The following is a 54,964-nucleotide window of genomic DNA, read 5'->3' on the forward strand; positions in this document are numbered from 1 at the left end:
CCGAGAACTTCCGCCCCGACGAGTTCCGCCCCACCCCCGACAGCCCGTTCGCGCACCTGCTGGCCGAGCACGTGGCGGCCGAGCACCGCGACATCGTGCTGGACGCCGCCGCGCTCGCCGACCCGCGGCACCGCGAGGCGGTGCTGCGCGCGGCCGACCTGCCGACCGGCCTCGGCGACATGGACACCTCGCTCTACCTGCTGTTCCGGGAGATCCGCCGGCACTCCACGGTGGCGCTCTCCGGCGAGTCGGCGGACGAGCTGTTCGGCGGCTACGCCTGGTTCCACCAGCGCGAGTCGGTGTACGGCGGCACCTTCCCCTGGCTCGCCGCCGCCGCGGTGCAGCGGCTCGGCGGGCCCGGCACCGCCCCGCGCGACAGCCTGCTCGATCCGGATCTGATCGCCCGGCTCGACCTGCCGGTCTACATCGCCGACAGCTACGCCGCCGCGCTCGCCGAGGTGCCGCAGCTGCCGGTGGCGGATCCGCACGAGCGGCGGATGCGGGAGGTCGGCCACCTGCACCTGACCCGGTTCGTCCGGGCCCTGCTGGACCGCAAGGACCGGATGAGCATGGCCAACGGCCTGGAGGTACGGGTGCCGTTCTGCGACCACCGGCTGGTGGAGTACGTGTTCAACACCCCGTGGTCGATGAAGAACTTCGACGGGCGGGAGAAGAGCCTGCTGCGGGCGGCGACCGCCGAGGTGCTGCCCAGGGAGATCACCGAGCGGGTGAAGAGCCCCTACCCGAGCACCCAGGATCCCGGCTACCCGCTGGCGCTGCGCGCGGAGCTGGCCGCGCTGGCCGCCGATCCGAAGGCACCGGGGCAGGCGCTGGCCGACCCGGCGGCGGTGGCCGCCGCGCTGGAGGCGGGTCGCGATCCGCAGTCGGCCCGGCCGGCGGCCGAGCTGCTGCTGGGGCTCGACCGGTGGCTGCGGCTCTACCCGGTCTCGCTGCGGGTCTGAGGCCGGCCGCGGCGCTCAGCTGCGGCGACGCGGCGACGCGCTGACCGGCGGCAACCCCCGTGTGCCGCCGATCAGCGCGGGTACTCGTCGTCGTCGACCGGGACCTGGCGGGTCTGCTCGAAAGCGTCGCCCACATCGGCGGCGGCGGCCAGCGGCAGATCGCGCCGCGGGGAGAGCTGCTCGTCCGCGCCGGACTCCAGGTCCTCCGGGTCCTGCAGATCCTCCGGGTCCAGCGCGTCGACGACGAATTCTGCGGCGTTGTCGGTCATGACCTCACCCCTCACGGCTCCGGGGCCCCGACGGCCCCTGCTGTCCCCAACACTTACCCGACGGGCGGCGCCTCACTCGGCACCCGCGCCCGCCCGCGCGTCGGCGTGCTGCACCGGGAGTTGTACCAGGCATTGTGCTGGGGCCTGGGCGGACAAGGCCTGGGGCCGTGCCGGGTCAGGTCCAGGCGGTGTCGCGGCCGCGCCGCACCAGGGCACGGCGGTCGGTGGACGGCGTGGCGGAGGACGGCTGGAGAGCCATCGGCGGTTCCTTCCCTGGTACGGCGGGGCGAGCCCGCGCAGACCGGCCGGGCTGGTGCCCTCCCCTGTTGGGCACCAACCCGGCCGGGCTCGGTTGCCCTGAGCCTGCCGGAGGCCGCTCACGGGCGGGTAACATCCGGATAATGGACCATCAACAAGGGCCCGCAGACGCCGTTTCCCCCACCCCTGGCTCGACCGACCTGGCTTCGGCCGAGCCCGTGCGCACCGGCCCCCGCCTGCGGTTCGGCCTGCTCGGGCCGCTCACGGTCCAGGAGCAGGGCGGCGCCACGTTGCCGGTCAGCTCGCCCAAGTGCCGAGCCCTGCTGGCGATGCTGCTGCTGGAGCCGAACCGGGTGGTCTCCAGGGACCGGCTGACCGCGGCACTGTGGGGCGAGCACCCGCCGGCCACCGCACCGACCTCGCTCAACAACCACGTGGTCCAGCTGCGCCGGCTGCTCGACCGCGGCAGCCGGGGCCGCCTGCGCACCGTGCCGCCCGGCTACCTGCTGCAGGTCGACGACGAGGAGCTGGACAGCCGGCTCTTCACCACCCAGCTGGACGCCGCCCGCACCGCTCGCCGGCAGGAGGACTGGCAGGGCGTCAGCCGCCAGGCCGGCGCGGCGCTGGCGCTGTGGCGCGGCACCCCGCTGTCGGATCTGCCGACCCTCGCCGAGGAGGCGCTGCCGCACGTGCAGCGGCTGCAGGAGCTGCGACTGCAGGGCCTGGAGTGGTTCATCGACGCCGAGCTGGAGCTGGGCCGACCGCACGCGGTGGTCCCGGAGCTGAACCGGCTGACCGCCCAGCACCCGCTGCGCGAGTCCTTCCACCGCCAGCTGATGCTGGCCCTGCACCGCACCGACCAGCGGGCCGAGGCGCTGGCCGTGCACCGACGGCTGCGCCGCACCCTGGTCGAGGAGCTCGGCATCGAACCGGGGCCGAGCGTGCGGGCCGCCCATCAGGAGATCCTGCGGGCCGAGGCCACGACCGCCCCGCCGATGGTGCCGCCGCAGCGCACCGCCGAGCCCGTCCGCCCGGCGCCGGCCGAGGCGCCTGCGGTGGTGGCCGCCGGCGCCGGGCTGCCCAGGGACGTGGCCGGCTTCACCGGGCGCTCCGAGGAGCTGGAGCGGCTGCTCGCCGCCTGCCGGGCCGACGGCGCGGACGGCCAGGTAGTCGGGATCCACGCGGTGGACGGGATGCCCGGGGTCGGCAAGAGCGCGCTCGCGATCCACGCCGCGCACCGGCTGGCCGCCGACTTCCCGGACGGGCAGATCTTCCTGCCGCTGCACGCCCACACGCCCGGCACCCCGGCCGTGGAGCCCGCGGACGCGCTCACCGCGCTGCTGCTCACCATCGGCGTCTCCCCGCAGCAGATCCCGCCGGACCTGGACGCCCGGGCCAACCTGTGGCGCAGCCGGCTGGCCGGGCGGCGGATGCTGCTGCTGCTGGACGACGCCCGCAGCAGCGAGCAGGTCCGCCCGCTGATGCCCGGCACCCCCGGCAGCCTGGTGCTGGTCACCAGCCGGCGCCGGCTGCCCGCGCTCGGCGACGCGCTGCCGGTCACCCTCGGGGTGCTGCCGCCGCACGAGGCGGCCGCGCTCTTCACCGCCACCGCCGGCCGCCCCGACCTGGCGCCGGACCAGGAGGCGGTGATCGAGGTGGTGCGGCTCTGCGGCTACCTGCCGCTGGCGATCCACCTGACCGCCGCGCGGCTGCGGCACCGGCGTGCCTGGTCGGTGGCCGACCTGGTGCCAGACCTGGCCGCTGCGGCGGGCCGGCTGGGCGCGCTGCGCGCCGAGGACGTCTCGGTGGCCGCCGCCTTCGACCTCTCCTACCGGGATCTGACGCCCGCTCAACGCCGGCTCTTCCGCCGGCTCGGCCTCTTCCCGGGCGACGACTTCGACGCCCGGGCGGCGGCCGCGCTGGACGACAGCGAACTGCCCACCGCCCGGCGCCTGCTGGAGGAGCTGGAGGACCACCACCTGGTCGACGAGCCGGTGCGCGGCCGCTACCGGATGCACGACCTGATCCGCGAGCACGCCCGGGCGCTGAGCACCGAGGACGAGCCGGCGGCCCGGCACGCCGCGGTGGCCCGGCTGCTGGACTCCTACCTGGCGCTCGCCATCGAGGCCGGCGGACACCTGGCGATCCGCTGCCCGGGCCGGCCGAGCAGCGGCGAGCTGCCCACCGAGGAGGCGGCCCGGGCCTGGCTGCGCGCCGAGCGCGGCAACCTGCGGGCCGCCGTCGAGTACGCGGCCAGCCACGGGCACCCCCGGCACGCGGTGCAACTGCCCTCCGCGCTGCACGACTTCCTGCGCACCCAGGGCCACTGGAACCAGGCGCAGGCGCTGCACCGGATCGCGCTGGAGACCGCGCGGCTCACCTGCGACTGGCGCGGCCTGGCCGAGGCCCTCACCCACCTGGGCACCTTCCAGCGGCTGACCGGCGAGCACGAAGCGGGTGCCGACCACCTGCGCCAGGCGCTGGACCTGTTCCGGTCGCTCGACGAGCCGGGCGGGCAGGTCGCCGTGCTGATCCAACTCGGCGCGATGGAGCGCACCTTCGGGGACAACGGCAGGTCCCGGGAGCACTTCGCGCAGGCGCTGACCCTGGCCAGGAGCGCGCAGGACCGCCCCGGCGAGGCCGAGACGCTCAGCCAGCTGGCCATCCTGGGCCGGATCACCGGCGAGCACACCGAGGCGACCGAGCACGCGGTACGGGCGCTGGCGCTCTTCCAGGAACTCGGCAACCGCACCGGCCAGACCGCGGCGCTCAGCGAGCTGAGCCTGATCCAGCAACTGACCGGCGACCTGGCCGGTTCCGAGGCCAGCCTCTGCCAGGCGCTGGAACTCTGCCGGGCCCGCGACGACCGGCCCAGCGAGGCGTACGCGCTGGCCAGCCTGGGCTCGCTGCAGCAGCTGACCGGGCGCTTCCAGGAGGCCGAGCGGACCCACCAGCAGGCGCTGACCCTCTATCAGGGCCTGGGCAACCGGATCGGGCACGCCAACGCGCTGATGGCGCTGGGCGCGGTGCGGCTGGTCACCGGGCAGTACGCGGCGGCCGAGCGGGACCTGGGGCGGGCCGGCCTGATGTACCACGAGCTGGACGAGGCCCGCGGGCGGATGAACACCCTGGCGTACCTGGGCGTGCTGCGGCAGGCGACCGGGCGGCACCAGGAGGCGGTGCTGAACCTGCGTCAGGCGCTCGCGCTCTACCGCGAGCAGGGCGACCTGCTCGCCGAGTCCCGGGTGCTCGCCTACCTGGGCGACGCGCTGGTCTCCACCGGTGAGCACGCGGCCGCCGCCGACCACCTCGGGCAGGCGCTGACGATCTGCCAGGAGCGCGGGGACCAAGCCGGCGAGGCGGAGGTGCGCAACCTGCTGGGCCACCTGCTGACCGTGACGGGCGAGCAGGCCCGGGCGCACACCGAGTTCGCCGGCGCGCTGAACAGCGCGCTGGCCGCCGGCTCTCCGCTGGAGGAGGTCCGCGCGCTGGCCGGGCTGGGCGCCGGCGACCTGCGGGCCGGGCGCCGCTGCGAGGGCACCGGCCGGCTGCGCCAGGCGCTGACCCTGGCCCGCCGGCTGGGCGTCCCGGAGGCGGCCCGGATCGAGGCGTTGCTGGCGGAGCTGCCGGCGGGCCTGGCCGCCGCCGGCTGACGGCGGGTCAGCCCGGCCGGCGCAGCCGGGCTTGCGGCGCACAGGTCGACTGGCAGGCTGGAGGCGTGGCGGACCTGGAGGAGAGCACGGTGAGCAGCGCGCTGGCCTATACCCACTGGTCGGTGCGTGTGGTGTCCTTCGTGATCGACATGCTGGCCTGCTGGTCGCCGAACATCATCGCGGGGGCGATCGACTCGCACAACGGCGCGCTGCAGGTGGGCATGCTGGCGGTCTCCGTGGCGCTGCTCGGGTACAACCGCTGCCACCTGGCCGGGCGCACCGGGCAGAGCTGGGGCAAGCGCCTGATGGGGACCGACCTGGTGGGTCTGGACACCCAGGAGCCGATCGGTGCACGGCGGGCGTTCCTGCGTGATCTGGCGCATCTGCTGGACACGCTGTCCTGCTTCCTGGGCTGGCTCTGGCCGCTCTGGGACGACCGGAAGCAGACCTTCGCGGACAAGCTGGCCGCCACCGCGGTGCTGGGCGGCGACTGAGCGCGCCGCGCACCGCCGCCGGGCCCCGGTCACCGCCCCGATCCGGGCACCCGGTTCCGGTCCTGCCGGCGTGGCGGTTAGGGTGCGGTTCACGTCCGGTTGGCTGTGCAACTCCGAGCTGTGCAACTCCGACCGGATGACGTCTGCACCTGAACGATCGGAGTCACCCGTGTCCAGCCTCTGGCCCGCCGGCCCGCGCCGCGTCCTGGTCGTCGGCATCGACGGCGTCCGCCTCGACCTGCTGCCCGAGCTGGACACCCCGCATCTGGACGCGGTGGCGGCCGACGGCTTCCTGGCCCCCGTCGAGGTGGACGAGGCCACGCCCACCATGTCGGGACCGTGCTGGGCGACCATCGTCACCGGGGTGACGGTGGCCAAGCACGGCGTCTTCGGCAACCACTTCGGCGGCAACCGGCTGGACGTCTTCCCGGACTTCACCACCCGGCTGGCCGAGGTGCACCGGCGCCGGACCTTCGCGGTGGGCGGCTGGGAGCCGCTCTTCCTGGCCCGCCAGGGCGGCCCGCTCTTCGCCGCGCCCGGCCGGCTCTCCTACATCGCCCCGCTCGAGGACACCCCGCAGGCCTGGGAGGTCTGCGACGAGCGGGCCACCACCGAGGCGGTCGCCGTGCTGACCGGTGACGAGGAGCCGCAGGCCGGCTTCGTCTACCTGGGCGCGGTGGACGAGACCGCGCACTTCCTGGGCTGCGGCGAGGAGTACCGCCGCTCGATCGAGGCCGCCGACGTGCGGCTCGGCCGGCTGCTGGCCGCGCTGCGGGCCCGCCCGGGGTACGCCGAGGAGGAGTGGACGGTGATCGTGGTGACCGACCACGGCCACGTCGACCAGGGCGGCCACGGCGGGCGCAGCACCCTGGAGCGCACCGCCTGGGTGGCCGCCAGCGGCCCGGGGCTGCCGCCCGGCGGCGAGGTGCTGCCGGTGCGCCACGTGGACGTGGCCGCGCACGTCTACGCGGCGCTGCAGATCGTCCCCGACCCGCACTGGACCCTGGACGGCCGGCCGTTCACCCCGGTGAGCGCCATGGAGCCGGCCCGCTGAGGCCGGTACGGGCCCAGACTTCGACGGGCTCAGACTTCGACGGGCCCGGACTTCGATAGGCCCGGACTTCGACAGGCTCAGACCAGCGCCTTGACCAGCCGCTCGAAGGCCAGGTCAGGGCGCTTCGGCACACCGAAACGCTCGTCGCCGTACGGGAACGGCGAGAGTTCACCGGTGCGGGTGAAGCCACGGCGCTCGTACCAGGCGATCAGGTCCTCGCGCTGCACGATCACCGTCATCTCCAGCTCGCCGGCGCCCCACTCGGCGCGGGCGAACCGCTCGGCCTCGGCGAGCACCGCCCGGCCCACCCCGCCACCCTGCTGGGCGGGCCGGACCGAGAACATCCCGAAGTACGCGCCGCCCGGGCGCCGCTCCACCGTGCAGCAGGCCAGCAGCTCGCCGGTGTCGGCCCGCTCGGCGAGCAGCACCCGGGTGTCGGGGCGGGCCAGCGTCTCGGCGACGGAGTGCTGGTCGGTGCGCTGCCCGTCCAGCAGGTCGGCCTCGGTGGTCCAGCCGACCCGGCTGGCGTCGCCGCGGTAGGCGGACTCCACCAGGTCGACCAGTGCGGGGATGTCCTGCTCGGTCGCGGGACGGAAGGCCAGCGGGGCGGCGGTTGCCATGGGCGTGCTCCAGACGGCAGACAAGGCGTCCTGGCATGGTGCCACGGCGACCCCCCGGATGGACCAGTAGGGCGCGGGGCTGGGCCGGTCGCGGGTGAGGATGAGACGGTCCGTAACCGTCCGATCACCCGGGAGTGCTGAGCCGCATGCAGCCGCGCGTCTTCGCCATCATCACCGCGGTCCTGCTCGGGGCGCTCGGCCTCGGGGCGGTGGCCGTCACCGACTGGACCCCGAGCGCCGCCTCGACCGCGGGCCGGGCCGCGCCGGCCGCGAAGGCGGTCGCCGCCTCCGCCTCCCCCACCGGCGATCCGGCGGTCTGGACCCGCAGCACGCTGCGCAACAAGCTGATGGCCGAGATGGCCGCCACCGACCCGGGTGTCGCGCTGGCCGACCTGGACAAGATCACCAAAGCGAAGCCGTACACCGTCCGGTTCTGCCACCCGATCGCGCACGAGCTGGGGCACACGGCGGTCAAGCGGTACGACTACGACTTCGCCAAGGTGCTCTCCTTCCCGCACGACACCTGCGCGTCCGGGTACCTGCACGGCGCGGTCGAGGAGATGCTGGCCGCCTCCACCGACCCGGGCACCGACCTGCTGAAGCTCTGCCAGCCCCAGATGACCGGCCCCTGCGTGCACGGCACCGGCCACGGCACGATGTTCGTCACCAAGCAGAACGTGCCGGCCGCGCGCGACCTGTGCAGCAAGTACGGCTCGCAGAACCGGATCATCACCTGCTCCGAGGGCCTCTTCATGCAGCTCTTCGGCCCCGACGAGGAGGACGAGAACGCCAAGGCGCAGCTGCCCGCCGACAAGCTGGCCGCCGAGCCGCTCTATCCCTGCCCCGAGCAGCCGTCGCTCTTCCAGTCGGCCTGCTACTTCTACGCGCCGACCTTCTTCCTCTCCTCGCACGACTACCCGAACCACCCCGAGGTCTACGCCCAGGCGCTCAAGTGGTGCCTGAACGCCCAGGCCACCGGCGGCGCGGGCGACTGCAGCCGCGGGGTCGGCTCGCGCACCATGAAGTACAACCTGGACCGCGAGGACTGGGTGGGCCAGCAGTGCGCGAGCGCGGCGGACAGCTGGCAGCGCAAGTCCTGCGTGGACGGGATGGTGAGCTACTACACGGTCAACTACACCGACCCGGGCGCCGCCGGGCGGCTCTGCGCCAAGCTCACCGACCAGGAGATCGCGCGGGACTGCCGCTCCTCGGCGCACCTGTCCGGATCACTCGACTGACCGGCACGTAGCATCGGCGGCATGTCCGAGCCGTCCTTCCGCGAAGCCGCCCACGCCACCGCCGACCTGGTCGCCGACTACCTGGCGGCGGTGCCCGAGCGGCCGGTCTGGCAGCCGATGGACCCCCGGGCGCGGGCTCGGCTGCTGGACGCGCCGCTGCCCGGCGGCGGGCGCGACCTGGCGCAGCTGCTGCGGGTGATCGAGGCCGAGGTGCTGCCCGCGCCGATGGGCAACGGGCATCCGCGGTTCTTCGGGTGGGTGAACTCGGCGCCCGCGCCGGCCGGCGTGCTGGCCGCGCTGGCCGCCGCCGCGATGAACCCGAGCTCGGCGGGCGGCGACCACGCGGACGTGCACCTGGAGCGGGCGGTGGTGCGCTGGCTGGCGGAGCTGGTCGGCTTCCCGCACCAGCCCGGCGCCGGGCTGCTCACCTCGGGCACCTCGATGGCGACGATCGTCTGCCTGGCCGCCGCGCGCGGCCGGGCGGCGGCCAGGGCCGGGCACGACGTGCGGGCCGACGGGTTGGCCGGGCTGCCCCCGCTGGTCGGCTACCTCAGCGCGGAGACCCACTCCTGCGTGCGCAAGGCCGCCGAACTACTGGGCCTGGGCAGCCGGCAGCTGCGGGTGGTCGCGGGTGACGCCGAGGGGCGGCTGGACGCCGCGGCGCTGCGCGCGGCCATCGCCGAGGACCGGGCGGCCGGGCGGCTGCCGTTCCTGGTGGTGGCCTCGGCCGGGACGGTCAACACCGGCGCGGTGGACCGCTTCGAGCCGATCGCCGACCTCTGCGCCGAGCAGGGCCTGTGGCTGCACATCGACGGCGCCTACGGGGCGTTCGGGGTGCTGGACCCCGCGATCGCGCACCGCTACGCGGGTCTGGCCCGGGCCGACTCGCTGGCCCTGGACCCGCACAAGTGGCTGGGCGTGCCGGTGGACTGCGGCTGCGCGCTGGTGCGGGACGCCGAGCAGCTGCGCGGGACCTTCAGCCTGGTCCCGGCCTATCTGCGCGACGAGGAGGCCGGCGGTCTGGGCTGGTCCTCCGGGTTGGGCTGGTTCTCCGAGTACGGCATCGAGCAGACCCGCCCGTTCCGCGCGCTCAAGGTCTGGGCCACCATCGCGCACCGGGGCCGCGACGGCCTCGCGGCCGACATCGCGCACTGCACCCGGCTGGCCCGCCGGCTCGGCGAGCTGGTCGAGGCCGATCCCGAGCTCGAGCTGCTGGCGCCGGTGGAGACCTCGATCGTGGCCTTCCGGGCCCGCCCGGCCGGCCTGGCGCCGAGCGAGCTGAACGCGCTCAACCAGGCGCTGCCGCTCGCGGTGCAGCGCCGCGGGCAGGCCTTTGTCACCGGCACCGTGCTGGCCGGTCGGGAGGCGCTGCGCGCCTGCCTGCTGAACGCCGCCACCACGGAGCCGGACCTGGCCGTGCTGCTGGCCGAAGTCCACGCCGCGGCAAGCGATCTGACTACCCGACAGTAGGGACGACCAGCACCGTTGGTTTCTTCGCAGACATTTACCGTCCGGTCATAACAGATTCGTGATCGTGAAACACCAGCGCGTCATGGTGGGGGCATGACTCGATCGCCGTTCCCTGCCCAGCACCCCGACCAGCCCGCCGACCAGCCCGCCGGCCGGCCGGCCCAGCGGCCCTCCCGGGCCCAGCGCCGGCGGGCCAGGGCCGACCGCTGGCGCCGCGAGACCGTGGAACTCGCGGCCGTCTTCATCGCGGTGGCCACCGCCGACCTGATCGCCAACGTGGTGGTGCACGGCCACGACGGCCCGGTGCTGCTGGCCGCCTCCGCCGTCGCACTGCTCGGCACAGCGGTGTTCCACAGCTGGTGGGCACACCGCCATCCCGAAGGACCGCCGGGCCCCGATCCACTGGCCGGGCCGGAGCCGGCCGCCGTCGGCCCGGCCGGCCCGCTGCCCGAGCAGACCCGGCTCTGGCGGCTGCGGGCCACCGTCTCGGACGCGCCCGGCTCGCTGGCGGCCGTCAGCACGGCCCTGGCCGAGCTGCGGATCAGCATCATCTCGCTGCAGACCCACCCGCTGCCGGACGCCACGGTGGACGAGTTCCTGCTGCGCGCCCCGCGCTCGCTGCCCCGCCCCGCCCTGACCGAGGCGGTGGCCCTGGCCGGCGGCCGGGAGATCTGGACCGAGCCGGCCGACGCGCACGACCTGGTGGACGTGCCGACCCACGTGCTGGCGCTGGCCACCCGCACCGCGCTGGACGCCGCCGAGCTGCCGGTCGCGCTGCGCCAGCTGTTCGGGCAGGTCACCATCCGGCAGTTCCCGGCCCGCAGCGAGGACCAGCGGCCCGCGCCGAACCTGGCGGGCCCGGTGATGCTGCTGCCCGCGCCCGGCGGCGAGCTGATCGAGCTGTCCCGTCCGCACCTGCCGTTCACGCCGACCGAGTTCGCCCGGGCCAAGGCCCTGGTCGAGCTGGACACGGTGCTCGGCCCCCGGGTGCCCAAGGTCGAGGACCACCTGCGGCTGCCGGGCGGCGGGCCGCACGGCGAGGAGCTGACGGTCCGTCGGGCCCGCTCCGACGACCGGGCGGCGGCGCTGGCCATGCACCGACGCTGCTCGCCGGCCACCCTGCGCCGCCGCTACCACGGCCCGGTCGCGGACGCCGACCGCTACCTGGGCCACCTGCTCGACCCCCGGCACGGCCAGACCCTGACCGTGGAGACGGCCGACGGGCGGCTGGTGGCGCTCGCCCACCTGATGTGGGACGGCGACAGCGCGGAGCTCGCCGTCCTGGTGGAGGACGCCTGGCAGCGCCGGGGTCTGGGTCTGGACCTGCTACGCCGGATGGCCGCGCTGGCCGCCGAGGCCGGCGTGGCCACCGTCTACGCGGTCACCCAGGCCGGGAACACCGCGCTGATCAGCGCGATGCGGCGGCTCGAACTGCCGCTGGACTACCAGGTGACCGACGGCACCCTGGTGATCACCGCACACCTGGCGGGCGCGGCTGAGCAGCTGCCGAGCCCGTGGCCGTCGGTGCCCGGGGGACGCTGAACGGACGCGTCGGTGCGGGCGGGCCCGGTGGACCGGGCCCGCCCGCACGGCGTTCGCACCGGGCGGCGGCCGCGCGTTCGCGCCGGTCGAAGGGGTGTCAGGCGCCCGACCAGGCACGGCAGCAAGGGGGCCGTGGCTCGGTCTGCTTCCGATGAGCCGTTAGGCTGGCCCCGTCCATGCCACCCGACGGCCCCGTGCGAGGTCAGAGGGGGGTCGTCGCCTAGAGGAGGAACCCCTGAGCATGCCAGGCACCGGATCGGAGGCCGCAGCCACCGGCGCGCGCGACTCCTCACTGCCCGCCCGCTCCAAGCTCGCCGTCACGGCGGGCAAGGTGGCTGCCGCCGCCTCCCGCTCGGTCGGCCGCGGCAGCGGCTCGGTGATCGGGGGCAAGGTCGCGCTCAGGCTCGACCCCGACCTGCTCGCCCGCCTCGCCGACCACCTGGACGTGGTCCTGGTCAGTGCCACCAACGGCAAGACCACCACCACCCGGCTGATCGCCGAGGCGCTGCGCGCCGCCGGTCCGGTGGTCTCCAACGCGCTGGGCGCCAACATGCCGGCCGGCATCACCTCCGCGCTGGCCGGCGGCTCGGACGCGCGCTACGGCGTGATCGAGGTGGACGAGAAGTACCTGGCGAACGTCGCCCGGGACACCCACCCCAAGGCCATAGCGCTGCTCAACCTCTCGCGCGACCAGCTGGACCGGGCCGCCGAGACCCGGATGCTGGCCGAGAAGTGGCGCGAGGGCCTGCAGGGCACCGACGCCGTGATCATCGCCAACGCGGACGACCCGCTGGTGACCTGGGCCGCCTCCTCCTGCCAGCGGGTGGTCTGGGTGGCCGCCGGGCAGGCCTGGAAGGAAGACGCCTGGTCCTGCCCGTCCTGCGGCGGCGTGATGCAGCGCCCCGGCGACGACTGGTACTGCCAGGAGTGCGGCTTCCGCCGACCGCAGCCGCACTGGGCGCTGCAGGGCGGCCACGTGATCGACCCGAACGGCGCCGCCTGGCCGATCCACCTGCAGCTGCCGGGCCGGGCCAACCTGGCCAACGCCACCAGCTCGGCCGCGGTGGCCGCGGTCTTCGGCGTGCCGCCGCAGACCGCCCTGGAGCGGATGCAGTCGGTCACCGCGGTGGCCGGCCGCTACGACGTGGTCAACTACCAGGGCCGCGACGTGCGCCTGCTGCTGGCCAAGAACCCGGCCGGCTGGCTGGAGACCTTCTCGCTGATCGACGGCCCGCCCGCGCCGGTGATCCTGTCGGTGAACGCGCTGGACGCCGACGGCACCGACACCTCCTGGCTGTGGGACGTGGACTACGAGCGGCTGCACGGCCACCCGGTCTTCGTGATGGGCCAGCGCCGGCTGGACCTGGCGGTGCGCCTGGAGGTGGCGGGGCTGCAGTTCCACGTGGTGGAGACACTGGAGGAGGCGGTCCGGATGGCGCCGCCCGGGCGGATCGAGGCGATCGCCAACTACACCGCGTTCCAGCAGCTGCGCAAGGCGGTGGCCGGGTCATGAGCACTCCCCCGCAACAGCCCGGCTACGGTCAGCAGCCCGGCTATCCGCAGCAGCCGGGCTACCCGCAGCACCCCGGCCACCCCCAGCAGGGCGGCCAGCAGCAGGGCCACCCCCAGCAGGGCGGCCAGCAGCACCCCGGATACCCGCAACAGCAGCCCGGTCAGCCGTACCCGGGGCAGCCGTACCCGGGCCAGCAGCCGCCCGCCGGCTACCCCCAGCAGGGCGGGCCCCAGCACGGCGGCCCCCAGCAGGGCGGTCAGCACCCCGGATACCCGCAGCACGGCGGCCAGCAGCCGGCCTATCAGCAGCCGGGCCAGCAGCCCGGCTACCCGGCCCAGCCCGCCCAGCCCCAGGCCGTCCAGCAGCAGCCCGCGCAGCCGGGCCGGCCACAGCCCGACCCGCAGCACTATGGAAGGCCTTCCAGGATGAGCGACAGCAGCCTGCGGCTGGTCTGGATCTACCCTGACCTGCTCAGCACCTACGGCGACCGCGGCAACGCGCTGGTCGTGGAGCGCCGGGCCCGCCAGCGCGGGCTGAACGTGCAGCGGGTCGACGTGCGCTCCGACCAGCCCGTCCCGACCAGCGGCGACATCTACCTGATCGGCGGCGGCGAGGACCGCCCGCAGCGCCTGGCCGCCGAGCGGCTGCGCCAGGACTCCGGGCTGCCGCGCGCGGTGGACAACGGCGCGATCGTCTTCTCGGTCTGCGCGGGCTACCAGATCCTGGGCCACGAGTTCATCAACGACCTGGGCCAGCGCGAGCCGGGCCTGGGCCTGCTGGACGTCTGGTCCACCCGCGGCGAGGGCGCCCGCAACGTCGGCGACGTGCTGGCCGAGCCGGACCAGCGCCTGGCCCTGCCCACCCTGACGGGCTTCGAGAACCACCAGGGCGTCACGCACCTGGGCCAGGGGGTCGCGCCGCTGGCACACGTCACCGCGGGCGGCGGCAACGGCGACGGGACCGGCACCGAGGGCGCCTGGCGGGACACCGTCTTCGGCACCTACCTGCACGGCCCGGTGATGGCCCGCAACCCCGCGGTCGCCGACCTGCTGATCAAGCTGGCGCTGGACGTCAACGCGCTCCCGCCGGCCGACACCACCTGGTACGACGCGCTGCGCACCGAGCGGATCGCGTCCACCAGCCGCCAGCCCGCCTGACCCGCCCGTCTGACCGGCCCGCCTGACCAGCGGGTCGCACCGGCCCACCGGGCGGACCCGCCGGCCCGCGACGTTCAAGGGATCGTCGATCGGGCCGGTCCACCCTCGGGGGCGTCCTGACAGCCCGTCAGTCGGTCCGAGTGAACGTTCTCCGCCCGCCGGGTGTCCAGCATCCGGCGGCGGAAGATTCCGCGTCGCGAAATTGCGACAATAAGCTCGTCGGATGCAACCCTCCTCGGCAGCCGGCACTTCAGCACGGACGCGCCGACGACGCCGCCCTCCGTGCCTGCTCCCGCCCGGCCGGAGGTGGGGGCCGCTAGGATCAGTTTCGGGCCGATATGCCCGATTCTGACCCCGCCCTTCCAGGTGGTAGTCCGGCCATCCGGTCCTTCCCCCAGCCTGCCGGCTGGGAGGTGCCCCCAGGGGAGTTGCAGAGAACGATGCGTATTGGTGTGCTGACCAGCGGCGGCGACTGCCCCGGCCTGAACGCCGTGATCCGCTCCGTGGTCCACCGGGGAGTGGTCGACCACGGCGACGAGATCATCGGTTTCCAGGACGGCTGGCGAGGCCTCCTCGAAGGTGTCCACCGCCCGCTGACCCTCGACTCGGTCGGCGGCATCCTGGCCCAGGGCGGCACCATCCTGGGCTCCTCCCGCGTCCAGCCCAGCCACCTGCGCGACGGCGTGGAGCGGGCCAAGCGCTACTGCGCCGACCTCGGCATCGAGGCGGTGATCCCGATCGGCGGCGAGGGCACCCTCAAGGCCGCGAAGCTGATGAGCGACGCCGGACTGCCGGTGGTCGGGGTGCCCAAGACCATCGACAACGACATCGCCTGCACCGATGTCACCTTCGGCTTCGACACCGCCGTCTCGGTGGCCACCGAGGCGCTGGACCGGCTGAAGACCACCGCCGAGTCGCACCAGCGGGTGATGGTGGTCGAGGTGATGGGACGCCACACCGGCTGGATCGCGCTCAACGCGGGCATGGCGGCCGGCGCGCACGCGATCGTGGTGCCCGAGCGCCCGTTCCACATCGACAAGCTCACCGAGGTGGTGCGCGCGCGCTTCGAGCGGGGCAAGAAGTTCGCCATCGTGGTCTGCGCGGAGGGCGCCAAGCCCGAGGCCGGCACCATGCACTGGGAAGAGGGCACCCGGGACATCTACGGCCACGAGCGCTTCACCGGCATCGCCACCCAGCTCTCCGGCGAGCTGGAGCACCGCCTGGGCAAGGAGGCCCGCCCGGTGATCCTCGGCCACACCCAGCGCGGCGGCACGCCCACCGCGTACGACCGGGTGCTCGCCACCCGGTTCGGCTGGCACGCCGTGGAGGCCGCGCACAAGGGCGCCTTCGGGCACATCACCGCGCTGCAGGGCACCCAGATCAACCTGGTGCCGCTGGCCGAAGCGGTGGCGGACCTGAAGACGGTCCCCGCCGAGCGCTACGTCGAGGCCGAGATGGTCATCTGAACCACCCTTCGTCCCGGCGCCTCCTGATGCCCCGCCACCGCGGCGGGGCATCAGCCGTCGACGCCCCGGGGGCGCCCGCAGCCGCCAGGTAGGACGGCCGTAGTCTGGGTGCCGACGAAAAACGGACGAACCGGACCTGAGGCGGGGCCGGGCCGGCCGCGGGCACGACGGAAAGCGGGACCGCCGATGGACGGCATGGCAGGGATGCACCACGGGAACGAGCTCCGCCCGTTCTCGCTCCACTCGGTGCTCACCTGGTCGCCCGACTGGCCGTTCCTGCTGGGCTGCCTGCTGGCGCTCGGCCTGTACGGCGCGGGTGTCGTGCGGATGGCCAGGCGCGGCGACCGCTGGCCGATCGGGCGCACGGTCGCCTGGACGCTCGGCGTGCTGACCGTTGTCGCGGTGACCTGCTCCGGGCTGAACGACTACGGCATGGTGCTGTTCAGCGCGCACATGATGCAGCACATGGTGCTCAGCATGCTGGTGCCGATCCTGCTGCTGCTCGGCGCGCCGATCACGCTGGCGCTGCGGGCGCTGCGCCCGGCCGGCAAGGGGCGCCCGCGCGGGCCGCGCGAGCTGCTGGTGGCGTTGCTGCACAGCCGGTACGTGAAGATCATCTCGCACCCGGCCTTCACCATCCCGCTCTTCATCGCGAGCCTCTACGGCCTCTACTTCACCCCGCTCTTCGACACGCTGATGCAGACCCGGATCGGACACATCGCGATGATGGTCCACTTCCTGGCGGCCGGCCTGCTCTTCTTCTGGCCGATCATGGGCGTGGACCCGGGCCCGAACCGGCCCGGGCACGTGATGCGGATCATCGAGCTCTTCATGGGGATGCCGTTCCACGCCTTCTTCGGCGTGGCGGTGATGATGGCCACCAGCCCGCTGGTGACCACCTTCAGCTCGGCCATGGCCCCGCCCGGCACCGATCTGATGGCTGATCAGAAGATGGCCGGCGGGATCACCTGGGCGTTCGGCGAGATCCCGACCGCGGTGGTGCTGATCGCGCTGGTCTTCCAGTGGGCCAAGTCCGAGCAGCGGCACGCCGTCCGCACCGACCGGGCCGCCGAGCGGGACGGCGACGCGGAGCTGGTCGCGTACAACGCCTACCTGGCCTCGCTCGACCAGCGCGGCAAGCGGTCGCCCCAGGCGGGCTGAGCGCCGCGCGACAGCTGACCGAGGACCCCGTTCGCCGACCAGGCGGGCGGGGTCCTGCGGTGTGGTGGTGCTTCGCCGCAGCGCGGAGCGAGCGGGCTGATCAGGACGCGAACGGTGACCGTGACGGTGACCGTGTCGGGGTCGGCGCCCGGAGAAACCCCCCAAGGCCAATCTGACAGGCCGTCAGGTGTCTCCCGGACCGACCGCCCGGGCGCCGCGCTCGTCCTCGGCCGCCGGATGGTGGCAGGCTGGAGGGGCTGGCAGGCGGTGATCGCGATGACGGTGTTCTACGGCAACACGCACCACGGACGGACCTTCCGGGACCGCGCCGAGGCGGGGCGGCAGCTCGGCCGACGGGTGCTGGAGTGGGGCTCCGACGCCCCGATCGTGGTGGGCCTGCCCCGGGGCGGCGTCCCGGTGGCCTACCAGGTGGCGCTGGCGCTCGGCGCGCCGCTGGACATCCTGGTGGTCCGCAAGATCGGCGCACCCGGCCAGCCGGAGCTGGCGCTGGGCGCGGTCGGCGAGGGCGGCATCCGGCTGTACAACCACGACATCATCGCCGCGCTCGGGATCACCCCCCACCGGCTGGAACGGCTCACCGACGCGACCGCCACCGAGGTCGCCGAGCGGACCGAGCGGCTGCGCGGACCGCTGCCCCCGCTGGAGGTGACCGGGCGGGCGGTGCTGCTGGTGGACGACGGGATCGCCACCGGCGCGACCGTGCGGGCCGCGATGGCGGTGCTGCGCCGCCGGGAGGTGAGCGAGCTGCTGCTGGCCGTCCCGGTGACCGCGCCCGAGGCGCTGCGGCTGCTGGGCCCGCTCGCCGACGACCTGGTCTGCCTGACCGCGCCGCCCTCGTTCCAGGCCGTCGGCCAGTTCTACAACGACTTCGAGCAGACCACCGACCACGAGGTGCGCCGGCTGCTCGACCTGGCGGCAGCCCGGGACGACACGGGCGCCCCGGGGTGACGCGCCGGGGAGATCTCAGCCGACCCGTGCGGGGACGGGGGTCACCCCGATCTGGTTCTGACGCTCCGTCAGGCCATTCCGCGGCGGTCGAGCCATCGGGCGCCGTGTGCCGCCCTCAGCGCGGTGCCCGATGGGTGGCCGGGCTGCCCGGCGGGCGGCGCGCGCCCCGGGTGGTGATCAGCTGGCGGACCAGCTGGTGCAGCGAGATGACGGCGGTGAGCGGGGGCAGTCCGGCGACGACCAGGTCGGGCACCGTCCGCGAGACGTCGGCGATGCACAGTCCGGTCGCGAGGCCGGAGAACAGCACGACCACCACCCAGGAGTGCACCGGCTGGCGCCCGTGCAGCGCGGCCCGCAGGACGGACAGGCAGCCCACGAGCCACGGCCCGTAGACGATCACCGGCCACAGCTGCGACAGTCCGCGCGGCACCCGGGAGAGGGCCAACTCCCGCAAGGGGTCGTAGGAGAGGGCCCAACCGAGCACGCACACCGCGGTCACCGTCACCGCCGTCAGCGCGCCGAACACCGAGCCGACCACGTCCGGCCAGGACGGCGCGGGCGGCCGGGTCCGGCGCCGGTGCCGGGAGACCGAAGGCTCGGCCGACATCGGCGCGGGCCGGTCGGCCGACAGCCGATCGGGCTCGCCGTAGACCGGGGCGGTTGCGTAGGCGAGGTCCCACAACTCGTCCGCCGGATCGGCGTAACCGGTCATCGCGCGCGCCGCGAGAAGGTCACTCAGCTGGTCGTACATGGCACATCCCCCACTCGATCGTCATGCCGCGGCTCGCTCCGCTCCGGCATCCCGGCGCCCGCCGGGAACCCCGGCCCCGGCGAGGGCGTCATGCCTCGACCGGGAACGCGAGGGAGCCGATCCGCGCGGCGAAATCGCTCTCCAGCTGACGGAGCTTCCTCAGGTAGGCGGCCAACAGGCCCGAGGAGTGCGGCAGGACGACCCGCTCGCCGTTGCGCGACAGGTAGCCGGTGCGCACGTCACCCGCGGGGTTCTGCCGGTCGGGGACGAAGAGCCACGTCCCGACGCTGGTGACCGGGTCCCGGTCGGGGTGCGGGGCGGTGTAGGGCAGGCATGGTGAGTTCACGCTTGATCAAACGAGAGGGCGGCAAACGGGTTTGTACCCCTCCCGGGCGTCGTTTCATATTCGCCACCGGAGATACTCTCCGAAATTAACCCGGGGTGGCGCGTGGGGTGGTACTTTCCGGTCCACCGTTCACCATGTCCGAGATGCCCGAAAGCCAAAGGTCATCCCATAATCCCGAGTGATGCCGCTCGCCGAAACTCCGCAGCAAGATAATTCAGCCGAAACGTTTCTCCAGGTTGACCGTCCGCCCCGCCGTGCTATATTTCCGGATTGCCTCCGGCATATTCAGCGTATTGACGGCACACCGATGTGAACGATCAGGGGATCTCTTGCTCAGCTGGGAGGAATACATGGAAGCGCTCCGACTCAGCGGTCACGGCTGGTCCGTCGCCCGGATTTCCCGACAGCTCGGGCGCGACCGGAAAACGGTCGGATCGTACCTCAGCGGAAAGCGGATCCCGGGCCTCCGAAGTCATTCCCAGGACGGTTTTCTCCGTTTCCTGCCGTACTGCCGCCAGCGGCTCGTGGACGATCCGCACCTGCTGGCCACCACGCTCTTCGAGGAGATCGTCGAACTGGGCTACACCGGCGGCTACTCGACCTTCACCCGCGCGCTGCGCAAGCAGCAGGCGCGGCCGGTCTGCGGGGAATGCCAGGAGACCGGCCCGACCGGCAGCGGGCCGGCCGCCGCACGATCGAGCGAGCAGGCCATCCGCTTCGACTGGCTCGAGCTCCCCACCCCGCCCGCCGGGTGGGGCTGCGGAAATCAGGTGCACCTGCTGCTGGGCCTGCTCACCCCCTCCGGCCGCTGGCGTGGGGCGCTGGCGGCCGACGAGGAGTTGCCGCAGCTCGTCGAGGCCATGGAGCACGTGCTCAGACGGCTGGGCGGCACCCCCGAGTGCTGGCGGTTCGACCGGACACCGGCCGTGCACAGCCCCAGCACCGGACAGCTGACGCCCGACTTCCGGCAGGTGGCCAGGTACTACGGCGTGCGCGTCGAGTACCGCCCGCGGGACGACCGGCCGAGCCCGGCGTACGACACGGTGGAGGAGATCGCCCGGAACTGGTGGCACGCGATCGGGCGCGACTCCACCGTCCAGGCGGCACAGGACAGCCTGGACCGGCTCGCGAGCCGGCTGGAGGCGCCCGGCTCGACCGCCGACGGCGCACCTGCCGCGGACGACCCGCGCGCGGCCACCCAAGGCCTTCGTGCCCTGCCTCCCGCACCGTTCCCGATCTGGATCCACGCCCGCCGCACCGTCGACGCCCAGGGCCTGGTTCCGTTCGAAGGCAACTTCTACGCCGTGCCGGAGCACCTGGTCGGCGCCGTGGTGGAGGTTCGGCGGCGCCTCGACGAGCCCTACCTGTCCATCGCCGCCACCGCCGGCGCCGTCATCGCCCGCTACGCGCTCGCTCCCGCCGGGGCCGGATCGGTGGTCGTCGAGCGCAGCGGCGTCGTCGTCGTGCTGGAGCGGCACCCGACGCCCGTGCAGCCCGACGTCCCGGCCTGCCGACAGCTGACGCCGCGTCCGCTCTCCGAGCAGGCGCTGGCCGAGGCCGACGCGCTGCGCGGGTCGGCCGAGCACCCGTCGTCCGACGGCAGGCCGGCTGACAGTGCTTCGCCCGACCCGCCGTCCGACCACCCACCGCCCGACCACCCGACCGTCTGCCGGCAGCGGGCGGCGCCGGGCAGCACGACCGGGCGGGTGCCGCCCCAGCGGGAGCGCTGAGGCAGGGCCGCGATGGCGGAGCCGGGCAGCACGGCCCGGCTACCCGGCTCCGCTGCCGCGGGCCGTCGGAACCTGCGGGGCGGCGAGGGTGGCAAGGCTCGCCGGGATGTCGAACTCGGTGCTCTGCCCGTGCGTCACGCGCCGGACCTCACCCTTGAGCAGCACGCGGCCGACCTGGTCGAGCACCCGGCGCGCCAGCACGTGGTGCTCCTCCGCCTGGTGCACGTGCTGCTCGACGTGGGCGAACTCCGCCACCGCCTTCTCCCAGTGGCTGTGCGGCACCTGCATCCAGTCCGCGATCTGCGGGCCGACCATCTGGCGCAGCACGGCCGGGATCGCCCCTCGCGTCCCCGGCGGCGCGAGGTGGCGGTAGAAGTCCAGCAGGCCCTGGGTGAGTTGGATGCCCTCCGGGGACGGTCCGAGGTGGCGCGCGGCCAGCTCGGCCCGCACCCGGCGCCCCTCCGCCAGGGTCGGCGGCATGACCTCGGGCCGCAGCCCGAGCAGCACGGCGACCACCCGCCAGACGTAGTAGTAGTCCTCGGCCGCCTGCTCGGTGCAGTGGACGCCGATCCGGTCCATCCCGTCCAGGGTGTCGACCGAGAAGCTCAAGGTGGCGCCGAGCAGGTCCTCCTGGCAGATCGGGACGCCGTGCCCGGCGACGTCCCAGTGGCGGCCACGGATCAACAACTGCCGTACCGCCGCGTGGATCAGGCGCACCTTCTGGATGGTGGGGATCAGCTCGCCGTGCGGCCCCAGCGGATCGTCGGCCATCAGGTGCAGCATGAACTGCGTGGTCTCGGACAGCCGCCGGTGCGGGTGGTCGAGGCGGTGGGTCGCGGACAGCTGCTTGGCGCCCAACGGCGCCGCGTAGCTGCAGACCAGGGCGCCGAGCGAGAGGGCGGAGACGACGTGCACCCCGTCGTGCCGGAAGAAAGCGTGCACCCGCGCGATGCGCTCCGCGTCCACCCAGTCGGGCACCGTCCGGGTCCCCGCGAGGTGCTCGCGCAGCACGGCCGGCAGGTCCTGCGGCACCAGCTGGTCGTTCTGCCGCAGTCCGTGCAGCACCTGGTTGGCATGGGCGATCTCGCCCGAGTCCAGCAGCTCGGCGACCACCCGGTCGGCCGGCGGATCCCCCTCGATTCGCAGCTCGTCCAGCGACGATGTGGCGAACTCCACAGCAGACACTCCCGCCCTCGGCACCAGGGCGGCCCCTGACGTGCCGACCCTGCCTCCAGCTTGGCGACGCGCGGGCCGGGCGCGACCACGAATCCGGCACACCCCATCCGATCGGGTGGATCGCCGACCGCCGGGGTTTGCGGCGGACGTCCGACGTGCCGTTCGGGTCAGCCGGCGGCGCCCGCCGCCGCCTGCGCGAGGCGGGCCAACGTGGTGCGCATCCCGGCGCGGTTGACCTCGATCCGGCGCTCGGCACCGGTGCCGGCGAAGAGCACGCCCAGCAGTCGGGCCAGGCCCCCGGCTCGCCCGGTACGCAGGTCCTCCCAGGACTCGGTGACCCGGGTTCCGGTGCCCGCCGGCTCGAACCGGTAGCGCCAGCGCGCTATCGGCAGGCCGAACACACCCACGTCGAAGGCGAATTCGGCGGCCTCCCGCGCCGCGATCACCCGGCCCGTGGTGCACCAGACGAACGGTCCGCGCCGGTTGAAGCCGACGAACCGCGAGCCCGCACGGACCGCCGGCCCCGCCGACCAGACGCGGCGGCACTCCGGACTCCAGCGGCCCATCTGCCGCAGGTCGGCCACCAGCCCGTACACCGTCGCCGGGGCGGCGTCCACCAGGATGCTCTCCGACAGATCCGGCTGACGCTCCATCAGCTCTGCCGCCCGTCCGGGATCGCGGCGTGCGCCTCGGCGAGCAGCAGGTAGCCCGCCGCGTTCGCCTTGATGCCGGCCGTCTCCTCCGCGGTGAGCGGGCGCCGGACCTTGGCGGGCACGCCGGCCACCAGCGAGCCGGGCGGCACCTCGGTGCCCTGGGTCACCACGGCACCGGCCGCGACCAGCGAACCCGCGCCGATCCGGGCGCCGTTGAGCACCCGCGCCCCCATGCCGACCAGCACGTCGTCCTCGACCGTACAGCCGTGCAGGACGGCGTTGTGCCCCACCGTGACCCGCTCGCCGACCGTGAGCGGGAACCCCGGGTCGGCGTGCAGCGTGCAGTTGTCCTGGATGTTGGAGTCCGCGCCGACGGCGATCGACTCGGCGTCACCGCGCAGTACGGCCTGGTACCAGACGCTCGACCGCGGCCCCAGCCGCACCGAGCCGACCACCACGGCCGTCGGCGCGACGAAGGCCGCCGGGTCCACCTCCGGCTCGCGTCCTGCCACGCCGATGATCAGCGCCTCAGCCATGGGCTCACTGCTCCCTCTTCGCTCTCGTGGACCGGCGACTCGGGGCCGGCGGGCCTCACCCTACCGACCGGTAGGCCGCGCGGCTTCGGGCCCCGGGTCACTTCGCCGACCCACGCGGTGACCGGCCCGTTCACCGCGTTCCTCCGGGTGTCGAGCGGCAACCGCGCGCAGTCGCCGGTGCGATGATGCTCTGACGCACTCACGGGCGGCGCGGCCCCGGTCAGGACCGTGCGGCGGAGATCGCGAAGCAGAGATGGAGCGCGCTGATGCACTCGATCACCGACTGGCTCGGCCGCCTGTCCGGACCGGTCATCTACGCGGTCGTCGCCGGCCTGGTCTTCGCCGAGGACGCGCTGTTCGTCGGCTTCGTGCTGCCTGGCGAGAGCGCGGCGGTGATCGGCGGCGTGCTCGCCCACCAGGGCAAGGTCTCGATCGGCTGGCTGACCCTCGCCGTGGTGGCCGCGGCCATCCTCGGCGACACCGTCGGCTACGCGATCGGCCACCGGTTCGGCCCGACGATCCTCCTGGTGCGACCGCTGCACCGCCATGCCGACCGGATCGGCAAGGCGCAGGACCTGATCCGGCGGCGTGGACCGGCCGCCGTCTTCTTCGGCCGCTTCATCGCGTTCTTCCGCGCGATGATGCCCGCGCTGGCCGGCATCTCGCGGATGCCGTACCGCCGCTTCCTGCTCTACAACGCGCTCGGCGGCCTGGTCTGGGGCGTCGGCTTCACCCTCCTCGGGTACTTCGCCGGCGCCGCCTACTCCCGGGTCGAAGCGCAGGTCGGCCGGGCGCTGGCCCTGGTGCTGGCCGCGGTGGTCGTCATCGCCCTGATCGGATGGCGGCTGCGCCGCCGGCGCGCGGAGAACCGCGAGTCGGGGCCCGGGCCGGGGCCCGACGACGGCGACGGCATCGACGGCATCGACGGCAGCGACGACGGCAGCGACCGCGACGACGACGGTGCCGGCGGGCCCTGAGCCGCCGGTCGGCGGTGGCTCCGCCGACCTCAGCGGGCCCGTAGCTCCCGGTAGACCGCCCACGCCACCGACACCAGCGGCACCGCGACGACGGCGCCGATCACGCCCTCGACCAGCGTGCCGACGGCCACCGCGAGCGCGACCACCACGGGATGGATCCGCACCGCCCAGCTCAGCACCAGCGGGTGCAGCACATGCCCCTCGATCTGACCGATCACCACGATCAGGATCAGCAGGATCAGCGCGGTCAGCGGCCCCTGGGTGGCCAGCGCGACCACCGAGGCGACGGCCAGCGCGATCGGCGACCCGATCAGCGGGATGAAGGTGGCGAGGAACTCCAGCAGCATCAGCGGCACCACCAGCGGAACTCCCAGCAGCAGCAGCGCGATGCCCACCAGCACGGCGTTGGTGGCCGACACGATCACGATGCCCCGGGTGTAGCCGGCGAAGGTGCGCCAGGCCACCCGCCCGCCCAGCTCGAAGCGCGGGCGCGCCCGGGCCGGCAGCAGCGCGGCGGCCCAGCGCCACATCCGGTCGCCGGAGTAGATGAAGAACACCGCGCAGAACAGCGCCAGCGCACCACCCGTGATGGCCTCCACCAGGCGGCCCGCGCTGCTCACCGCCGTGCTGATCAAGGACGAGCGGTGCGCGGAGAGGTAGCTGCCGACCTTGCTCCGCAGGCCCGACACGGCGCCGGCCCGCAGGTGCAGCGGCGGTCCCTGCAACCACCGCTCGATCCGGTTGAGGCCGCCGCGCACCTCGCCGCGCAGCTGGTTCCAGTCGGACGCCACCAGTTCACCGGCCAGCGTGAGCAGGCCGGCCACCAGCACGACCGCCGCCACCATGACGATCGCCACCGCCACGCCGCGTGGCACCAGCTTGGCCAGGGCGTCGGCCGCCGGCCGCAGCACCGAGGTGACGACCAGCCCGAGGAAGACGGCCACGGCGACCAGTTGCAGGCGCTGCAACACCACGAACGCCGCATAGCCGGCCACGCCGACCAGCAGCAGCCGCCAGGTGTAACCGGCCGTCAGCACCAGCCCGGGCGCGACCTTGCCGACCCGGCGTGGACGGTCAGGTCGGCGCCGGAGCGTCATGGGCGGACGACCAGGGCGCCACCAGGACGCCGGCCACCGGCTTCGCCGCCGGTGTCGCCACCGGGTGCGCTGCCGGTTTCGCCGCCCGCTTCGTCGGCCTGCTGGACCTGTCGCTCCGTCACCTGCCGCCAGCTCCCGGTTCTCTGACAGCCCGCCCGCTGCCCGCCTGTGATTCCCTCATCAACCGTCATCGCCATGGCCTTGTCCAGGGTCCGCGCCGTACGCCCGGGCAGTTCGCCTCGGACGGCTGCCGGCCCCGGCCCGACCACGGCCCGGGGCCGGGGCAACGCCCGCTGGCCCGTGCGGGTATGCCCGCTGCGCCGACCGGGCGACTCGCACACCGTGCCGCCGCGTACTGCCGGGTCGAACGTGCATCGCTGGACAACGGGCGCCCCGGTGCCCGGCCTTGTCGTCGAGCCTGTGGAGCACGCGTGCCGCTGTCCCGATCGTCCTGCCGCAAAGCCCTCGACCATGCTCTGGTCACCGTGTCCGTGGTCGGCCTGCTGGCGATCCCCGTGATCCAGGCACAAGCGGAACCGGTGCGGGGAGCGCCGGCCGACGACGTGGGGGCGATGGCGGACTGGGACGCGGTGGCCCGCTGCGAGAGCGACGGCGACTGGGCCGTCAACACCGGCAACGGGTACTTCGGCGGCCTGCAGTTCGACCGGGCGACCTGGCGGGAGAACGGCGGCCTCGGCTACGCACCGCGCCCCGACCTGGCCACCCGCGACCAGCAGATCGCGGTGGCCGACCACCTCGCCCGCAGTCGCGGCCTCGCCCCGTGGCCGATCTGCGGGGCCTGGGGGAACCTCGACCCCGCAGCCCGGCCGAGCGCCGCCGGGTCCGCGGGCAGCGGGGACGGCCGCCGCCCGCTCGCGCCGCCCGCCGGCGGATCCGACGACGCGGGCGCCGTCCCGTCGTCCACGGATCCGGACGGCTACCGCACGGTCCGCGACGGCGACACCCTCAGCGGTATCGCCGACGCCTACCGGCTCAGCGGCGGCTGGCCCGCCCTGTTCCACCTCAACCAGCAGACCGTGGGCGAGAACCCCGACGCGCTGACGCCCGGCGAGGTGCTGCGCCTGCGGCCGTGACGCGGCGCGGTGCACCACGCGCTTCGCGGCCGACGTGCCGGCCGGCCCGCTCACCAGGCGGCCGGCCGCGCCGTCCAACGGCCACTCACCGGCCATCCCGCAGCATCGGGCGGCCATTGCGTCCGTCACCCGGTCCCGCTACCGTCCAGCCCATGATCGCCAAGACCCCCGTGCCCATCACTCTGACCGGACGTCACATCCGGTTGGAACCCCTCTCCTCCGGGCACCTGTCGGATCTCTTCGAGGCCGGCGGCCACGATGACGAGGTCTGGCGCTGGCTGCCCGCCCCGACGCCGCGCAGCGAGGCCGAACTCGCCGTCGCGCTCGACGGACGGATCGCCGCGAGCGAACGCGGCGAGTCCGTCGCCTTCGCCGTCGTCACGCTGCACGACGGCCGGGCCGTCGGCTGGACCACCTACAACCAGATCCACGCCCTCGACGAGTGGCTGGAGATCGGCTGGACCTGGTACGGCAGGGCCAGTTGGCGCACTGCGGTCAACACCGAGGCCAAGGTAGTCCTTTGTTAGTCACACACGTTACAGAGCGCGCATGACGGGTCGCAAGGGTCACAAGGGTGAGCAGGAGGACGGGCCCCTCCCTCTTCGTGGCGGTGGCTCGGGTGGGCTGGTCACCCACCGTGATCACGAACAGCAACTCAGCCCAAAGGGGAAGCCACTGTGTGGAAGTGCGAGATAGTCGACGGCGCGGAACTAGACATCGAAGAGGTGGCCGCGCTCTACCGAGCGTCCACCCTCGCTGAACGACGCCCCGTCGAGGACAGAGCCCGTTTCGCCGACATGCTTCGAGGCGCGAACCTGGTGATCACCGCGCGCGCGGAGGGGCAACTCATCGGAATCGCACGCTCCCTGACGGATGGCGTCTACGCGACATACTTGTCTGACCTCGCGGTCGACCAGGCGTTTCAACACCAGGGGGTGGGCCGCGCACTCATCCAGGCGACCCGGGAGGCAGCACCCCAGGCTTCCATCACCCTGCTGGCTGCGCCGGCAGCGGTTGGGTACTACCCCCGCGTTGGGTTCACGCAGCACGATTCAGCATGGGTGATGGCGCGCCCCACCAGCTGACGCGCGACGATCACGATGCCCCCGGGGTATCGGCCCCCGACTACCTATCCGCTCGGGGGCCGTTGCGATCTTCGGACAAGCGGTCAGGCGCCAGTCGTGATCCCTACTGTCTCGGCGAGTTCCAGTGTCTCGGCCCGCATCGACCGCGGCGCTTTGCGCCACAGCTCAGCTGCCACTGAGCGGGCCTGCGGCGTGAACTTCACCGTCTCCGGGCTGATCTTGAGCGCTATCCCCATCACGTGGAGCGCAGCCGTCCGGTCACCCCGGTTCATGTGTGACCGGGCTGCGTCAACCCATAGCCGGGTACGTCGCTCGGTCGAGGGGATCGAGTCCGGGTCGATCTCATCCGCCAGCGTCAACGCCTTCCCCGAGCTGCGCAACTCGGTCGCGATGCTCACTGCGTGGAGGTCGACGTTCGCCCTGCCGAACACCGTGGCGAGTTCGGCGTATCCGGCTGGCAGCGACTTCGAAACCTGGTCGGCCGTGTCCCAGTGGTTCCACGCCGAACCGTCCCTGCCGTCTCGCGCCTCGGTGATCGAGGCGTGCAGATGAAGCGCGCCATACAGGCCGCGCCAGTGCTCCGGCGCTTCGGCGAGATGCGGCCGAAGTCGCTCGGCAGCCGTAGTGACCAGCATCATTGCGCCTTCGTGCTCACCGACCGCACGCATTGTGTTCGCGAGGTTCCATGCCGCCGCGCCCATTGCTGCCGGGTCGTCTGCGTCGGCCGCCGCCGCCATCGCGCGGTCCCCGAGCATCCACACGGCCTCGGCAGGCCCGATGTACGCGATGACCTGTTGCGCGAGCCGGTATGCGGCGGCGAGAGCCACCAGGGCGGCGCGCCGGTCGGGGCCCGTGGTTGTGCGGCTCAGCGTCTCGCCATGCCTGATCAGGTCCGGCGCGATCAGCCCCACATCGGTTCGGTTGTTCGCTGCCTTGTGCCACAGCCGCCATCCTGCGTCCACGTCAGCCGCGTAGCCAGCAACGGTGGTTCCGGACGGCAGCGGCGTCAGGGGTCGAGTGCCGCGTTCGAGCAGCGCCGCCCAGACAGCCGCTGATGCGGGGTGGAACAGGCGGCCGGTGTTGACCGGCTGTGCAGCGTCGGCCGGCCCGGTGAGTGCCGACAGGTCGGTGACGCGGAGAGCGGACGCGAGCTTGAGCAGCATCGCGTGGCTGGTGATCGGTCGCTCGCCGCTCTCGATCTTCTTGAGCCAATCCGTGCTGCGGCCAACCAGGCCGGCCAGCACGGGGCGCGTCATCCCGCGCCGCTCACGTAGGACCCGGATTCGCTCGCCGGGCGTTAGTTCCTCGGACAGTTCGGACATGTGCCTCTCCTCGGCTGAGCGCCGCCCCGGACGATGCCTCAGCCGGACGCACGGTCGGGGCGGCGGCTGCTTCCCACCGTAGAGCGGCCCGAAGGCGCCGTGAAGGCCGTTCTGCGGGTTGCAACGGGTACACACAGGGTGAGGGGGACAGCCTGTCCCCCTTCCTGACACGCCGTCACTCTACGGTTCCGGCATGTCACACACCGCCGTGCACGCCTCCCCACGCCGGGGAGCGGAACCCGTGCACGACCCCACCAGCGGCGAGACCCGCATCCCCTTGCGTCTGTACGCCATTGACGAACCGCAGGGTGACACCGATCTTGTCCTGTCCCGGGCCGAGACCGAACAACTGCACGCCAGGCTCGCAACGTTCCTCACCCGCAATAGTGCCCCGGCACAGTCGTGCCGCCGTCCCGTGCTCTGAACAACCCCCGAAGGGCAATCCGATGACGACGCAGCAGCGCGCTTTAACGACCGCCGGTACGGCGTACGTCACGGCCTCCGACGCGGGCGCGGTCACGGCGGTCTACCTTCCCAACGAGGACCGGATTCGCCGGCGGGCACAGGTGCTTCGTCAGCTCGCCGAGGGCCGGCGCCGGCGCCAAGCTCGGGGGTTGCGGTGATCAAACGCCGACAGGTATGGGACATTCCAGACGACACATGGACGGTCACCCCCGGCGACACCGGAGCTGTCGCCGAATCTCGCCGCCGAGCGGTCGCAGACGCGCGCGCCTGGTGCCCCGAGTCGCTGCCCGATGACATCGTGGATTCAATTCGCCGTGTCGTCTCCGAATTGGTCACCAATGCGCTCCGGCACGCTGGCAGCGCGGGCCCGATCACGGTGAGCGTCTGGCCTACCCCGGGCGGGAACCTCGCTGTTGCGGTCACGGACGGATCGCCCGTGGTGCCGACGCCGCGCGACCCGTACGACGGCGGTACCGCGGGCCGTGGGCTTGCGATCGTCGCGGCCGAGTCAATCAGCTGGACATGGAAGTACGTTGATGCCGGCAAGGTCGTCAGTGCGACGATCGCGCTCCCTGGCTCGGCCGCTACCGCACGCCGGACTGGTGCTGGTGCTCCCGTGGGCGACGCGTCCCCACAGCCTCCACCGGAGCTTGCGGGGACGCTCGGCAGTCGGCACTCACTGGTTAACCCTCGTTATCTGCCTGGTGGTTCGGGACCCCCCGGCCTCCGATCCGAGCCTCCCCGGTGCTAGTTCGTCATCTGATCAGTACCAACAAGCTCCCGTGCCGGTTGTCCGGGGAATCGAGTTGACGACGACCAGCACGGGCCAGGTCCCGTCCGCCTACGCCCCCCGTCGTGGGCGGGCGGGACTCCCCAAGATTGAGGAGACATGCGCAAGTTCAGCGAGAAGGAGCAGGAAGAACTGGCCCGGCGGTACCGCGCCGGTGCATCGCTGGCCATGCTGGCCGGCGGTCTCGGCATCTCGGCGTCCAGCATGAGCAATCTGTTCGACACGTGGGGCGTGCTCAAACGGCGCGGCAGAAGCCAAGCCGCACCGACGCCAGAGAACAACAGCCGTTCCGCGCTGCCGAAGTTGGATCAAGAGCTTGCCGTGAAGCTGTACAGGCGACAGGGCATGGCCCAGGTGGCCGCCGCATTCGGAGTGTCCCCGGCCTACCTGCGGAAGTGTTTCACGGGTTGGGGAGTGCACATCCGCAACGAGAAGGAAGCCTGGAAGCTCCGTGCCGAGTTGGAAGCCGAGGCACGCGACGCGACGGCGCGCGGTGCCGGTTCCTCGCCGTAGCTCAACCCACAGACTCCCGCGTCGTTCCTCTGGGGAGGGACACCGGCGCGGGTTGCTCGCCCCGGCCGCAGTAACGCGCGCGCCCGTCGGTCGGGGCGGGCCTGAACTGGCACCTACTGATGGAAGGACGCGGTATGAGCACTGCTGCACCTCCGTGGGGTACCACCCGCATGGGACCGTTCGTCGAGGGCGGGCCCGTGCCCGCGCTCACCTCGGTCATCGACCCCGAAACCCAGGTCGCCGTGTACTACGACGATCAGGGGCGCAAGCTGGAGATGGGGGCGCACGGCACGAGCACCAACACCAGCACGCCGACCAACACCGGTGGCGGTGGCGGCGACGGGCAGAGCGGCGGCCAGGCCCAGCCCAGCGACATCGACAGCATGCCCGCCAACGACCAGGACCAGGGCACCGGCTGACATGATCGACGATCGGCCCGGGGCCGTACTGGTCCTGACCAACTCACTCGACGCCACGGCGGATGTGGTCCTGCGCATCCTCGCTGAGCGCCGTGTTCCGGTCGTGCGCGTAGACCCCGGTGTCGATCTGCACAACGGTGCCTCGCTGACCGCCAGTTATGGAACCGGCGGTCAGCGAGGCGCACTTGTGACACCGACCCGTGCACTCGACCTTGAACACGTCCGGTCGGTCTGGTGGCGCCGGCCAACGGCGTACCGCGGGCCGTCCGATTTGGATGGTCAGGATGCCAAATTCGCTGGCTCACAGATGTTCTGGGGCGTCGGCGGCATCCTCGCCTCGCTGCCCGGAGCGCACCACGTGAACCACCCCTGGCGAATCAGGAACGGCGAGTACAAGCCCGCTCAGCTCGCCGCCGCGCTGCGTGCTGGTTTCCTGGTACCCGAGACCATCATCACCATGGATCCCGACGAGGCCCGGCAGTTCTGCACCGAGCGGCCGGCCGTGTACAAGCCGCTGTGGAACACCGCCTACTGCGATGCGAACGACCAAGCGCAACAGGTCTGGGTGCGCGACGTGGACCCGGCCGACATTACCGACGCCGTGTCCGTGTGCCCTCATCTGTTTCAGGCGAAGGTCGAGAAGGTATTCGATGTGCGGCTGACGGCTGTTGGTACGGAGCTGATCGGTGCCCGGATCGCGGGGCCGGAACTCGACTGGCGTCGGCGGCAGGATCTGCTCAGCTACGAGCCGATCAGCGTGCCGGACGCGGTCGCCGCCTCGGTGGCCGGCTACCTCACGGAGATGGGGCTCGTCTTCGGTGCGTTCGACTTCGCCGTCGATGCGGCAGGCGCCTGGCACTTCCTTGAGTGCAACCCCAGTGGCCAGTGGGCTTGGTTCCCTCCGGAGATCACCATGCCCATCGGGCAGGCAATCGCTGATGAACTTCAGAAAGGACGACTCTCGTGAGTGATGCAACCGCCCTGCGGGCGGCCCTGGTTCGACAGCTGGAAGCCGACGGGGACTTGCCCGATCCGGCCTGGCGAGCTGCCGCCCAAGCTGTTCCGCGCGAAGTTTTCGTGCGCGCGTACTTCCGTGCGGTCCCCGACTCGTTCCCCACGGCCTATGAGTCGGTGGGCGAAGGCAGTGACGGATGGCTGGAGGCCGTCTACAGCAACGAGACGCTGATCACCCAGCTGGACGGCGAGCTGCTGCCGAGCAATTCCAAGGGACCGGCCGTCGGTTCGCCGTCGTCCTCGTCCACCCTGCCGTCGCTCGTTCTCAGGATGTGGCACCAGCTCGATGTGGAGGCTGGGCACCGTGTCCTGGAAATCGGGACCGGCACCGGGTACTCGACGGCCCTGGGGGCGCACCGCCTCGGCTCGCAGAACGTCGTCAGCATCGAGGTTGACCCGGGCGTCGCAGAGCGTGCGAAGGGTGCGATCGCGGCGGCCGGGTTCAGCCCGACGTTGGTCGTCGGTGACGGCCTCCTGGGCGCCCCCGAGGGCGCACCCTACGACCGATTGATCGCCACCTGTTCGGTGCGCCACGTGCCCATGCCGTGGCTGTACCAGGTGAAGCCGGGCGGCAAGATCCTGGTCACGCTGACCGGCTGGTCGTTCCGCTTCGGCCTGGCACTGCTGACGGTGACCGGGCCTGGACGTGCCACCGGTCGGTTCCTGCCCGGGTATACGAGTTTCATGGTGGCCCGTCCGCATGACCGGCCGCCGCGTCAGAGCCTGTGGCCCATGCCCGGCGAGGAACGTCCGACCCGCATCGACCCGGCGCTGATCAACGACTGGACTGGTGGCTGGGTCGCGCAGCTCGCGGCGCCGTCTGCCGAGCAGGTCGGCGCACCCGGGCAGCAGATCCTGTCGGACGTGGCCACGGGCTCCCAGGCCCGGACCGCGGTGAACCCGGACGGGGGATGGATCGTGACGCAACGGGGGCCGCTGCGGCTCTGGGATCAGGTCGAGACGGCGATCCTGGAGTGGCAGGCGGCCGGATCCCCGCACCAGGAGGGATTCGGGATCACCATCACGGAAATGGGACAGCGGGTCTGGATCGGCACCGAGGACGGTCCGGGGTGGGACCTGCCCATCTGAGCTAGCTCCAGACCTGATCAGCCCCGTCCGCCCGTCAGCGACCCGCGGACGGGGCTCAGCTGCCCTCGTGGGTCGGTCGTTCCTCCGGTGCTACGACGGTGGTTCCACGGCCCCATTCCGTGTAGACGAGGCCCATCTCCCGCAGCTCCCGAACAACTCGCCGGGCGGTTTCACGGGCGATGCCGAACCGCTCGCAGAGCTGGGCTTCGGAGAGGAAGCGCCGCCTGCCGGTGTCGTAGTGGCCTGCCCGAATCTCGTCGACCAGCACGGCGAGCGCCCGCCGATACGGGGCGGTGGGTGCGTGCGGGTCTCGCTGCGGGTCGGCCATATCGGCAGCGTAGACAACAGCCCAGAAGCACGACCACTCAGACGAGTTAGACCACCTAGACAAGTTAGGCGAGTGGGAATACGGTCAGACCACAACAACAAAGAGACCCCGGCGGCGGCTGCAACCGTCCCGGGGCATGGCCGACGCTTAGGAGAGCGACGACATGACCGACTTTACTGCCTGGGCCTGCGCCTGGGTCCTGTTCCTTCTGCTGGCCGGCTTGCTGGCCTGCACCATCGCGCAGCCGGGCGAGAACGCCGGCCGGCACCGTGCGGGGGACCGAGACCTTTCCCCGATCCTGATCGACCTTGCCGGACAACGTCGGGCGACTTGGGACCGGGATGAGCCGGTGCAGGTCCGTCCCCTCAACACCCTGCCGCTCTGCTCAGCGCTTCGGCGGCCCCTCCCGGTCCATGTCCTTCGGCGGACGATCCCGCCGCAGCCGCCGTACGTGCGCGGCCACGCGGTTCACGTGGAGGTCCAGGAGGGGCCCCGAACTCTGGTTACGCACCCTGCCTCTATCGCCCGCGTGGTGCCGCTGTGGACAGCCCACCATGAGCAGGCCCAGCAGGCCCGCCGACAACTGGTCCTTGCGGCTGCCTCTGCCGGGCTTCCGGATCCGGGCTACACCTACCAGGGAGCCCAGGTGCTCACCGGGGCGGTGGCGTGATGGGCAAGGCGTACATCAGGGACCTGCCGGACGGCACCCGCCGGGGCAACGCGCGCGGGCTGTTGCGGTGTCAGCAGGACGGCTGGCAGATCCTCACGGGCCCGAGCCACGAACTCCGCTACGACCCTCGAACACCGCGCGACTGCCGCCCTTGGACGGACGGGGTCATCCGGTACCGCGCGCTCGACTGTTGGGCGCAGCGCCCGGCCGAGTAGAGCGACCACCACAACGACGAAAGCGCCCCCGTACCGGCACGGAGCCGGTACGGGGGCGCAGTGCTGTCTAAGGGGTGTCGAGGTGGCGGGCGGTGCGCTGGTCGACGCGGTCGACGGCGTCGCGTAGGGAGCTGCCCGAGTTGGGGTGCAGCTCGTGCTCGATGGCGCCGATGCGGTGCTCGATCTGGCCGAGTCGGGCCATGACGCCGGGCTGGTCGTCGGTGCCGGCCCAGTCGGCGACGGCGTCCTCGACGTGGCGCACCAGGTGGTGCAGGGCGCTGGTGACGCGCCAGAGGATGCCAGCTGCGCCGGCGACGGCGACGACCGCGCCACACCAGAGCGCGAGGGCGTCGAGCTGGCCGGTGTCGGCGGCCGTCGCGGCGGTCACGCGGTCGGTACCTCCGTGCTGGTCGGGGCCGGCGCGGGGGTGCGCAGCCACGCGGGGAGCAGGTTCTCGACCACGGGTAGGGCCATGAGGCGGGTCACCGCGGCGGCGACGGTCACGGCCACGCCGAGGCCGGGCAGGGTGGCGGGGAGGCCGCTGGTGGAGACGAGCAGGGGTAGGGCGGCGAGCAGGCCGAGCAGGGTCTGCACGGCGGTGCGGGCGGTGCGCCGGGTGGCGTCGGTCATGGTGGGGTCTCCGGTCTGTGGGTGGGTTAGCTGATCGGTCGGTTCCAGGTGGCGGCCCAGGTGGCGGGGCCGACGATGCCGTCGGCGGTGAGCGGCCAGCCGTGCGCGCTGGAATCGGCCTGGAACTGACGGCAGATGGCGGCGGAGGCGGGGCCGTACCAGCCGTCGACGGTGATGTTCCAGCCGCGGTCGTGCATGCGCTGCTGCCAGGTCCGCGCGGTGTTGTCGTGGATCATCGGTGTCTGCTGGCGCAGGTACTCGCCGGGCCATGCCGGGCCGCTGGACGGGGTGGACGGCGCCGGGGCGGGCGCGGCCGGGGTGGCGCTGGTGTACTGGGGGCGGCCGTAACCGACGATCACGCCGGCGGTGCGGACCCGGCGGGCCACGATGTCGCCCGTGTTGGCCTCGACGGTGTAGACGGTGGCGCCGTCGGCCTCGGTGACCAGGCCGACGTGTTCGATGGTGTCGATGGTGGTGCCGCCGCTCCAGGAGAAGAACACGACGTCGCCGCGCTGGATCCCGCCGGCGCCGGCGTGCCACTGGCCGGCGTCGGCGAACCGCTGGGCGTGGCTGGGGGTGTACGCGTAGTCGGTGCCGAAGCAGACGGCCTGGTACTCGCCGCTCTGGCGCGCCCAGTAGGTCACGCCTTCGTCGCACCACGCCGCGGTGGCGTACTCCTGGCCGTCGCGGGAGGCGTAGTCGCGGGTGATGGTGTTCGGGCGGCCGGCCATGCCGAGGGTGCTCTCGGCGGCGGCGATCATGGTTTCGGTGCTCATGCCTGGGTGGTCCCTTCGGTGGTGGGGGCGCCGTAGACGCCGCGGGAGTCGGGGGCGCCGAAGCGGGCGGCGAGGAGCTGTTCCTCGTTCGCCTCGGTGGGGCCGTTGTGGGTCTCGGTGATCAGGGCGGCCTGCTGGGCCTGGTCGAGGTTGGCGTCGGTGGGGCGGCTGGGCATGGCGGAGTCCTTCGGGGTCGGCGGGGCGGGCGCGGCGGCGCTGGTGGCGGCGGCCGGCGTGGTGAAGTGGGCACGCAGCAGTGCGAGTTCGGCGATCACGGCGTCGTGCGTCTCGGTGGCGCGCGCTTCGGCGGCGCGGCTCAGCACGGCTTGGCCGACCATGAGCAGTGGCAGCGCGACGAGTTGGACCGCGTTGGACCAGTAGAGGAGCTGATCGCGGGCGCCGGGGACGGCGAGGGGGAGCAGGCAGTAGCCGGCGAGTGCGTAGGTGGCGGGCATGCTGCCGAACGCCCGGGTGGCGCGGGCGGCGACCAGGTCGTTGATCCGGCTCATGTGATCAGGCCGGGGACGTAGAGCTGTGCGGTCCAGTCGGCGTGGCTGGCGGTGTGGGCGCCGCCGTGGCCCCTGTGGTGGTAGGAGCAGAGCCACCGGAACTCACCGGGGGAACTCTCCAGCCACCGGGCGACGTCCTCGGCGGTCGCGTCCTGGGGGATCTCGGGGAAGTCGACGTGCAGCGCGGCGGCGTCGGCGGCGTTGGCCGCGGCGAACTCCAAGACGGCGTGATGCAGCTCAAGTTCGGGCGTGCACAGGTCGGCGCCGGCGCGTTCGCCGACGTAGCACCGCGCGCCGTCGCGGTGGTGGCGGCGGAAGGCGTTGAACGCGGCGTAATGCGGGTCGGATTCGCGCGGCTCGTGGTCCGGGAAGTGGACGGTGTACCGGTGTGTGGTGGTCTGGTTGTGGGCGGCGATGGTGTGGCGCGGGTGGGTGGTCAAGGGGTCTCCGGGCATGGGAAAGCCCCCGGCCGGCGGGCGGCGCGGGGGCGGTAGTGGGGTGCGGTCAGGTGGTCGGCGGCGGGGTGGCCCAGCCGGGGGCGGTGGTGGCCGCGGGTGTGGGGCCGGCCGTGACCTGGACGGGTGCGGGAAGCGGTTCGGGTGTGCAGCCGCATGCGGGCAGCCGGGTGGGGTCCACGGTGCACTGGGGTTGGTGGATGTGGGCGGCGCCGTCGAGGGTGAGGGCGTGCGCTGGGCAGGCGAACACGGCCTCGATGTCGTCGGCGCCGATGGCGTGGCGGCGGCGCCACTGCACGGCGGGTGTGGTTGCGCAGCCGGTGAGCCAGCAGCCGGGGCCGGCGGCCAGGCCGAGCGGGTCAGGAGTGGGCGTCATGGATCCCCCGATCAGACGTGCGAGTACCGGCAGTAGAGGGCGGAGCGGATGTCGCCGATGTTCGTTCCGAGCGCGCTGCCGCAGCCCTGCCAGCCGGACAGTTCGACGTAGTCGCCGGCGTTGAGGTAGATGTCCCGGGTGGGTGTGACCGAGGACGTCTCGAACCCGTTGAGGGCGACGGCGTAGTTCTCGTGGCCGGGTACGGCTGTGCCGTTCAGCAGGATTCGGGCGGCGCGGATACTGGTTGGGTTGCTGCTGGTCGCGAAAACGCCGCACACGGTGTACCAGCCGGGTAGCGGCGCCGTGTACCTGGTGTTGTTGACGCTGTTGCTGTGGCCGCCGTAGGTGTCAACGACCGTGCTGTCGAAGGTGATTGTGACCCAGTTCTGATTGGGCATCGACTGGGTTGTCGCCTGGATGCCGACGAAGATGGGCGGGTTGAGTAGGAAGTTGAGGGCGTCGCGGATGCCGTTGCCGATGGCGGCGGTGAAGGTGTCGGCGACGCTCCAGGAGTAGGGGACGGGCACGGGGAGCCCGGACAAGTGGCCTCCAAGGGCTAGTAGGCGGCGCGGGGGCCGCCGGTTGCGGTGAGGGTCGCGGCGGCGTCGAGGCCCGCCGGGTAGGTGGTGCTGGCGGGGAGGGTGACCGCGGCCGGTAGGGGCTGGCAGACGACTGCGCCGGGCGGGTGGGCGTTGGCCAGTGGGGCGGTCAGGGTCACGACGACGCTGGTGTAGCCGGGGCTGGTGGTTGCGACGCCGGCGGGGGCGACGGTGACCGTCTCGGCCAGTGGGGTGGCGTATCCCACGGTCAGCGCGGTGCCGCCGGGCAGGACCGCGGCGGCGGGGTTGGTGGCCGAGCCGGTCAGGGCCGCGAGCGTGATGGTGGCGGCGCCGGCGGTGGCTGGGGCGGCGAGGGTGGTGTGCAGGGCGGCGGCGATCAGCCACCCGCTGTACGGGGCGGCGGCCGACTGCTGCAACGACACCTGTAGCTGCCCCTGGTCGTCGCCGCGCCACTCGATCTGCTCGACGTAGGTGTCGAGCCGGACCGTGTTGGGTGAGGCGTTCGGGCGCCGGTTGAGCCGGGCCCGGGTGCCGAAGGCCAGGCCGAGCACGGCCGGCCACAGCGACGGATTGGCGCTGGGGTCGACCGTGACGCGCGAGACGCGCGGCTGCGGTTCCGCGTACTGCCCGGCCAGGTAGGCCGCGGCGTAGAAGGGTTCGCCCGGATCCTTGACGTTGATCGTGCGGGCCAGGCTCGACGGGAAGTACTCCGCGGCGCTGACGGGGTTCGAGGCGAAGGTGTCGGGCTGCTGCGCGCCGTTGGGCGGGCCCTGGTTGGTCACCTGGACGGTGTTGTAGATGTGATCCGGGTCGAGGTCGACGGCCACGTCGCCGAGGTAGGGAACCTCACCTGCGGCCGTGTTCTCGCCGAGGACGATCGCCGGGGATGACTGGAGGTAGCGCCAGCGTCGGCCGGCCAGCGTCACGACGCCGGCCGGATCCGCATAGATCTGTCCGGCTTCCGAGTCCGCAACCGTCTGCAAGGCAGCGCCGGCGTTCTGGTTGGCGAGGTCGGCCGGACCCATCACCTCCACCGTGTTGAGGGAGGCGAGTTGGCCCGGGTATCCGGCCATGGTGAGGATCCGCTGCGCGCGCCGGGTCGAGGTGTCGCCCAACCAGCCGAGAGAGAAACCCGTCCCGATGTCGTAGGCCGCATCGTTGCCGATCTCGTACGGGACTTCGGTGGCGTATGCCACGTCGCCGCTGAACAGGGCAATCGCATTGGAGCCGAGGACGGTGCCGCCGATCGCGTCGGAGGCGCATCCGGTCGGGTGGTAGTCGCCGGTGGTGGTCGCTTCGTAGCCGTGATCGTCACAGGCGACCGTCCACGTGGTGCCGTCGGCCGACAACTGCACGATGGCGATGTGCCAGGCGCCGTCAGGGCAGTAGATGTCGGCCACGCCCACGCTGGCGGCTGCGGAGCCGTCCGCGTTGCAGATCGAGCCGGCGAAATGCCCGTTGGCGTCGATGAACAGATTGACGTACGCCTTGCTGCCGCTGCTGCTGCCCCCAACGCCCGCGCCGGGGCCCATGCTCGACCACAGCACCATCGCGGCCGAAGGCTTGACGGTGGTGCGGAAGCAAACCACCCGGGTCCAGCCCCCGGAGGTCGGCGGCCCGAACGGCCCCGACGGCGGCGGCCCGATGAACATGCCGGGTTGGCTGCCGGACGTCAGGCCGGCGGCCGGGTTGGTGATGGTGACGACCGGGCCGGCGCTTCCGACAGAGCCAGTGCCCTGAACCGCGGCGCCGCTCGTGATCGTCGCGCTCCCCGCTCCCGCGGGCCCGACCAGCGGCAGCCGGGCCGCCCGGCGACCGGTGGCGTCGGCGAACTGCTCGGCGCCGGCCGCCTCGTTGAACGGGTACATGGCGGTGGGGCCAAGCGCCGCGAGGGTCTGCTGAAGGCTGGGTTGCAGGGTGAGGCGGGCCAGGCCGGCGAGGGCATCGACGGCGCCGACGTCCACCGTGCCGTAGGCCGTCCCCTTGGGCCACTGCTGGCGGAACCGCTCGACGTATCCCGCCCACAGCGGGTACGTGGTGCCGGGGTCCACCCAGGGGCTCGGCGCCGCGGCCTGCTCGAACTGCCAGCCGGTCAGGTAGAGCACGGTTGCCGTGGTGGTGGTCTGGGAGGTGGTCAGTTCGGCGCGCGCCCACACCGCGCCCACCGGGGCGGTGCCGCTGGACTGGACCCGCACCCACCCGGGCTGTGCCGGCACGGTGACCGGCGTTCCGTCGGTGGTGGCGATACGGGCGCCGCTCTGCCCGTACCAGGAGATGCGGGCCCACATCTGGAGGCCCGCCTGCCCGCCGGCCGCGGCCGACAGGTAGAGGCTCAGTGACCACGGCTGTCCCGGCACCTGTCCGGGCTGGCCGGCCACCGGGACGGCGGTCGGGTCGCACTGGGAGAAGGCGCCGTTGTGGCCCTGGCCGACCGCGGCGGCGGTCGAGGGCGGCAGGGCCCAGGCGATGGCCTGGGTGTGGCCGCTGGGCGCCGCCGCAACCGGCGCGGTGGACAGCGTGCCGACGGTGGCAACCGCCGTGCCGGTGCCAGCGCCGGTCGCGAGATCCTGCGGCAGCTGGTTGGCGGACGGCGGCCAGGTCGCGGTCAGCCGCAGCAGCCGGTACGGCCGGATGCTGCCGTAGAACGGGCTCGACGGGTTGGTCGAGTCGAACGCGCCGTCGGTGTTGTCGAGGGTCCAGGAGGCGGTTCCGGCCTGCACGGCGTCGAGTTCGTACTGACGACCCGCGCCGGTTGCGGTCCAACTGCCCCGCAACCGGCCCGTGACGTCATTCCAGAGCGGCGAACCTCCCTGTGTGCCACCGGTGTTGAACGCTATGGCGAGGTTGATCCGCGGCCAGCCCGGCAGCATTCCGGCAACGGCCATGGGGCAGTGCTCCTTTCATCAGTGGGCGGCCCGCACGTAGACGAGGCCGGCGCTCGGGTTCCTGCGGTCGTTGCGCAGGGCGTGCGGCTGAACCGCGCGGAAGAGTTCCTGACCGTCAAGTTGGACGATCGTCGTCACCGCGACCTGACCACCACCAGCGCCGTAACTGCCTTTTGCAGAGCCTGAGTTGGGTCCGGCGAGCGATAGTTGCGGCGTGATGGTCTGGGCAGCGAGCCCGGCGGAGAGCTGGGCGACCGCACCGGCAGCGACGTGGGCGTGCGCGGCGACGCCGGCCGCGATCCCGTGCGGGATCCACTGGCCGACCTGTTCCGAGAAGACTCGGGACGGCGAGGAAATTCCAAGGAAGCTCTTCGCCGACTTGAGCGCATTCCCGGCGAGATCCTTCAAGGATTTGAGCAGTTTCCCGCCGGCGCCCTCGACGCCGTGAACGATGCCGTCGACGATGTGCGTTCCGATGTCGAGGAACTCGTCTCCGATGTGCTCGACGGAATGCCAGGCGCCGAGTAGGGCGTTAACGATTGCCGCGTTCGTCTTGTCCATGAACCCGGTCACGTCCTGATAGATTTTCAGGACCGGGTCGATTATGGCTGACTTGATTTTCGCCCAGATCAGCTCGGCCGAAAGGCAGATCAACCGCCACTTTGCCGACAGCCAATCGACCGCGCCGGACCAGAGTCCGGACAGCCATTGCCAGAGTTCAACCGAGGGCGTGATCACGGCCTGCTTGAAAACCCGCCAGGCAAACTCGGCTACCGAACAGATCTGCTGCCAGGTTTTCACGAAGAATCCCGACACTGCGCCCCAGACGGCGGACGCCACGGCGAGGATTTCCGTATGGCAGTGATTCCAGATCGCGAGCAGAATCCCGATAGGCGGAAGGAAAATCAGCAGCAGAAGCGGCCACCATTTGCGAAAAAAAGAGGCGACCGCCCCGAAAACCTCGGACGTGGTGCGCTCGATCATCCGCCAGGAATTGACGACAGGATCAGCAACGGAATGATAAGCGGAGGAGAAAAAAGCGGCCACCGACCGCCAGGCCCCCACGACCAGCGCGACGATCATCCGCCACAGAAGAATCGTTTCTGCTGAGACGAAACGCCAGGCTCCCGACACGGCGCCGCCCACGTCCTGGGCGACTGACTTGATCTTGCCCCAGACGGTCGACCAGTGGGTCGCCAGGAGCGCAATCGCGGCCCCGACGGCGGCCACCGCGATAACGATCCAGGTCAGGGGGTTGGCGAGCAGTGCCGCCGTGAAGGCCCACGCCGCGGTGGCGGCCATGTAGAGCCCGACCGCCAGCACGCCGGCGAGCGCGCCGCCGACCGCGATAGCGGCGTCGTGGTGCTTCTGGAACCACTGCACCGTGGCCATCACGCCGGCAAGCACGGCGGAAATCACCGGGATGAGCTTCTGGCCGATCTGAATTCCGAGCGCCTCGGCAGTCGCCTTGGCTTCGGCGAGTTTCTGATTGAGCGTCTTCTGTACGTCCGCCCAACCCTCGATCGAACTTCCGCCGGCCTTGACGTGATCGGCGATCCCCTGCGTGTTCGCCTTGAAATCCGCCAGGTGCGGGCCCGTGAGTTCGAGCGCCGCTTGCATGGATTTGGTGCCGCCCACCATTGTTGCGAGCGCACCGATATACGTCTGTTGCGCGGGCGGGAGTCCGGCCAGAACCTTTTGGTAGTCGCTGGTGTTGCTGGCGGCCTTCTGCAAGTGCTGAATGAGGACCGTTCCCGCGGGCCCCATTTTCGACTGGATAGCATCCGTCAGCATTTCCAGCGTGGACGCCAAGCCGTTTTTCCCAAGATTCTGGGAAACGTCAATCGCCTTGAGTCCAAGCGACTGCATTTCCTGCGCCGCTTTCCCGCTGGGATTGGAAAGCTGTCCGATCGTCTGGCGCAGATAGGTAGCCGCATCGGCCGCCGGGGTTCCCTGCGCCGTCATGGTCGCCATGGCGCCCAGCACCTCTTGCAGGCCGACGTGCGCGGCGCTGGCCGCCGGGAGGACGGTGGCCATGGAGCCGGCCAGCGCCTCCAAATTCGTCTTTCCCTCGGACTCCGTCGCGATCAGCGAATTCGTGACCGAGGCGGCATCGCCGGCGCCGAGTTTGTAGGCGTTCAACGCGGTCGTGACCGCGTCCGTCATCGTGGACAAATCGGCGGCGCCGACCTTGGCACCCATCGCCGAGTCCTTGAGGACGGTCAGCGCGTCCGCCCCATGGAACGAGGCGGACTCGACGGTGTACAGACCCGAGGTCAACTGCTCGGTGGTCTGCCCGACTTGGCCGGCCATCTGGAGAACTCCAGAGCCGACCATCTGCATGTTGGCCGCCGATTCGCCGGCGCCGGTGCGCACCCGGGTCATCGCCGAGTCGAAGTCGGCGGCCATGTGCACGGTGTGCACGGCGGCCTCGGCCGCCGCGGCGCCGATGCCGGCCAGGGCCGCGGTACCGACGGCGCCGAGCCCGGCGAGGTTGCCGCCGCCCTCCGCTTTGACCTCGGCAAGCTCCGCCTTGACGGCGGTGGCGGTGGCGGTCAGGCCGGTGGACTTGCCCAGGAACTCGATGAAGACGGGAGGCAGAGCGCCCAAGGCAGCTCACCCCCCGTCCGCGGTCTAGCTGCTGTCGGGGTCGTGCACGGCCTTGGCCCACAGGTCCGCCCAGATCTTGGGCAACTTGGCTTCGGCCGCCTTGGCGCCGGTGGCGAAGTAGGGGAACCGGGCTTCGACGATCTTCTTGTAGAGGTTCTGCGGGCCGGAGGCGCCGCCGCTCATCACGACCGCGGACAGACCCGCGGCCTTGCGCCGCGGTGCCTTCGAGGAGCGGATCGAGACGAGCAGCGCGCCGGACAGCTTGCCGGGCCCGCCGGATCGGGTGATGTGGCCCGCCTGGCGGTCGACGGTGATGTTCGGTCCGGTGCGGGCGGAAGCGCCGCGGTGTCCCCACCGGGGCCGCCCGCGCATCCGGCCCCGGATCGCGGTCCGGGTGACCCGCTGTGAGGCTTTCAGGGCCTTGATGGTGGCGGCATCGACCCGGCGTTCCATCGCGGTGAGGGCGTCGCCGACTTCCCGAACCCCGGCGATCGTTCCCCCGATGTCGCTGTCGTCAGCCACTGCCGCCCCCTTCGTCTTGGAGGTTGCGCCGGGCCTGGGCGACCGTGTCGTCGACGGCGAGCAGCCAGTCGAGCTGTTCGGCGGGCAGGTCGAGCCAGGTGTCGGGCGGCCCGACCACCTGACACAGGCGCCATGTGCGGTAGTGCTCCATGGGCAACTGGTCGGCGGTGTACTCGAAGCGCCCCTCTAGCGCGACCCTCAGGCGGTAGAGGGCACGGTAGGGGACGTCTCGTCCAGGGTCGGGCGCAGGTCGAGGCCGCTGTCGAGTGCCCCGTCGGCGCACAGCGCGCGCAGCTCGTCGTACGTCGCCCCCGGCAGGTCTTGCAGGGTGTCGATGGTCACCGGCCCCTCGAAGGACCAGCCCATGACCCGGCCGACGACGGCCCAGTCGTTCAGCTGATCCATGACGTCGTAGGCGTCCGGGCCCATCTGCTGGGCCATGGCGAGGGCATCGTCCTCGTCGATGTCGTCCACCGACTGCGGGGCGCTGCCCTTGCCCGCCTGCTTGATCACCTCGGCGAACGCGGGATTCGACGCGAGGGTGAGTTGCAGGCGCCGAGCCGGGCGCCGCAGCCGCTCGGGAACCTCCGACGGCTCCCGCAGGTCGACCCAAGCGCCGGCGCTGGTGGTGAGAGTAACGCGCTTCAACTCTGCTCTCCTACTTGTAAGTTCCGCTCGGAAGCGCGTTGATCAACGTCGCCTTGATGGGTGAATAGCCACCGGACGCGCCGGCGTCGGCCGCGGTCGCGAGGGCCTTGAAGCCGATCGGGAGCTCCCAGTACTCCTTGGACGGCGACGGGCTCGCCTCGGGGTAGTAGACCTGGGAGCAGTGCAGCGTCAGGCCGTTGGCGGTGGCACCGGTGCCCTGGGTGCACGAGACGTCGATCGACTGCACCGCGCTGGCCTGGTAGGCGGCGCGCTGGGTGCTGTCCTCCATGATCGTGGTCAGCTTCCCCTCGACGGAGATGTCGCCACCCCACACACTGACGGGGTTCTGGGTGCCGGCCGCGGCCCGGATCACGTCAACCTTGCGCTTGATGGTCAACTCACCGTCGAGAACGCCAACTTGGACTCCAGCGATCTTGGTGATGATCGACCAGTTCGCGAACGGGCGCAGGGATCCCTGTGCCGGCGCGGGCGGTGAGGCCAGCGTCGTGAACGCCCACCCGTCGCCCTTGGCGGTCCATTCGAACAGGCCGTCGGCGTTCCACTTGAACCCGACTTCGTTCAGGCGCACCCCGGGGTACTGCCAGCAGCCGAGGTTCGGGTCTTGGATGGTCCACGTCTTGCTGACGCCCTGGGTGTCGCCGGTGCACAGCGTCGAGAACGCGGTCGAGTAGGGGGCGGCGGCGCCGGTCACGACGACGTCGCCCAGGATGCCGGCCAGGACGTGGCCGATGCTGTCGGCGAAGACGTCGCCGCCCAGGTCGAGTGTGGATCCCTTCTGTCCCTGGGTGATCCCGTAGACCTCGACCGGGGCGCCCCGGATGCCCTTGTCCTCGTTGTTGTTGACGATGTCCTTGGGGGTGCAGGTCTTCCACGGCACCCACAGGGCGGGCGGGACCGGTGTGCCGACGGCGGTCACCAACTCGGTGGCAACGCCCAGCGCGGCGAGATGGGTCGGCTTAGGCACCGGCGCTCACCTCCTCGGCGCTCGGCACCGGCGGCGGGGGCGCGGTGGTGGTCTTGGCGGTGCGGGCGGTCGCCGGTGGGGCCGGCGTCCACGCGCCGTCGCCCGGGTCGTCGGCCAGGTCGTAGGTCTGGCCGGTCTCGGGGGTGAGGCCGAGGGTGGGGTAGTACCGGCCGTCGTCGGGGCCGGTGTAGAGGTAGGCAGGCAAGGGCGGGTCCTAGAGGGTCTTGAGGCAGTCGACGACGAGGTCGATGGACACGTGCCGGCCGCGGTGTTCGTCGTCCCACCCGGCGGTGTGGCTAGCGCTGGCGGGGCGGGCGCGGTCGACGGCGCCGCCGAGGCTGGGATCGGCGCGCACCACGGCGACGACCTGGTCGGCCAGCAGTCGGGCACGGGCGAACACGCCGGCCGGGTCGTCGCCGCCGCGGAACACGTCGACGGTGATGTGCAGTTGGTAGTCCTCGCGCAGCCACCCGGGGCCGCCGCTTCCGACGCCGGATTCGGGGCTGTAGGTCTGGTGGACCTCGCCGACGGACACGATGTCGTCGGGTTGGAAGGGTCCGGGTTCGTCCAGGCAGACCAGGAGCTGTGACGTGGTGGACAGCGGGTCGGGGGTGAGGGTGGCCAGGAGTTGGGCGTAGAGCCAGGTGCGGGCGGCGGGGATGCTGCTGGTGGGGATCGTGGTCATGCGATGCCCGGGGGCCGGCGGTAGGGGGCCCACAGCTCGATGACCCGGTCGGGCAGCGCGAAGCCGGACGGAACGTGGACGTCGCCGCCATCTCCCGCGCCGCCCCATCGTGGCCGGCCGCCCTGCTGGGTGAGCTGCCACAGGTGGCGGATCAGCTCCAGGGCGCCGAGCCGCACGGTGTAGGGGACCTGTCCGGCGCGGCCGGCGGTGTACGCCACCCGAATGTTGCGCGTGCCCAGCGCCCACAGCGCGCCCTGGCCACCGAAGGTGCGGCGGGTCAGGGTGCCGGTGGTGTAGTCGGCGGTGAAAGCGAAGGCGTTGGTCTGGGAGCCGAGGGGCTGTTCGGTGATGGGGAATCCGGCCAGGCCGTAGTACTCGGTGACCGACAGGACGGAGGCCAGCGGGAGCCAGTCCAGGGCGAGGGTCGGGCCGCCGCCGTCGAACCACTGCACGTGCGTCTCGGGTAGGAACGGGCCGCACACGTCGCGCGCCAACTCGCCCGCGGCCAACACGAACCCCTGGAGCTCGTCGTCCGAAGTGCCGTTGTTCTGCGGGAGGTTGAGGTGCGCGCGGACACTGGGCAGGTCGACGATCTGCTCGATCGACGCCGGCCGGACCTGGAACTGTCCCTCGCTGGCGAAGGCAACGCCGAGGTTGGTGGCGGTCCACCGGTAGACGTAGACGCCGGCCTGGGTGACGGCCGGCACGATGGCGGTGTAGGTGCCGACGCCGGTGGACACGGTCGCCGGCGTGGTCACGGTACCGTCCGGCGCGGTGACGGTCAGGACGGTGGGTGAGCCGTAGGCGGGGTTCCCGGTGTCGTCGGTGACGGTGACCGCAAGCGCGACGTCCTGCCCGGTGAAGTAGATCAGGGGCGCCAACACCTCACCCCCCTCGTTCATCGGTAGCGGCGGTGGGCGCGCTGGTGGGCGCCGCTGCGGTGCTGGTGGTGCGCGGTGCGGTGGTGGGCGCCGGCACGGTGGGCGCGGTGGTGGGTGGCGTGGCGTCGCCGGGTGCTGCGGGCGCGGGCGGCGTGCAGGCGGTGATGGTGGACGGTGCGCCGGTGGGCGGCCTGCTGGCGGCGGCGCTGGGTGCGGCGGGCGCTGTGGTGGTGGGTGCGGTCGGCGCGGCGGTGTTGCAGGTGGGTGCGGTGGAGCCGTTTGAGCTGGTGGGCGCGCTTGAGGTGCTTGCCCTTCGCGCGGTGCTTGACGTGGTGCAGGCGCGGGCCCTTGCGGTGGTGGTGCTTGGCGTGGTGGGCGCGCTTGTGGGCGTGGGACCGGCCGGGGGTGCGGCGTCGGGGACTGGAGAGGTGGCCGCGGTGCTGGGTGCGGGCGCGCCGGGGCCGCTGTTGGGAGCGGACCCGGCGCAGGTGGCGGGCGAGTTCGCCGGGCACGGCGCCTACTTGGTGGTGGTCGGCTTCGGCGTGGTCGCCGGCTTGGCCGCGGCCTCGCTGGTGTCGAGCGCGGCGTCGAGGGCGGCGCCGACGTCGTGCAGGTCGCTGGCCGCGGTGTTCTCGACGGTGCGGGCGTCCGAGAGGCGCTTGACGCTGGCCGGGACGACGCCGGCGCCGGTGGCGGCGGCCTGGTGGACGTCGTCACGGATGCGCGCCAGCTCGGCGCGGATGTCGGCGGCGATGGTCTTCTCGCCGTTGCGGATCGCGCCGGACAGCTCGGCGAGCAGGCCCTTGGCGTAGTTCACGATGTTGCTCACGGTGCCTCCAGGGCATGGGGATGGGCCCGGCCGGCGTACCGGTCGGGCCCGTCGGGTGGGGTTAGAAGGTGGGTGCCACCAGGCCGGTGCCGGAGATGGTGGCGATGGACTGCGGGTACCGGCCGGCCTGGAAGGAGGCGTAGTTGTAGAGGCGGCACAGGACGGAGAGCTGACCGGCGTAGGTCTGCTCGAAGGTCTCGGCCTTGACGTTGCCCTCCCAGGACCACAGGTCGTCGAACTTCGCGACGATCACCTCGTCCTGGTTGTTGCCGGCGCCCAGGGTGGTGGGCAGCAGCGGATCCACGTAGACGGGAAGGCCCAGGATGGAGCCGGCCAGGCCCTGGGCGACGTTGTCGTCGAACACCGCGAGCGCGTTCATCGGGTTCATCGCCTGCGGGACCACCAGCGGGCGGTTGGCGGCGTCGACGGAAGAGACGATCCACCACCAACGCCGCGGGTGCATAACGATCGCGTTCGGGGACAGGAACCGGCTGGTGTGGATCCCCTGAATCGCGGAAGCGATCTTCGTGAACAGGCTGTTCGCGCCGGCGACGGCCGGGGTTGCGGACGTCCACGACACGGTGGTCGTGCCGGCCAGCGTGAGCAGGCCGGTGACCTGACCATTGGTGCCGGTCCCCGAGAGGACCTGAAGGTTGTACTTCATCGCGTAGTCCTCGGCGAGGTCCTGCAACACGACGTCGTCGATGTTCAGGGGGCTCTGTTCGAGGAGCTGCAGGCTGATCGTCTGCGCGCCGGCGATGGTGTCCACCGGGCTGGAGATGCTCGCGGTGGTCAGGTCCTGCTGCATCACGCCGGTGTTCTGGTTGACCTGCGGGGCCACCGCCGTACCGCTGTTGATCTTCGGCAGGGTGATGACGTCGGTGCCGGCCGGAAGCTCGTTCTGCCGGCACAGGTTGGCGGTGGTGCGCCCCGGGCGCACGTACTTGATGAACTCGGTCTCCAGCCACAGCGGCGGCACCAGCTCGCCACCGCCACCGGCGCCGGTGGAGATCGCGCGCGTCTCGGCGCCGGCGTTCGCCTTGGACCGCGCGTCGGCCACCTGCCGGTTGTTGCGCTCCAGCCGCTCGGCGGCGTCGCGGTCGCCCTTGCGGCTGGCCATGTGCAGATCCTTGAAGAAGGACCGCCCGCGCGGGCCGGACCGGTAGACGGCCGGCTCGCTGGTGACGTGGGCGCGCGGCACGTACTTGCGGGCGATCTCGTCGGCCTGCGCGTCCCGCAGGGCCTGATCGTTCAGGGTCTTGACCCGCTCGTCGATCTCGCGGATCTCGGTCTCGTACTCGGCGAAGCGCGTCTCCTCCTCGGGAGTGAGGCTTCGCTTGGCGTCGGTGGGGCCCTTGAGGACGTCGTCCAGCTCACTACGGAGCACGCCGCGCCGCTCAAGGAGGTTCTGAATCAGCAGCGCTGACAAGGGCACTCCTCAGGTGGTGGTGGGATCGGTGGGCCTGCGGCTTCGGGCAGGCAGGCGCGCCCGGTCGGCGAGATCGCGGCCGGGTGGCAAGGGGAAGCGCGCTGCTACAGGTCGAGCAGGCGGGCGCGGGCGGCGAACACGTCCAACGCGGCGCCGGCGGCGACCGCGGCCGGAGTGGCGGGTGCGGCGAACTGGGCGGAGAGCCGCTCCCACACCTCGCGCCGCTCGGCCTCGCTCAGGCGGTCCAAATGCCCGTTCAGGTCACGGGAGTTGAGCTGGGCACCGGCGGTGTTCGGGTTCGCGCCGTAGTTCACGACAGACACGTCGCCGCGGTCGAGAGTGACTTCGAGGATGTCGCGCTGGGTGAAATCGGGGCTCCACGCTTGCCGGGTCACCCAGAACGCGAAACTCATCTCGTCCACGTCACCCCTGCCCATCGCGGAGCGCAGGGCCTGAACGTGCGGGGAAGCCGGGTCGAGGTCGGCCGACGTATGGAGCCCAACCGAATCCTCCGACAGACGCAGCGTGCCCGACTTGGTGCGCGCCAACGTCAACCCGGCGTGATTCACGAGGAATGGAACGTCGGCACCGTCCGCCAGGGTCTGGCGGAATGCCCCGGACCTGACTACCTCGTCGTAGTCGCCTAGCCAGTCCTGCATTTCGTAGGGCGTTTCGACCACGCAGGCGTATCCCTCGAAGAGCAGCGCTTCGCCGCCGGTGCCGTTCGGCTTGGCGCGCAACTCGACGTCGCGAAACGGCATCGAGCGGCGTTCTGCCCGAGCGGGCTGGTCGGCTCGTGCGCGGAAATCCATGGCGGTCACGGCTCCTGTCCTGACTCGGTGTCGGCCTTGGCAGAGTGCGCGCCCGGGTCGGCATCACCGCTGGTGGTCGTGGTGGTGGATGAGTTGAGGGGCGCGCTGATGTCGTCCCCGCCCGGCACCGGCGGCAGGTTCTCGCGCGCCCGGATCTCGTTGCGGGTCATCAGGCCGGCGGTCCGAGCCTGCGTGTAGACGGCGAAGCGACCGGCGGTGTCGGTGCGCAGCAACGAGTCAACGTCGAATTGCGCGAGCTGCGGGGCGGGCAGCATCGCCGACCAGGCGTCCTCCAGAGGCCCGAACCAGTCGGCGAGGGTGTACCGGACGAATCCGAGGCTTTGCTGTTCAATTCCCGTGCCCCAGCTAGTAGTTCGGTCGACCTGGCCCAACATGTGGGGTGGAACTCCAAAGGTCATCGCGATGTCGAGATTTTGCGCCGCCCGCGTTCCCAGGAATTGCGCATCTTCAGGGCTCACGCTTATGGGAGCCCATTTTGCACCTCCCGAAAGCACACCAATCGCATGCGAGTTGGAGATTCCACCGTGCTTGGCGGTGAAGCTTTCCTTCAGCATGCGTGCGCGTTCCTGGTCGAGGTCGCCGGGGACCTCGATCACGCCGGAAAGGTGCGCGCCGGTCCCAAAGAAGCGGCTGCCGAATTCTTCGGCCGCCAACCCCAACCCGATTGCGTTTCGGGCGTACGAGATGACGGACAGACCGGTGTCGGTGCCCGGCAGGCTCATGCCGGTGATGTGCAGCATGGATCCGGGCATCACCGGCTGCCGGTTGACCTCGTACACCCGCCGGCCGCCGTCGCGGGTGACCCGGACCATGTCCGGGTGCAGCGGCATCAGGCGCTGCGGGCGCATCCGAGCGTCCCAACCAGTCACCATCGCATACGCGTTGCCGCGCAGAAGGAGGCTGACCATCATCTGGCGAAGCCCCGCGCGGCGGGTAAGGCCGGCGATGTCGTTCTGACCGCCGAACGGGTCGGCGACGATCAGCGGGGGCTTGGCCCTGACGTAGATGTCGCCTTCCTGGCGCACGGCGTACAGCGGCAGGTTCGCGATCGCCCCGGAGATGATCCGCACGCACGCGGACACCGCCAGGAGCTGCATCGCGGTGTCCTCGGTGACCGGCACTCCGGCCGAGCCGTACGCGGCCAGCGTGCCGTTCGAGGGGATGGACCACGGGTCGCCAGCCCCCGAGGGGGCGAAGAACCGGCGCGCGGGCAGGGCGCGGGCGGCACGGCGCAGCAGGCTCACCGGTCCACCGCCCATCCGGCCACCAGCAGGGCGGCGCCGAGCCCGACCAGGCCCGCGGTGGTGCACCAGGACCAGGCCGCGGCGTCCAGGACGGCCAGGCCGGCCACGTCGAGCAGGTCGGACAGGTGCTGGCGGGTGAGCTGGGGGCGGCGCACGTCCACCCCCCGGCTACAGGTCAGCCCAGCTGAAGAACTGGGGTGGTGGCGGGGGAAGTTCAGGCGGCTGCATGGCCCGGTCGAGCGCCATGACGGCGGACACCGCCAGGTCGATCCGGCGCGTCGAGTGCCGGTGTTCCTTGGTCAGGCGGGTGCCGCGCGAGTCGGTCTTGACCGCGGCGTTGCCCATGTGTCGGGCCAGTCGCGGATCACCGGCCTGGCTCAACTGCCCGTTGATGACGGCCTCGTAGAACCGCTGCGTGGCCGGGATCATGCGGGCTGGCGACTGCGGATACTCCACGATCGGCAGACCCTCGGATTCCAGAATCTGGTAGGTCCGGGCCCACCGGTAGGGGTCGCAAACGATCTCCCTTATCGTCCACCGCTTGCAGGCGGCGCGGATCGCGTCCTCGACTTCGAGGATCGGCACCGACCAGTCGCCGACGACGCCCTCGGGGCGCTCCCACACCTGGACGACGTCCACGTGGGGCAGCTCGTCGTCATCGGTCGGGCACGAGACGACCGTGATCGCTGTCGCATCGCCGTTGTAACTCCCATCGAAGCCGAGGCAGACCTCGACGCCGTCGGGCACTGGTCCGGGGCGCTCGCACGCCTCCCAGGCGCCGGCCGGTAGCCAGCGTTCGGCGACCGTGGTCCACTGGCCCAGGTGGTAGCGGGCGAACTCGTGCCGCGGCACCTGGTAGAACCGGGCGGCGACGTCGCCGACCGATAGGAACCGGTCCGCTGCCGGGTTGGCGTCGCGGATCGCCTGGCACAGCTGCTCGTGGTCGTCGAGGTCGTAGCGGTCCTCGGGGCAGCCCCACCAGACGAACAGCATCTCGGGGTCTGAGATCTCCCCCGAGTTGACCTTGATGCCGTACTCGTGGAGCCGTCCGGCCATCGAGTCCAGGTCAGCCCCGGGCGTGGTCGAGTTGACCACCAGTGACCCGGCACGCTTGGCCGCACCGTTGGCAATGACCAGGTGAACGCGCGCCTTCCCGCCGGTCCACTCGTGGATCTCGTCGGCGAAGAACGCGCTTGGCCTCTGGCCGTCGTTGGTGCCGGCGACCGCGGCGATCTTGTAGGCGCGCCCGGGTCCGCCCTTGACCTGGATCTCACCCTCGAAGGCGTCGAAGTGTCCGGCGAGCGTGGGGGATTCGGCGACCGCGGTCCGCAGGTCGCCGAACAGAAGCTCGGCCTGCGAGTAGGACGCCGCGGCCACCGGGATGACCGCCGATCGCTGTGTGGCCAGGAGGTAGGCGGCAACCCAACTGGCGAGCGGGGTCTTGCCGTTGCCCTTGGGGACCTGGAGCAGCGCCCGGCGGTAGCGGCGGGTGCCGTCCGCCTTCAGCTCGAAGAGCCAGTGCAGGAAGATCTTTTGGAACGGCTCCAACCGCACCGGCTGGCCGAACTTGTCGCCCTCGCCGTAGCGAAGGTGACGCTCGATCCACCGCGCCACCTTCGGCCCGTCGCTGCGCGCGGCTGTCAGCGCCGGCGCCGACAGCGGCTTCGGCACGGCGGCCGGCCACGGCAGAACCTCACCCCGTGAGGAACGCGAGAGGGTCGTCGTCATCGGCGCCCCCTTCCGCATCCGCGGTCAGATCTGCCAACGACGCCGCGGTCTCGGCGATCTTGACGCCGAGCCGGAGCCTGCTCAGGGGCCCGATGCCGAGCTGTTGTTCGTCGGCCCGCACAGACGCCTCGATCTTGAACGCCAGGTCGTAGAGGCCGTTCGGCTTGGGCTGTCCGGTGGAGCCGGTGACGACCGGCTCGGCATCGGCCAACGCCAGCACCCGGTGGTACCGGTCGACGTTGCGCACCCAACGGGTGGCGACCGACCGGTCGGCGGGCCGAACCACGCCGGCCACCACGTCACCCCAGTAGGCGACCCAGGCGGCCACCGCATCGACGCCCAGCCCGGCCGGGGCGTCCGGTGGGCTGTCGCTGGGCGGCGTCACCGTCCCCAGGTCGCGGGCGTTGCGACGCTGCCGTTCCTCCGGCGGCTTCGGCAGCGGTCCGGGCATGCGACCACCGCCTCTAACTACTCACCGTGATCACGGGTCGGCCCCGCCCCCGGCTCAAAAACGGCCCGGAACCCGTACAAAAGATTTCGGGGCGGGGGGCCGGGTCCCTGGATGATCATCACCGCGACATCTACCCACCCCCCGGTATGCGGCTACCGCCAGCAAATGCGTCACACTCTGTGACCATCGGCCGGTGGGCGGTCCCGTTTGCTGCTGTTGCACGAGCGGCACAGGACTGCGAGGTTCGCCGGCTCGTCGCCGCCGCCCACGGCCTTGGGCACGATGTGGTCGGCGGTCAGATCGGTGGCGGCATGGGCTGGTCGTCGCCAACCCGGACACCAATCGCCGTACTGCCGACGGTGCTCGGCCACCGCGGCGGTGGCCGTGCGGCGGTAGGCGGCGCCGTAGCCGCGCTGGTGGGCACTGCCGCGGCGCTGGTCCTGCTCGGCCAGCCATGCAGCCTGGTGCGTGTCGCACCGAGAGGGGTTGCGGGTGAGGGTGCCGCAGACCAGGCACGGGCGGCGTCGCCGGTTCACCGGGCGCCGCCTTCGGACGGATCCGAAAGACGTGCCGTCGCGCGCTTCGGGTCACCCTTGACGAAGGTCAGAACGTACTGGTGGATGCGGCCAACCTTGCGGCTTGCGCGCCACTGCTGAGGCAGCCGGGCTGCGGTGGTGCCCACCGTGTTGAGGAGGATGGAGTCGTTGTAGAGGTGGGCGCCGGCCTGCTCGTGGGCGTCGATGGTCAACGGGATCAGGCCGCGGATCATGCCGGCGCTGTTGCGGACCTCGCCCACGACCCAGGTCGCGAACCTGTCGTCGGCCAGGCACCGGATCGACTCGGCGATGATCTCCCTGTACGCCTGGGCGAAGTCCTTCCACCGCATCGCGGACAGGTCCGCCGGGTGATCGCTGTACTTCTCCAGGTTGTGGTACGGCGGGCAGGTGAACACGTAGTCAAACCCGGCGTCGGGCATGGTCGGTAGGACGTCGGCCGAGTCGCCCAGGTGCCAGGTTGGCTCGGCGGCGAGCATGTCGCGCTCGCGCCACGCCGCGGCCTGCTCCTCGTTGGCGTCGATCTGCTCGGCCGACAGGTCGATGCCGGTGTATGGGTAACCGCCGTTGGCGGCGACCAGGCCGCGCACCGACCCGCCGGCGAACGGGTCGAGGATGCGCCCGCCTTCCGGGCAGTACCAGGAGTAGGAGAGTTCGGCGAGGACCGGGTCGAAGGTCGACAGGCCCCCGCTGATCGCGCCCAGGACGGTCCGGCCGAAGTGGTCGGAGGTGTTGTAGGTGGTGACGTGCTCTCGGCCGGCGCGGCTGGCTATGCCGAGGTCCTGCCACATGCGACGCCGGTCCCTCCAGGGGCCGAGTTCGCTACGAAGGACGCTGAACGGGTGGAGGCCACGCGGCGTGCCCGGGGTGCGCGGCGGTTCCTCCTCGAACAGTGTCGGACGGTCGAGGTACATGCACCCCCCTGTGATCCGGTTCTGGAACGCGAAAAGCCCCGCCGGTGGGCGGGGCTCGCGTTGATGGACTTCCGGGCACGCCGGAAGCGCTTCGAACTTTAGATCACGAAACGGTTACGGCGCAACCGTCTTCGTCGTCCTGTTGTTCAGCCTGGTCGAGCACGGCCTGCACATGGTCCTCGGAGAGGCCCAGCGCGGCGGCGATGTCCTCGATCGGCAGCTCGTGCTCCTCGTCTGCCTCGACGATCGCCATGTCGAGGTACGAGTCGGGGTATCGGCCCACCTCCACACCCTCCTTGACGGCGCGCAGCATCGCCTGGGCCCGTTCGGTCTCGTGCTGCACGAACAACGTGGTGACCTTCGC

Annotated in this window: 64 protein-coding genes (2 of these 64 running past the window's edge); 25 read left to right on the forward strand and 39 right to left on the reverse strand. The window is 71.9% G+C overall.

The annotated features are described in order from the left end of the window. Positions 1–962, forward strand: the 3' portion of a protein-coding gene (gene asnB / locus ABH937_RS09535) for an asparagine synthase (glutamine-hydrolyzing) (RefSeq protein ID WP_280689370.1). The gene continues 895 nt to the left of window position 1, outside the view; only the last 962 of its 1,857 coding nucleotides appear in the window; its start codon lies off the left edge, out of view; the stop codon is at positions 960–962. A 71-nt stretch (positions 963–1,033) separates the two neighbouring features. On the opposite strand, the gene ABH937_RS09540 is transcribed toward asnB, so the two are convergent. Beyond that, entirely contained in the window at positions 1,034–1,231 is a 198-nt protein-coding gene (locus ABH937_RS09540; protein ID WP_280689369.1) for a hypothetical protein, read from the reverse strand. A 401-nt stretch (positions 1,232–1,632) separates the two neighbouring features. On the opposite strand from ABH937_RS09540, the gene ABH937_RS09545 reads away from it, so the two are divergent. The 3 genes from ABH937_RS09545 (at position 1,633) to ABH937_RS09555 (ending at position 6,690) form a co-directional block, all read left to right on the forward strand. Beyond that, a complete protein-coding gene (locus ABH937_RS09545; protein ID WP_280689368.1) occupies positions 1,633–5,142 on the forward strand; it encodes a BTAD domain-containing putative transcriptional regulator in 3,510 nt (1,169 codons plus the stop codon). A 65-nt stretch (positions 5,143–5,207) separates the two neighbouring features. Continuing rightward, complete coding sequence (locus ABH937_RS09550) at positions 5,208–5,636, forward strand: RDD family protein (protein WP_280689367.1); 429 nt, start codon at positions 5,208–5,210, stop codon at positions 5,634–5,636. A 169-nt stretch (positions 5,637–5,805) separates the two neighbouring features. Continuing rightward, positions 5,806–6,690 carry an alkaline phosphatase family protein gene (locus tag ABH937_RS09555; RefSeq protein WP_348533639.1) on the forward strand — a complete coding sequence of 295 codons (885 nt, stop codon included), beginning with the start codon at positions 5,806–5,808 and terminating at the stop codon, positions 6,688–6,690. 77 nt (positions 6,691–6,767) lie between these two features. On the opposite strand, the gene ABH937_RS09560 is transcribed toward ABH937_RS09555, so the two are convergent. Continuing rightward, positions 6,768–7,310, reverse strand: a complete 543-nt coding sequence (locus ABH937_RS09560) for a GNAT family N-acetyltransferase (protein ID WP_280689366.1) — start codon at positions 7,308–7,310, stop codon at positions 6,768–6,770. Positions 7,311–7,456: 146 nt separating this feature from the next. On the opposite strand from ABH937_RS09560, the gene ABH937_RS09565 reads away from it, so the two are divergent. From ABH937_RS09565 to ABH937_RS09580, 4 genes are all read left to right on the forward strand, one after another. After that, entirely contained in the window at positions 7,457–8,548 is a 1,092-nt protein-coding gene (locus ABH937_RS09565; protein ID WP_280689365.1) for a hypothetical protein, read from the forward strand. A gap of 21 nt (positions 8,549–8,569) precedes the next feature. Further along, on the forward strand, positions 8,570–10,018 hold the full coding sequence (locus ABH937_RS09570; RefSeq protein WP_370217879.1) for an aspartate aminotransferase family protein: 1,449 nt from the start codon (positions 8,570–8,572) through the stop codon (positions 10,016–10,018). A gap of 93 nt (positions 10,019–10,111) precedes the next feature. Continuing rightward, positions 10,112–11,560: a GNAT family N-acetyltransferase gene (locus tag ABH937_RS09575; RefSeq protein WP_370217880.1), complete on the forward strand. Its 1,449-nt coding sequence runs from the start codon at positions 10,112–10,114 to the stop codon at positions 11,558–11,560. A gap of 241 nt (positions 11,561–11,801) precedes the next feature. After that, the gene (locus ABH937_RS09580; protein ID WP_280689362.1) at positions 11,802–13,073 is read left to right on the forward strand and encodes a MurT ligase domain-containing protein; all 1,272 of its coding nucleotides are present in this window, start codon (positions 11,802–11,804) and stop codon (positions 13,071–13,073) included. Here the strand turns inward: ABH937_RS09580 and ABH937_RS09585 are convergent. Further along, positions 13,028–13,480 (reverse strand): hypothetical protein, encoded by a 453-nt coding sequence (locus tag ABH937_RS09585; protein ID WP_280689361.1) that lies wholly within the window; start codon positions 13,478–13,480, stop codon positions 13,028–13,030. The genes ABH937_RS09580 and ABH937_RS09585 overlap by 46 nt on opposite strands. Before the next feature lie 18 nt (positions 13,481–13,498). Between ABH937_RS09585 and ABH937_RS09590 the strand changes: the two genes are divergently transcribed. The 4 genes from ABH937_RS09590 (at position 13,499) to ABH937_RS09605 (ending at position 17,826) form a co-directional block, all read left to right on the forward strand. Beyond that, complete coding sequence (locus tag ABH937_RS09590; RefSeq protein WP_280689360.1) at positions 13,499–14,230, forward strand: glutamine amidotransferase; 732 nt, start codon at positions 13,499–13,501, stop codon at positions 14,228–14,230. Positions 14,231–14,670: 440 nt separating this feature from the next. Further along, the gene (locus ABH937_RS09595) at positions 14,671–15,696 is read left to right on the forward strand and encodes a 6-phosphofructokinase (RefSeq protein ID WP_280689359.1); all 1,026 of its coding nucleotides are present in this window, start codon (positions 14,671–14,673) and stop codon (positions 15,694–15,696) included. 204 nt (positions 15,697–15,900) lie between these two features. Further along, on the forward strand, positions 15,901–16,857 hold the full coding sequence (locus ABH937_RS09600) for a cytochrome c oxidase assembly protein (RefSeq protein ID WP_370218015.1): 957 nt from the start codon (positions 15,901–15,903) through the stop codon (positions 16,855–16,857). Positions 16,858–17,133: 276 nt separating this feature from the next. Then, positions 17,134–17,826, forward strand: a complete 693-nt coding sequence (locus ABH937_RS09605; RefSeq protein WP_280689544.1) for a phosphoribosyltransferase — start codon at positions 17,134–17,136, stop codon at positions 17,824–17,826. Positions 17,827–17,941: 115 nt separating this feature from the next. On the opposite strand, the gene ABH937_RS09610 is transcribed toward ABH937_RS09605, so the two are convergent. Next, entirely contained in the window at positions 17,942–18,577 is a 636-nt protein-coding gene (locus ABH937_RS09610; RefSeq protein WP_280689358.1) for a DUF2637 domain-containing protein, read from the reverse strand. An 88-nt stretch (positions 18,578–18,665) separates the two neighbouring features. Further along, entirely contained in the window at positions 18,666–18,923 is a 258-nt protein-coding gene (locus ABH937_RS09615) for a hypothetical protein (protein WP_280689356.1), read from the reverse strand. Positions 18,924–19,447: 524 nt separating this feature from the next. Here ABH937_RS09615 and ABH937_RS09620 point away from each other — a divergent pair. Continuing rightward, entirely contained in the window at positions 19,448–20,653 is a 1,206-nt protein-coding gene (locus ABH937_RS09620; protein ID WP_280689355.1) for an IS21 family transposase, read from the forward strand. 39 nt (positions 20,654–20,692) lie between these two features. On the opposite strand, the gene ABH937_RS09625 is transcribed toward ABH937_RS09620, so the two are convergent. From ABH937_RS09625 to ABH937_RS09635, 3 genes are all read right to left on the reverse strand, one after another. Further along, the gene (locus ABH937_RS09625; RefSeq protein WP_280689354.1) at positions 20,693–21,829 is read right to left on the reverse strand and encodes an oxygenase MpaB family protein; all 1,137 of its coding nucleotides are present in this window, start codon (positions 21,827–21,829) and stop codon (positions 20,693–20,695) included. Positions 21,830–21,996: 167 nt separating this feature from the next. Next, a complete protein-coding gene (locus tag ABH937_RS09630) occupies positions 21,997–22,482 on the reverse strand; it encodes an SRPBCC family protein (RefSeq protein WP_280689353.1) in 486 nt (161 codons plus the stop codon). Further along, a complete protein-coding gene (locus ABH937_RS09635) occupies positions 22,482–23,018 on the reverse strand; it encodes a gamma carbonic anhydrase family protein (protein ID WP_280689352.1) in 537 nt (178 codons plus the stop codon). The genes ABH937_RS09630 and ABH937_RS09635 overlap by 1 nt, the downstream gene beginning before the upstream one ends. 266 nt (positions 23,019–23,284) lie before the next feature. On the opposite strand from ABH937_RS09635, the gene ABH937_RS09640 reads away from it, so the two are divergent. Next, positions 23,285–23,995, forward strand: a complete 711-nt coding sequence (locus tag ABH937_RS09640) for a DedA family protein (RefSeq protein WP_280689351.1) — start codon at positions 23,285–23,287, stop codon at positions 23,993–23,995. Between the two features lie 29 nt (positions 23,996–24,024). Here ABH937_RS09640 and ABH937_RS09645 read toward each other — a convergent pair whose 3' ends face one another. After that, entirely contained in the window at positions 24,025–25,092 is a 1,068-nt protein-coding gene (locus tag ABH937_RS09645) for an AI-2E family transporter (protein ID WP_280689350.1), read from the reverse strand. Continuing rightward, positions 25,089–25,214, reverse strand: a complete 126-nt coding sequence (locus ABH937_RS09650) for a hypothetical protein (RefSeq protein ID WP_280689349.1) — start codon at positions 25,212–25,214, stop codon at positions 25,089–25,091. Before ABH937_RS09650 ends, ABH937_RS09645 begins: the two co-directional genes overlap by 4 nt. Positions 25,215–25,523: 309 nt before the next feature. Between ABH937_RS09650 and ABH937_RS09655 the strand changes: the two genes are divergently transcribed. From ABH937_RS09655 to ABH937_RS09665, 3 genes are all read left to right on the forward strand, one after another. Next, positions 25,524–26,186, forward strand: coding sequence for a transglycosylase family protein (locus tag ABH937_RS09655; protein WP_280689348.1), 663 nt, complete (start codon positions 25,524–25,526; stop codon positions 26,184–26,186). A 152-nt stretch (positions 26,187–26,338) separates the two neighbouring features. Further along, the gene (locus ABH937_RS09660) at positions 26,339–26,713 is read left to right on the forward strand and encodes a GNAT family N-acetyltransferase (protein ID WP_370217882.1); all 375 of its coding nucleotides are present in this window, start codon (positions 26,339–26,341) and stop codon (positions 26,711–26,713) included. Positions 26,714–26,863: 150 nt separating this feature from the next. After that, a complete protein-coding gene (locus tag ABH937_RS09665; RefSeq protein WP_370217884.1) occupies positions 26,864–27,271 on the forward strand; it encodes a GNAT family N-acetyltransferase in 408 nt (135 codons plus the stop codon). Between the two features lie 83 nt (positions 27,272–27,354). Here the strand turns inward: ABH937_RS09665 and ABH937_RS09670 are convergent, their stop codons facing one another. After that, positions 27,355–28,593: a helix-turn-helix domain-containing protein gene (locus ABH937_RS09670; protein ID WP_370217885.1), complete on the reverse strand. Its 1,239-nt coding sequence runs from the start codon at positions 28,591–28,593 to the stop codon at positions 27,355–27,357. Between the two features lie 241 nt (positions 28,594–28,834). Here ABH937_RS09670 and ABH937_RS09675 point away from each other — a divergent pair, with 241 nt between their 5' ends. The 6 genes from ABH937_RS09675 to tgmC all read left to right on the forward strand — a co-directional run bounded on the left by ABH937_RS09675 (position 28,835) and on the right by tgmC (position 32,883). Further along, positions 28,835–29,017 (forward strand): hypothetical protein, encoded by a 183-nt coding sequence (locus ABH937_RS09675; protein WP_370217886.1) that lies wholly within the window; start codon positions 28,835–28,837, stop codon positions 29,015–29,017. A gap of 195 nt (positions 29,018–29,212) precedes the next feature. After that, a complete protein-coding gene (locus ABH937_RS09680; protein WP_370217887.1) occupies positions 29,213–29,809 on the forward strand; it encodes an ATP-binding protein in 597 nt (198 codons plus the stop codon). Between the two features lie 138 nt (positions 29,810–29,947). Beyond that, complete coding sequence (locus tag ABH937_RS09685; RefSeq protein WP_370217888.1) at positions 29,948–30,361, forward strand: hypothetical protein; 414 nt, start codon at positions 29,948–29,950, stop codon at positions 30,359–30,361. A gap of 134 nt (positions 30,362–30,495) precedes the next feature. Continuing rightward, the gene (gene tgmA, locus ABH937_RS09690; protein WP_370217889.1) at positions 30,496–30,780 is read left to right on the forward strand and encodes a putative ATP-grasp-modified RiPP; all 285 of its coding nucleotides are present in this window, start codon (positions 30,496–30,498) and stop codon (positions 30,778–30,780) included. Between the two features lies 1 nt (position 30,781). After that, complete coding sequence (tgmB, locus tag ABH937_RS09695) at positions 30,782–31,747, forward strand: ATP-grasp ribosomal peptide maturase (protein ID WP_370217890.1); 966 nt, start codon at positions 30,782–30,784, stop codon at positions 31,745–31,747. Then, a complete protein-coding gene (tgmC, locus tag ABH937_RS09700; RefSeq protein ID WP_370217891.1) occupies positions 31,744–32,883 on the forward strand; it encodes an ATP-grasp peptide maturase system methyltransferase in 1,140 nt (379 codons plus the stop codon). Before tgmB ends, tgmC begins: the two co-directional genes overlap by 4 nt. A gap of 55 nt (positions 32,884–32,938) precedes the next feature. Here the strand turns inward: tgmC and ABH937_RS09705 are convergent, their stop codons facing one another. Then, on the reverse strand, positions 32,939–33,211 hold the full coding sequence (locus tag ABH937_RS09705; RefSeq protein ID WP_370217893.1) for a GntR family transcriptional regulator: 273 nt from the start codon (positions 33,209–33,211) through the stop codon (positions 32,939–32,941). Between the two features lie 163 nt (positions 33,212–33,374). Here ABH937_RS09705 and ABH937_RS09710 point away from each other — a divergent pair, with 163 nt between their 5' ends. Continuing rightward, complete coding sequence (locus tag ABH937_RS09710; protein WP_370217894.1) at positions 33,375–33,881, forward strand: hypothetical protein; 507 nt, start codon at positions 33,375–33,377, stop codon at positions 33,879–33,881. Further along, positions 33,881–34,096, forward strand: coding sequence for a hypothetical protein (locus ABH937_RS09715; RefSeq protein ID WP_370217895.1), 216 nt, complete (start codon positions 33,881–33,883; stop codon positions 34,094–34,096). The genes ABH937_RS09710 and ABH937_RS09715 overlap by 1 nt, the downstream gene beginning before the upstream one ends. A gap of 67 nt (positions 34,097–34,163) precedes the next feature. Here ABH937_RS09715 and ABH937_RS09720 read toward each other — a convergent pair whose 3' ends face one another. The 27 genes from ABH937_RS09720 to ABH937_RS09850 all read right to left on the reverse strand — a co-directional run. Continuing rightward, a complete protein-coding gene (locus ABH937_RS09720; protein WP_370217896.1) occupies positions 34,164–34,484 on the reverse strand; it encodes a hypothetical protein in 321 nt (106 codons plus the stop codon). Next, positions 34,481–34,726: a hypothetical protein gene (locus ABH937_RS09725; protein ID WP_370217897.1), complete on the reverse strand. Its 246-nt coding sequence runs from the start codon at positions 34,724–34,726 to the stop codon at positions 34,481–34,483. The genes ABH937_RS09720 and ABH937_RS09725 overlap by 4 nt, the downstream gene beginning before the upstream one ends. 26 nt (positions 34,727–34,752) lie before the next feature. Continuing rightward, positions 34,753–35,502, reverse strand: a complete 750-nt coding sequence (locus tag ABH937_RS09730) for a CHAP domain-containing protein (protein ID WP_370217898.1) — start codon at positions 35,500–35,502, stop codon at positions 34,753–34,755. Next, complete coding sequence (locus tag ABH937_RS09735) at positions 35,499–36,011, reverse strand: hypothetical protein (protein WP_370217899.1); 513 nt, start codon at positions 36,009–36,011, stop codon at positions 35,499–35,501. Before ABH937_RS09735 ends, ABH937_RS09730 begins: the two co-directional genes overlap by 4 nt. Next, positions 36,008–36,451: a hypothetical protein gene (locus ABH937_RS09740; protein WP_370217901.1), complete on the reverse strand. Its 444-nt coding sequence runs from the start codon at positions 36,449–36,451 to the stop codon at positions 36,008–36,010. Before ABH937_RS09740 ends, ABH937_RS09735 begins: the two co-directional genes overlap by 4 nt. A 64-nt stretch (positions 36,452–36,515) precedes the next feature. After that, positions 36,516–36,842: a hypothetical protein gene (locus ABH937_RS09745; protein ID WP_370217902.1), complete on the reverse strand. Its 327-nt coding sequence runs from the start codon at positions 36,840–36,842 to the stop codon at positions 36,516–36,518. 11 nt (positions 36,843–36,853) lie between these two features. Beyond that, entirely contained in the window at positions 36,854–37,384 is a 531-nt protein-coding gene (locus ABH937_RS09750; RefSeq protein ID WP_370217903.1) for a hypothetical protein, read from the reverse strand. A gap of 14 nt (positions 37,385–37,398) precedes the next feature. After that, positions 37,399–40,287 (reverse strand): hypothetical protein, encoded by a 2,889-nt coding sequence (locus ABH937_RS09755; RefSeq protein WP_370217904.1) that lies wholly within the window; start codon positions 40,285–40,287, stop codon positions 37,399–37,401. 18 nt (positions 40,288–40,305) lie between these two features. After that, a complete protein-coding gene (locus tag ABH937_RS09760; RefSeq protein ID WP_370217905.1) occupies positions 40,306–42,897 on the reverse strand; it encodes a phage tail tape measure protein in 2,592 nt (863 codons plus the stop codon). A gap of 24 nt (positions 42,898–42,921) precedes the next feature. After that, positions 42,922–43,419 carry a hypothetical protein gene (locus ABH937_RS09765; RefSeq protein ID WP_370217906.1) on the reverse strand — a complete coding sequence of 166 codons (498 nt, stop codon included), beginning with the start codon at positions 43,417–43,419 and terminating at the stop codon, positions 42,922–42,924. Beyond that, positions 43,412–43,570, reverse strand: coding sequence for a hypothetical protein (locus ABH937_RS09770; RefSeq protein WP_370217908.1), 159 nt, complete (start codon positions 43,568–43,570; stop codon positions 43,412–43,414). Before ABH937_RS09770 ends, ABH937_RS09765 begins: the two co-directional genes overlap by 8 nt. Positions 43,571–43,617: 47 nt before the next feature. Further along, complete coding sequence (locus ABH937_RS09775; RefSeq protein WP_370217909.1) at positions 43,618–44,067, reverse strand: hypothetical protein; 450 nt, start codon at positions 44,065–44,067, stop codon at positions 43,618–43,620. A gap of 10 nt (positions 44,068–44,077) precedes the next feature. After that, positions 44,078–45,052: a phage tail tube protein gene (locus tag ABH937_RS09780; protein WP_370217911.1), complete on the reverse strand. Its 975-nt coding sequence runs from the start codon at positions 45,050–45,052 to the stop codon at positions 44,078–44,080. Continuing rightward, positions 45,045–45,257 (reverse strand): hypothetical protein, encoded by a 213-nt coding sequence (locus ABH937_RS09785; protein ID WP_370217913.1) that lies wholly within the window; start codon positions 45,255–45,257, stop codon positions 45,045–45,047. The genes ABH937_RS09780 and ABH937_RS09785 overlap by 8 nt, the downstream gene beginning before the upstream one ends. A gap of 9 nt (positions 45,258–45,266) precedes the next feature. Next, on the reverse strand, positions 45,267–45,737 hold the full coding sequence (locus ABH937_RS09790) for a hypothetical protein (RefSeq protein WP_370217914.1): 471 nt from the start codon (positions 45,735–45,737) through the stop codon (positions 45,267–45,269). After that, positions 45,734–46,621 carry a hypothetical protein gene (locus tag ABH937_RS09795; protein WP_370217915.1) on the reverse strand — a complete coding sequence of 296 codons (888 nt, stop codon included), beginning with the start codon at positions 46,619–46,621 and terminating at the stop codon, positions 45,734–45,736. Before ABH937_RS09795 ends, ABH937_RS09790 begins: the two co-directional genes overlap by 4 nt. 14 nt (positions 46,622–46,635) lie before the next feature. Beyond that, positions 46,636–47,130, reverse strand: coding sequence for a hypothetical protein (locus tag ABH937_RS09800; protein ID WP_370217916.1), 495 nt, complete (start codon positions 47,128–47,130; stop codon positions 46,636–46,638). A 5-nt stretch (positions 47,131–47,135) separates the two neighbouring features. Next, positions 47,136–47,447, reverse strand: coding sequence for a hypothetical protein (locus ABH937_RS09805; protein WP_370217918.1), 312 nt, complete (start codon positions 47,445–47,447; stop codon positions 47,136–47,138). 61 nt (positions 47,448–47,508) lie between these two features. Beyond that, positions 47,509–48,876, reverse strand: coding sequence for a phage major capsid protein (locus ABH937_RS09810; RefSeq protein ID WP_370217920.1), 1,368 nt, complete (start codon positions 48,874–48,876; stop codon positions 47,509–47,511). 104 nt (positions 48,877–48,980) lie between these two features. Next, positions 48,981–49,688: an HK97 family phage prohead protease gene (locus ABH937_RS09815; RefSeq protein WP_370218016.1), complete on the reverse strand. Its 708-nt coding sequence runs from the start codon at positions 49,686–49,688 to the stop codon at positions 48,981–48,983. Positions 49,689–49,693: 5 nt separating this feature from the next. Continuing rightward, a complete protein-coding gene (locus tag ABH937_RS09820; protein ID WP_370217921.1) occupies positions 49,694–50,953 on the reverse strand; it encodes a phage portal protein in 1,260 nt (419 codons plus the stop codon). After that, positions 50,950–51,108, reverse strand: coding sequence for a hypothetical protein (locus tag ABH937_RS09825; protein ID WP_370217922.1), 159 nt, complete (start codon positions 51,106–51,108; stop codon positions 50,950–50,952). Before ABH937_RS09825 ends, ABH937_RS09820 begins: the two co-directional genes overlap by 4 nt. Before the next feature lie 13 nt (positions 51,109–51,121). After that, the gene (locus tag ABH937_RS09830) at positions 51,122–52,681 is read right to left on the reverse strand and encodes a terminase TerL endonuclease subunit (protein ID WP_370217924.1); all 1,560 of its coding nucleotides are present in this window, start codon (positions 52,679–52,681) and stop codon (positions 51,122–51,124) included. Next, complete coding sequence (locus tag ABH937_RS09835; protein ID WP_370217926.1) at positions 52,647–53,132, reverse strand: hypothetical protein; 486 nt, start codon at positions 53,130–53,132, stop codon at positions 52,647–52,649. Before ABH937_RS09835 ends, ABH937_RS09830 begins: the two co-directional genes overlap by 35 nt. A gap of 170 nt (positions 53,133–53,302) precedes the next feature. Further along, on the reverse strand, positions 53,303–53,668 hold the full coding sequence (locus tag ABH937_RS09840; protein ID WP_370217927.1) for an HNH endonuclease: 366 nt from the start codon (positions 53,666–53,668) through the stop codon (positions 53,303–53,305). Continuing rightward, a complete protein-coding gene (locus tag ABH937_RS09845; protein WP_370217928.1) occupies positions 53,665–54,600 on the reverse strand; it encodes a class I SAM-dependent methyltransferase in 936 nt (311 codons plus the stop codon). Before ABH937_RS09845 ends, ABH937_RS09840 begins: the two co-directional genes overlap by 4 nt. Before the next feature lie 103 nt (positions 54,601–54,703). Then, a protein-coding gene (locus ABH937_RS09850) for a hypothetical protein (protein ID WP_370217930.1) crosses the window boundary here: on the reverse strand, positions 54,704–54,964 show its 3' portion. The gene runs 117 nt beyond the window's last position; the window shows 261 of its 378 coding nt (coding positions 118–378); its start codon lies beyond the right edge, outside the window; it ends in the stop codon at positions 54,704–54,706.

The organism is Kitasatospora sp. GAS1066B (assembly GCF_041262605.1).
In the GTDB taxonomy this organism is placed as follows: Bacteria; Actinomycetota; Actinomycetes; order Streptomycetales; family Streptomycetaceae; genus Kitasatospora.

Coding starts and splice junctions, on each gene's coding strand:
- ABH937_RS09540 (WP_280689369.1), bottom strand. CDS start 1,231: ATGACCGACAACGCCGCAGAATTCGTCGTCGACGCGCTGGACCCGGAG.
- ABH937_RS09545 (WP_280689368.1), top strand. CDS start 1,633: ATGGACCATCAACAAGGGCCCGCAGACGCCGTTTCCCCCACCCCTGGC.
- ABH937_RS09560 (WP_280689366.1), bottom strand. CDS start 7,310: ATGGCAACCGCCGCCCCGCTGGCCTTCCGTCCCGCGACCGAGCAGGAC.
- ABH937_RS09565 (WP_280689365.1), top strand. CDS start 7,457: ATGCAGCCGCGCGTCTTCGCCATCATCACCGCGGTCCTGCTCGGGGCG.
- ABH937_RS09570 (WP_370217879.1), top strand. CDS start 8,570: ATGTCCGAGCCGTCCTTCCGCGAAGCCGCCCACGCCACCGCCGACCTG.
- ABH937_RS09575 (WP_370217880.1), top strand. CDS start 10,112: ATGACTCGATCGCCGTTCCCTGCCCAGCACCCCGACCAGCCCGCCGAC.
- ABH937_RS09580 (WP_280689362.1), top strand. CDS start 11,802: ATGCCAGGCACCGGATCGGAGGCCGCAGCCACCGGCGCGCGCGACTCC.
- ABH937_RS09590 (WP_280689360.1), top strand. CDS start 13,499: ATGAGCGACAGCAGCCTGCGGCTGGTCTGGATCTACCCTGACCTGCTC.
- ABH937_RS09595 (WP_280689359.1), top strand. CDS start 14,671: ATGCGTATTGGTGTGCTGACCAGCGGCGGCGACTGCCCCGGCCTGAAC.
- ABH937_RS09600 (WP_370218015.1), top strand. CDS start 15,901: ATGCACCACGGGAACGAGCTCCGCCCGTTCTCGCTCCACTCGGTGCTC.
- ABH937_RS09605 (WP_280689544.1), top strand. CDS start 17,134: ATGACGGTGTTCTACGGCAACACGCACCACGGACGGACCTTCCGGGAC.
- ABH937_RS09610 (WP_280689358.1), bottom strand. CDS start 18,577: ATGTACGACCAGCTGAGTGACCTTCTCGCGGCGCGCGCGATGACCGGT.
- ABH937_RS09630 (WP_280689353.1), bottom strand. CDS start 22,482: ATGGAGCGTCAGCCGGATCTGTCGGAGAGCATCCTGGTGGACGCCGCC.
- ABH937_RS09635 (WP_280689352.1), bottom strand. CDS start 23,018: ATGGCTGAGGCGCTGATCATCGGCGTGGCAGGACGCGAGCCGGAGGTG.
- ABH937_RS09640 (WP_280689351.1), top strand. CDS start 23,285: ATGCACTCGATCACCGACTGGCTCGGCCGCCTGTCCGGACCGGTCATC.
- ABH937_RS09645 (WP_280689350.1), bottom strand. CDS start 25,092: ATGACGCTCCGGCGCCGACCTGACCGTCCACGCCGGGTCGGCAAGGTC.
- ABH937_RS09660 (WP_370217882.1), top strand. CDS start 26,339: ATGATCGCCAAGACCCCCGTGCCCATCACTCTGACCGGACGTCACATC.
- ABH937_RS09670 (WP_370217885.1), bottom strand. CDS start 28,593: ATGTCCGAACTGTCCGAGGAACTAACGCCCGGCGAGCGAATCCGGGTC.
- ABH937_RS09685 (WP_370217888.1), top strand. CDS start 29,948: ATGCGCAAGTTCAGCGAGAAGGAGCAGGAAGAACTGGCCCGGCGGTAC.
- tgmA (WP_370217889.1), top strand. CDS start 30,496: ATGAGCACTGCTGCACCTCCGTGGGGTACCACCCGCATGGGACCGTTC.
- tgmB (WP_370217890.1), top strand. CDS start 30,782: ATGATCGACGATCGGCCCGGGGCCGTACTGGTCCTGACCAACTCACTC.
- ABH937_RS09705 (WP_370217893.1), bottom strand. CDS start 33,211: ATGGCCGACCCGCAGCGAGACCCGCACGCACCCACCGCCCCGTATCGG.
- ABH937_RS09710 (WP_370217894.1), top strand. CDS start 33,375: ATGACCGACTTTACTGCCTGGGCCTGCGCCTGGGTCCTGTTCCTTCTG.
- ABH937_RS09715 (WP_370217895.1), top strand. CDS start 33,881: ATGGGCAAGGCGTACATCAGGGACCTGCCGGACGGCACCCGCCGGGGC.
- ABH937_RS09725 (WP_370217897.1), bottom strand. CDS start 34,726: ATGACCGACGCCACCCGGCGCACCGCCCGCACCGCCGTGCAGACCCTG.
- ABH937_RS09730 (WP_370217898.1), bottom strand. CDS start 35,502: ATGAGCACCGAAACCATGATCGCCGCCGCCGAGAGCACCCTCGGCATG.
- ABH937_RS09735 (WP_370217899.1), bottom strand. CDS start 36,011: ATGAGCCGGATCAACGACCTGGTCGCCGCCCGCGCCACCCGGGCGTTC.
- ABH937_RS09745 (WP_370217902.1), bottom strand. CDS start 36,842: ATGACGCCCACTCCTGACCCGCTCGGCCTGGCCGCCGGCCCCGGCTGC.
- ABH937_RS09755 (WP_370217904.1), bottom strand. CDS start 40,287: ATGGCCGTTGCCGGAATGCTGCCGGGCTGGCCGCGGATCAACCTCGCC.
- ABH937_RS09770 (WP_370217908.1), bottom strand. CDS start 43,570: ATGGAGCACTACCGCACATGGCGCCTGTGTCAGGTGGTCGGGCCGCCC.
- ABH937_RS09790 (WP_370217914.1), bottom strand. CDS start 45,737: ATGACCACGATCCCCACCAGCAGCATCCCCGCCGCCCGCACCTGGCTC.
- ABH937_RS09815 (WP_370218016.1), bottom strand. CDS start 49,688: ATGGATTTCCGCGCACGAGCCGACCAGCCCGCTCGGGCAGAACGCCGC.
- ABH937_RS09830 (WP_370217924.1), bottom strand. CDS start 52,681: ATGACGACGACCCTCTCGCGTTCCTCACGGGGTGAGGTTCTGCCGTGG.
- ABH937_RS09835 (WP_370217926.1), bottom strand. CDS start 53,132: ATGCCCGGACCGCTGCCGAAGCCGCCGGAGGAACGGCAGCGTCGCAAC.
- ABH937_RS09845 (WP_370217928.1), bottom strand. CDS start 54,600: ATGTACCTCGACCGTCCGACACTGTTCGAGGAGGAACCGCCGCGCACC.